Raw genomic sequence first — 44,681 nt, forward strand, 5'->3', positions numbered from 1 at the left:
CATCGGCGGCGTCCGCTTCCCCGCCATCGGCGAACTCCCCTACCTCCTCACCCTCGCCGGCCACGGCTTCTACTGGTTCCGCCTCCGCAAGGACGTCACTCCGCTCACCAGTCGCCGATTGACGGTGTGCTCCTGAAAGGACGGGTCGACATGTGCAAGGTCGTAGCACCCCGCCCCAGCGGCCACAGTCCGGCCCACCTGCTGACATCGCTCGCCGACCTGCTTCAGGCATGGCTGCCCGAACAACGGTGGTTCGCGGGCAAGGGCCGACGGGTCACGGACCTCTCCCTGCTCTCGGTGACCGAGCTCCATCCGGCCTGCCTGCACCTCCTGGTGAGCACCGGGGACGGCTCCTCCCCGTCCCGGCCCGGGGACTGCTACCAGCTCCTCCTCGGTGTCGGCGAGGTCCTGCCTCCCCGGCTCGCCCACGCCCGGATCGGGCGGGCGAGCCAGGGACCGCTGGCCGGGCTGACGGTGTACGACGCCCTGCAGGAACCGCGGTCGGCGGACCTGCTCCTGGAGCGGCTGCGCACACCGGGAACGGCGGGCCCGCTGCGGTTCGAGCGGGACGCGAAAGTGACCGTCCCCGCCGGTCTGACACCGCGGCTGCTCGACGTGGAGCAGTCCAACACCAGCCTGGTGTACGGGAACGCGTACATCCTCAAGATCTTCCGGCGGGTCCGGCCCGGCATCAACCCGGACCTGGAGGTGCCCTGGGCCCTGGCCCGCCAGGGGTGCACCCGGGTACCGGCCCCCGTGGCGTGGTTCCGTACCTCGGAGCCGCAGCCCGCGACGCTCGGTGTGCTCCAGCCGTTCCTGCCGGATGCCGTCGACGGCTGGACCCTGGCGCTCGAATCGCTCACCGCGGGACGGGACTTCCGGGAGGAGGCGTACGAACTGGGGCGCGCGACCGCCGAGGTGCATCTCGCACTGGCTGCCGCGTTCGCCCTCGGCGCGCCCACCGCGGACGGGAACAGACGGCTCGCGGCCGCGATGATCGAACGCCTCGACACGACGAGCCGGTCGGTGCCGGAGCTGCTGCCCCATGTGGACGGGCTGCGGGGCGCCTTCGACGAGCTGGCCGCCCTCGACTCGGGCCGCCCGGTGCAGCGGATCCACGGCGATCTGCATCTCGGTCAGGTGCTGTGGGCCGGGGAGCGCTGGTCCGTCATCGACTTCGAGGGCGAACCGGCCCGCCCCATCGCCGAACGCCGGCAGCCGCAGTCCCCCGTACGCGATGTCGCGGGCATGCTGCGGTCCTTCGACTACGCCGCCCGCAGCCGCCACCCGTGGCGTCCCGAGTGGGCCCGGCGCTGCCGTGACGCCTACTGCGCGGGATACGCCGTACAGGCGCGGTGGGACCCGCGTGCGCAGGGCGCGTTGCTGCGGGCGCACGAGACCGACCGGGCCGTGTACGAGGCCCTGTACGAGGCACGGCACCGGCCCGACTGGCTGCCCGTGCCGATGGCGGCGATCGCCCGGCTCGCCGAGCACGCCCCGGCACCGCCCGGCGGTCCGCCCACGCCGGTCCCTTCCTTCCACTCCTTCCACAGCGCTCAAGGAGGCTGAAAACCGTGGCAGCCCGCGATATCTCCGTACCCCTGACCCCGCCGCCGTCCGAGGACGTCCGGTCCGTCGAGGCCGGTCCCTCCGCACCGGGGCCGGGGGGACCCGGCGGGCGACCGCCGGTGTCCTCGATGGAGGTGACGAACCGGGAGCGGCTGCTGTCGGGCACCCATCACGATCCGCACGCGCTGCTCGGGGCGCATCCGGTGGCGGAGGGCGTCATCGTCCGTGCGCTGCGGCCGTTCGCCGAGTCCGTGGCGGTGGCGCTGCCGGACGGGCTGCGGATGCTGCTGGACAGCGAGGGCGACGGTCTCTTCTCCGGGGTGCTGCCGCTCGACGCGGTTCCCGAGTACACGCTGGTGGTCAGATACGCGGGCGGTGTCGAGCTGGAGGTGGACGATCCGTACCGCTTCCTGCCCGCGCTCGGCGAGCTGGATCTGCATCTCGTCCGCGAGGGCCGGCACGAGCAGCTGTGGCGGGCGCTCGGGGCCGAGCCGATGGAGCACCAGGGCGTGGCGGGCACCCGTTTCACGGTGTGGGCGCCGAACGCGCAAGGGGTGCGGGTCGCCGGGGACTTCACGTTCTGGGACGGCACGCAGTTCCCGATGCGTTCGCTGGGCGCGGCCGGGGTGTGGGAGCTGTTCCTGCCCGGTGTCGGCGAGGGCGCGCGGTACAAGTTCGAGATCACGTCCCGGCACGGCGACCGGTTCCTCAAGGCGGACCCGATGGCCCGCCGCGCCGAGGTGCCGCCCGACACGGCGTCCGTCGTCACCGCCTCGCACTACGAGTGGAACGACGCGCAGTGGCTGGCCCACCGCGGGGACACTCCGGTGCACGAGGCGCCGTTCTCCGTGTACGAGGTCCATCTCGCCTCCTGGCGACCGGGCCTGACCTACCGTCAGCTCGCGGACGAGCTGCCCGCGTACGTCAACGACCTCGGCTTCACCCACGTCGAGCTGATGCCGGTCGCCGAGCACCCCTTCGGCGGCTCCTGGGGCTACCAGGTCACCGGCTTCTACGCCCCCACCGCCCGGCTCGGCACCCCCGACGACTTCAAGTACCTCGTCGACGCGCTGCACCGGGCCGGCATCGGCATGATCATGGACTGGGTGCCCGCGCACTTCCCGAAGGACGACTGGGCGCTGGGCCGCTTCGACGGGGAGCCGCTGTACGAGCCCGGGGACGACCGGCGGGCCGAGCACCCCGACTGGGGCACGTACGAGTTCGACTACAGCCGCGTGGAGGTGCGCAACTTCCTCGTCGCCAACGCCGTGTACTGGTGCGAGGAGTTCCACATCGACGGACTGCGCGTCGACGCGGTCGCCTCCATGCTCTACCTCGACTACTCCCGGGACTCCGGTCAGTGGACGCCGAACGTCTTCGGCGGCCGGGAGGACCTCGACGCGATGGCGTTCCTCCAGGAGATGAACGCGACGCTGTACCGGCGGGTACCGGGGATCGTGACCATCGCGGAGGAGTCGACCGCCTGGGACGGCGTCACCCGGCCCACCACCGACGGCGGTCTCGGCTTCGGGCTGAAGTGGAACATGGGCTGGATGCACGACTCGCTGGAGTACATCAAGCACGAGCCCGTGCACCGCAAGTACCACCATGACGAGATGACGTTCTCGATGGTGTACGCGTACAGCGAGAACTACGTCCTGCCGATCTCCCACGACGAGGTCGTCCACGGCAAGCGGTCGCTGGTCTCCAAGATGCCCGGCGACTGGTGGCAGCAGCGGGCCACCCACCGCGCCTACCTGGGCTTCATGTGGGCCCACCCCGGCAAGCAACTCCTCTTCATGGGCCAGGAGTTCGCCCAGGGCGCCGAGTGGTCGGAAGCGCACGGGCCCGACTGGGGGCTGCTGGATCCGTCGTACGGGGCCGAGGCGGACCACCGGGGTGTACGCGACCTCGTCCGCGAGCTGAACCGTCAGTACCGGGCTTCCGGCGCGCTCTGGGAGCGGGACACCGATCCCGCCGGGTTCGCGTGGGTGGCCGGGGGCGCGGCGGAGGACAACGTCTTCGCGTTCCTGCGCTTCGGGGCGGACGGGGTGCCACTGCTCGCGGTGTCCAACTTCTCACCGGTCGTACGCCACGGGTACCGGCTCGGGGTGCCGGACGACGTGCCTGCCTGGCGGGAGGTGCTGAACACGGACGCGCTGTGCTTCGGCGGGGGTGGGGTCGCGAACGGCGATCCCGTGCAGCCGGACGAGCAGGCCTGGGACGGCCTCGCGGCCAGCATCCGCGTGACGCTGCCGCCCCTCGCGACGGTGTGGCTGCGCCCGGCGTAGGACCGGATTCCCTCGCCCCGCCGCCCCTACCCTTCCCGTCAACGACTCAGGGGCGCTGCCCCCGAACCCCCGGTCCTCAAACGCCGGACGGGCTGAAAGCAGGGGCGCGGGGAACTGCGCGACCAGCCCCCACCGGGGTCGCGGAGTCCGTTCGTTGCTACGGTCGCCGCTTCCGGCAATGATCCCGCGCAGATTGGACTCCCGTGGCCGACAACGCCTCCCCCTGGCCCCACTCCCCCGTCAAGGTCGGCCTCGTCGGCGCCGGCCCGTGGGCCCGCGGAGTGCACGCGCCCGTGCTCGCCGCCGGACCCGAGACCGAGCTGACGGCGGTGTGGGCGCGGCGCCCCGAGGCCGCGCAGGAGACGGCCGAGCCGTACGGAGCCGTCGCCGTGGCGCGTTTCGAGGAGCTGCTCGACCGGTGCGAGGCAGTGGCCTTCGCGGTGCCGCCGGACGTCCAGGCGGACCTCGCCGGGCGTGCGGCGAAGGCGGGCAAGGCCCTGCTGTTGGAGAAGCCGATCGGCCTCGACGTGCCGTCCGCGCGGCGGCTCGTCGACGCGATCGACGAGGCCGGGGTCGTCTCGCAGGTGGTCCTGACCAACCGCTATCACCCCGTCGCGCAGGAGTTCCTGCGGGCCGCGCGGGACATCGAGGTGTCGGGCGCCCGCTCGGCCGGGCTGAGCGGCGCCTTCCTCGGCGGCGACTTCGCGACTCCCTGGCGTCTTGAGCACGGCGCGCTGCTGGACATCGGGCCCCACGTCCTGGACCTCCTGGACGCCGCCGTCGGTCCCGTCGTGCGGGTCCGCGGCACCGGGGACCCCCGCCGGTGGATCGAGCTGACCTGCGAGCACGAGAGCGGTGCGGTCAGTCAGGCCTCGCTGTCCGGGTCGGTCGACGTGGAGCCCGGCATCATGCGGGTCGAGCTCTTCGGCCCCCGTCCCGGGCTCGTGTACGACAGTGCGGACCTCGATCACGACGAGTGCTGGCCCGTACTGCGCCAGGCCTTCGCCACTGCGGTACGGACCGGGGTGTCCGGCGAGCTCGACGCCCGCCGCGGCCTCTACCTCCAGGAACTCATCGCGCAGGCCGCGGAGGGCGTTCAGGGCTGAGCCCCAGCCCTCAGCCCTTCATCCGCTCGTCCAGTTCCTCCGCGTCGGCGACGAACCACGTCTGCCGTCCGCGGTTGCACTCCCGTACGAAGTCGCGCAGCGCGGAACTGTCGGCCGTATGGCGGGAGATGTCTCCGAGGACCACGAGCCCGAGGCGGTAGTTCGCGAACTTCTGGACGATGTCCCCGGCGACGCGCGTGCTGAGTTCGAAGAACGCTTCGTCCAGGCGCCCGGCGGGGACGACGGCCCACCGCGCGCCCTGGTAGGAGGCCTCGCCGATGATGTCCAGGGCGTCCCGTTCGCTGCCGATGGGCTCACCTTCGGCGGCGTACAGGAAGACGGGCACGTCATGGATCGTCCGCAAGGTGTTCATGAACGGCGAGGCTAGTTCGCCGCGCGCGCGGAAGCGACGTAATTCGTGGGCGGTGGCTCAGGTGCTCGCGCTGTAGCGGCGCAGCGCGGGCATCGTCGCCGCCAGCACCAGCATGGAGACGACGACCAGCAGGCCGCCGCCCGCGACCGCCGTCCGGGCGCCCAGCGCCGATCCGGCCGTGCCGTGCAGCACGTCGGCCAGTCGCGGGCCGCCCGCGACGACGACCGTGAAGACGCCCTGCATGCGGCCCCGGAGTTCGTCGGTGACGGCGGAGAGGAGGATGGCGCCGCGGAAGACCATGGAGACCATGTCGGCGACTCCGGCGGCGGCGAGGAACGCCACGGCCACCCAGAGGTTGGCGCTGAGCCCGAACCCGGTGACGGCCACGCCCCAGGCGACCACCGCGACGATGACCATGAGGCCGTGCCGGCGCGCCCGCGAGAAGGTGCCCGACATGAGTCCGCCGAGCACCGCGCCGATGGGGATCGCCGCGAAGAGCAGTCCGAGGGCCAGGCCCTCGCCGTACGGCGCGTACGTCTGCGAGGCGAGCTGAGGGAAGAGCGCGCGGGGCATGCCGAAGACCATCGCGATGATGTCGGCGAGGAAGGACAGCAGCAGCACCTGGTTGAGCGAGATGTAGCGGAAGCCCTCCGCGATGCCCTTCAGGCCCGCTCGGCCGGCCGCCGCGGTGGCGGTGGCCAGGGGCGGCAGCGCGGGCAGCCGGTAGACGGCCCATACGGTGGCGCACAGGGCCACGGCGTCGATCAGATAGAGCTCGGCGAGGCCCACGACGGGTATGAGCGCTCCGGCGAGCAGCGGTCCCGCGACCAGGCCGGTCTGCATGACGGTCGAGCCGAGCGCGTTGGCCGCGGCCAGTTCCTCCTTCGGTACGAGCCGGGCGATGGAGGCCTGGCGGGCCGGGGAGTTGAGGCCGAAGAACGCCTGCTGGACGGCGAGCAGCACCATCAGGACGGCCACCGAGCCGAGTCCGGTGACGGCCTGGATCCAGAAGAGCAGGGAGGTGACGGCTATGCCGGTGTTGGTGACGAGGAGGAGCTTGCGCCGGTCCACGGTGTCCGCGATCGCGCCGCCCCAGAGCGCGAAGACGACGAGGGGGAGCAGTCCCGCGAAGCTCGCGTAGCCGACCCAGGCCGAGGACCCGGTGATGTCGTAGATCTGCTTGGGTACGGCGACGGCGGTGAGCTGGCTGCCCACGGCGGTGACGATGGTCGAGGACCACAGGCGGCGGTAGGCGGGGCGGCGCAGCGGCCGGGTGTCCATGGCCCAGCGGCGCCACCCGCTGCGCGGCCCGTTCCCCGGGTCCGCCGGGCGCGACGGCCCTTCGGTCGCGGTCCGCGGTTCCGCGCTGTCGTCCGCACTGCTCCTGCTGGTGTCCACACCCGTCCTGACGGCTCTGCCCGCTCTGATTGTCAGATACATCTTTTGATCAGAGGTTCACTATCGCCGATGCGGAGCGATCTTCGCGCGGCGGGTCGGTCCGTGGACAGGCCGACGGGTCGCCGGGTTTCCGGCCAGGGGCCGGGCGGTCAACGGATCAGGAGGGCCGCCGCCTGCTCGCGGGCGTGCTCCAGGGCGCCGGGGAAGATACGCAGGCCGAAGGCGACGAGCGCGCCCTCGTGGAGCAGCATCAGGCTCCGGCCCAGGGAGTCGGCCGCGTCGGGTGCGAGCGGGCGTACGAGGTCGGTGAACAGGGTGAGCATCCACTGCTTCTGGCCGGTGATGATCGCGTACGCCGGGTGGGACGGGTCGTCGATCTCCGCATGGGCGTTGACCATGCTGCAGCCCCGGGGGCTGTTCGCGTCCATCCACTCGCGCGACACGTCGAAGACGGTCAGGACGCCGTCCCGGGGCGATGCGCAGACGTCGAGGCGGGCGGCGAGATACGCGCGCCAGCGCTCGTCGCGGTCGGCGAGGTACTCGACGACGAGCTGCTCCTTCGAGCCGAACCGGTCGTACAGCGTCTTCTTCGTGACACCGGCCTCGGCGGCGATCAGATCGACGCCGACGGCGTGGATCCCCCGCTCGTAGAACAGTCGCCCGGCCGCGGTCAGGGCGCGACGGGCGGCAGGGGTCAGCGGTACTCGGCGGGGCGCGTCCGTGCTGCTCATCCACCCATCGTAGACCGATCTGTATACTCGACCGACGTAGGTATACAGATCTGTCTACTCCTGGAGGTGTGCGCTGCCGTGAACATCCTTCTGTCGATCGCGTTCGTGGGGGCCTGGAGCTCCGGGTTCATCGGGGCCAAACTCGGGTCGGGCAGCGCCTCGACGGTCACGCTCCTCATGTGGCGCTTCCTGCCGCTGGCCCTCGTCCTCGGTGCCGTCGCCCTGACCACCGCCCGGTCCTCCTGGCGCGGCCTCGCACCCCGTGACCTGTTCCGGCAGGCCGGCGTCGGACTGCTCTCGCAGAGCGGCTATCTGCTGACCGTCTACTACGCGATAGAGCTGGGCGTCTCCAGCGGGACGACCGCCCTCATCGACGGTACGCAGCCGCTGGTGGCCGGAGCGCTGGCCGGGCCGCTGCTGGGCGTGGCCGTCTCGCGTACGCAGTGGCTCGGTCTCGGGCTGGGCGTGGCCGGGGTCGCCGTCGTCACCACGGCCGACGCGGGCGCCACGACGGGCGTCGCGTGGTGGGCGTACCTCGTGCCGTTCCTCGGCATGCTCAGTCTGGTCGCGGCGACGTTCCTGGACCGGAGGTCCCGCGCGGACGTCGGGCCGATGGTGTCGATGACGGTCCACGCCGTCACCAGTGCCGTCGTGTTCACGGTGCTCGCCGCCGTCGGCGGGGGCCTGACGCCCCCGGCGGACGGTTCCTTCTGGACCGCGGTGGTGTGGCTGGTGACGCTCTCCACGTTCGGCGGGTACGGGCTGTACTGGCTGATCCTCAGGCGCTCCGGGGTGACCGAGGTCAACACGCTCATGTTCCTGATGGCCCCCGTCACGGCCGTGTGGGGCGCGCTGATGTTCGGCGAACCCTTCGGGGCGCAGACGGCGGCGGGACTCGGACTCGGTCTGCTGGCCGTCGCCGTCGTGCACCGGGGCGACCGGGGTGGCCGGAGCGATCGGGGTGACCTGCGCGCGAGGGGCGCCCGGCGGCGGTTCGCGGCGGCCGGTCCCCTCACACCCCGGCGATCAGCGTGGCACCGAGCACGATCATCGTCGCGGCGATCAGAGCGTCCAGTACCCGCCATGCCGACGGGCGGGCCAGGAGAGGGCTGAGCAGCCGGGCGCCGAAGCCCAGGGCCGCGAACCAGACCAGGCTGGCGACCACCGCGCCGAGGCCGAAGGTCCAGCGCCAGGGCCCGCGGTCGGCCGCGATGGAGCCGAGCAGGAACACGGTGTCCAGGTAGACGTGCGGGTTCAGCCAGGTCATCGCCAGGCAGGTGAGCACGGCCCGGCGGCGCGAGCCCCCCGCTCCTGCCACGCCGGCCGCCCCGGACACTCCCGCCGATCCCGTCTCCAGGGTCAGCGCGGACGGTTTCAGGACCCGGCGTGCGGCGAGGCAGCCGTATCCGATCAGGAAGAGGCCGCCGATCAGCCCGACCGCGGTGAGCACCGAGGGCCAGGCCACCACCACCGCGCCGACACCGCCGACGCCCAGCGTGATGAGGGCCGCGTCGGAGAGAGCGCAGATGGCCACCACGGCGAGTACCGCGTCCCGGCGGACGCCCTGGCGCAGGACGAAGGCGTTCTGGGCGCCGATGGCGACGATCAGGGAGAGGCCGGTGCCGAACCCGGCGGCCGTGGCGGTCAGAGCGCTGTTCACACCCTCCACGCTAGGAAGCCGACCATGGAGAAGTACAGCTAAAGATTCTTACGTATCCTTAGCGTTCGTGATGACAGACCTCCCCCTGGACCAGGTACGGACCCTGCTGACGGTGGTGGACGAGGGGACCTTCGACGCCGCGGCGGCCGTGCTCCATGTGACGCCGTCCGCGGTGAGCCAGCGGGTCAAGGCCCTCGAACAGCGCACGGGGCGTGTGCTGCTGATGCGTACGAAGCCGGTTCGGCCGACCGAGTCCGGTGAGGCCGTCGTGCGCTTCGCGCGGCAACTGGCCCGGCTGGAGCGCGACACGCGGGCCGAACTGGGCATGTCCGGCACCGAGGAGCCGGCCCGGCTGTCGATCGCGGTGAACGCCGACTCGCTGGCGACCTGGTTCCTGCCCGCCCTCTCGCGCGTGTCCGGGGATCTGCCCGTCTGCTACGAGCTGCGCCGCGAGGACCAGGACCACACGGCCGCGCTGCTGCGCGAGGGCCTGGTGATGGCGGCCGTCACCTCGTCCCCGGACGCGGTGACGGGCTGTTCGGTCCGCGGCCTCGGCCGTATGCGGTACGTCCCGGTGGCGGGCCCCGCCTTCGCCGCGCGGTGGTTCGAGGACCGGCCGGGCACCACGCTGCGGGACGCGTTCGCCGTCGCGCCCGTGGTGACCTTCGACCGGCGGGACGACATCCAGGACGCCTTCGTCCGCACGCTCGTACGCGGCGCCCACGGTCCCCGGAGTGCGAGCGCGGTGCGGCATCTCGTGCCGACCTCCGAGGGCTTCGTCGAGGCCGTCGCCGCCGGGATGGGCTGGGGCATGGTCCCCGAGGTGCAGGCGGCGCCGCTGCTCGGCGCGGCGCGGCTCGTCCGGCTCGCGCCGGACCGGCAGATCGACGTTCCCCTGTTCTGGCAGCAGTGGAAGCTCGACTTCCCGGCCTTGGCCGCCGTCGCCGAGGCCGTCTCCGCGGAAGCCGCCGAGGCCCTGGACGGCGGCCCGACCGCTTGAACGAACGCGAGCCGGGACCGGTCGCACGGCTCAGGCGGCCGGACCGGACCCCGCTTCCCGCTCCAGGTAACTGATCACCTGCGCGGCGAGGCTGTCCTGCGCGGCGTCGGCGCGGGCGCCCACTCCCACGGACGGCTCCTGCGGGCCGATGCCGCCCGACCACAGGTACCGCTCCGTCCACTCGTCGTCGACCTTCAACTGCACCTGGATGTCGACCAGTGACAGGCAGCTCTCCGGCGCGGCGGCGTACAGGACGGAGGTGACCCGGCGCAGCGGGTAGACGTCGAAGCCCTCGATGAACTGGGAGTTGCGCCAGTCGAGGAACGCGCTCTCGCCGTCGGCCCCGACGCGGACGTCGAGTTGACCGTCCTCCAGATGGATGCCGAAGTGCACGGTCGTACGGTTCTCGACGGTCACCCGGAACCGGAAGTAGACCTGGCCCTCGGCCGCGTCGTCCCGTCCCCGCGGCGGCTCGGCCTTCTCCAGACCGTGGACGCGAACGCGCAGGCCGGCATGCCCGTCGTCGTACTCCTGCCAGTCCCCGACCACATTCGGCTCGTACACGTTCCACCTCTCGACCCCAGAGGGCTGCTTCCTATCTGGGCGGGCGACGGGGTGTCAAATGAGCAGAATGGGCGGTGGCCAGGGATTTCGCCCCACTTGATCACTGATCAAGCCGTGCGCAGCCAGAACCCTCGCCCCAGGTGTCCCGGGCGCCCTTCCGACGTGCTGCACATCACGTCCCGCACCCTGCGCCGTCCGGTCCCTCCCGGCCCCGGGTGGGGGACGGCCGGGCCCCTCCCACCTGCTGACAAATCGGACTGTCGTGTTGACGAAGGGGCCGTCCAGGTGCGGAGATGCTCCTGCGACATGACGGCCGACCGTGAGGCAGGGCGAGCGAGCGATGGCATTGCAGATCAGCGCCACCAACCCGGAGCATCCCGCGCTCCTGCTCGACCTGCCGTGGGACATCCCTCTGGAGGAGTGGCCCGAGCATCACCTGGTGCCGCTGCCGCGGGGCATCTCGCGGCACGTGGTGCGGTACGCGCGCGCCGGCACGGAGGTCGTGGCGGTGAAGGAGCTGGCCGAACGGCCCGCGCTGCGCGAGTACGAGCTGCTGCGCGGCCTCGACCGGCTCAACATCCCCTCGGTGGACCCCCTGGCCGTGGTCACCGGCCGGAGCGACAAGGCCGGCGATCCGCTGGAGTCCGTCCTCATCACCCGGCACCTGGGCGGCTCGATGCCCTACCGGTCGATGTTCGAGACGACCATGCGGCCCGCCACCATGCACCGCCTCATGGACGCGCTGGCCGTCCTGCTGGTCCGGCTGCATCTCGCGGGGTTCGCCTGGGGCGACTGCTCGCTGTCCAACACGCTGTTCCGGCGGGACGCGGGAGCGTACGCCGCGTATCTCGTCGACGCCGAGACGGGCGAGGTGCATCCGCAACTGAGCCCGGGGCAGCGGGAGTACGACCTCGATCTGGCACGTGTCAACATCAGCGGGGAACTGCTGGACCTGGAGGCCTCGGGGGCGCTGCACCCGTCGGTGGACCCGATCGAGTTCGGCATGGAGATCTGCAAGCGCTACGACGGGCTGTGGCAGGAGCTGACCCGCACGTCCGTGTACCCGGCGGGCAAGCATCACTACATCGACCGCCGGATCCGGCGCCTGAACGAACTCGGCTTCGACGTCGCCGAGATGCAGATCGCGCACTCCTCGAACGGCGACACCGTCACGTTCGTGCCGAAGGTCGTCGACGCCGGTCATCATCAGCGCCAGCTGCTGCGGCTGACCGGCCTCGACACCGAGGAGAACCAGGCCCGGCGGCTGCTGAACGACCTGGAGAGCTGGATGGCCACCCAGGACGACTACGCGCCGGGCGACCCCCTGGCCGCCCGGCCCGAGGTGCTGGCCCACCGGTGGGTCCGGGACGTGTTCCGGCCCACCGTGCGGGCCATACCGCTGGATCTGCGCGGTTCCATGGATCCCGCCGAGCTGTACCACGAACTGCTCGAACACCGCTGGTACCTGTCCGAGCGCTCGCAGCACGACATCGACCTGGACACGGTCGTCCGGGACTACGTCACGAACATCCTGCCCGGGATGCGGGACACGCTGTCGCCCGCGGCGGGCGGCGGGGCGGACGCTCAGGCCGGCGGGACGACCGCCACCGGGGAGGGCGCGTGATGGACGACCGCGTGGGCCACCGAACCGATCCGTGAGCCCACCGCCGAGCGGTGCGCCCGCCGGCCGACCACCGTCAGCTGGGCACGGGCAGCCGCGGAGAGCAGCACCTCGCCCGCGCTGCCCATCTCGACGTGCTGGGTCACCTTCACGTCGGGGAAGCGTGCCAGCCACGGCCCCAGCGCTTCCGCGAGCGCCTTCTTCTCGTACTGCTCCAGACCGCCGGCCTCGTCGGCGAGTGCCAGCGAGGCAGGGCTGTAGGTGAAGACGGTGGGCAGTGCCCAGGCGCGCACGACGCGCAGGTCGGCGCCGCGTGTCGCCGCCGCCTCGAAGGCGAGGCCCAGCGCGGCGGCGCTGTCGTCGGGACCGCCCTGCTGGCCGACGACGATCTCGCGGCCGGCCGCCTCCGACTCGGGCCGGTCGGTGGCGCGTACGAGGACGACGGGCCGGGTCGACTCGGCGATGACCTGCTGGCCGACGGAGCCGAGCAGGAAGCCGACGATCGCGCCGTGGCCGCGTGAGCCGAGCACCAGTGTCTCGGCCTCGGCGGCGGCGACGAGGAGCGCCTGGACCGGGACGCCGTCGACGAGGTCGGTGGTCACCGTCAGCCCGGGGTGCTGTGCGGTGACGTCGGCCGCGGTCCGCGTCAGTGCCTCAAGGGCGTCCGCCTCCTGGGTGTCCGCCGTCCGCTCGTCGCCTTCGGTCTTCGGCCGGGCGTGCACGATGCGCAGCGGAAGGTCCCGGCGTACCGCTTCCCTGGCCGCCCAGTGCACGGCGGCCAGGGATTCGGCGGTACCGTCTGCTCCCACGGTGATCGGGCGGGTCATGTGATGGCCTCCGTAGCGTCGGTCGAGGTGCCCACGCTACCCAGGGCCGGTCGGGCGGTTCCCGTCAGCCTGCCAGGAGGGCGAGTTCGGTCCCGGCCAGCAGGAACGCGCCGACACCGAAGTCCGAGGTGGTGTCGTAGGTGACGGGCTGGCTGGACTCCGGGCGGTCGCCCACGTTCTGGACGTAGCCGAGGAATCCGTCGGGGTGGACGGCCGTCGTGATCAGGCCCTGCCAGGCGCGGGCCGCCACCGGCAGGAACGCGGTCCGGTCCACGAGGCGGGAGCGGATCGCGTAGGCCGTGCCGTAGACGAAGAAGGACGTGCCGCTCGTCTCGGGGCCCGGCAGATGCGCGGCGTCGGCGAGGTTGACGTTCCAGAACCCGTCCGCGCGTTGCACGCCGGCCAGGGCGGTGACCAGGTTCGTCAGGGTCTCCCGGTACTCGCCGGTGTGCCGCTCGCTGCCCGGCAGGGCCTTGAGGGTCTTGACGTGTCCGCCGGCCACCCAGCCGTTGCCGCGCGACCAGACCACGGGCTTGCCGGACGGGGACAGGATGCCGCCGGGCAGGAACCGCTTGTCGCGGTACCAGAGGCCGGTGGCCGCGTCGTACAGGCCGGGGCCGCCCTCTATGCGCTTGGTGTGGCCGTAGAGGGCGTACACCTTCTCCCAGTACTGGGGGTCCTTGCGCAGGACGCCGATACGCGCGAACGGCGGCATGGCCATGTGCAGGGCGTCGTCCCACCACCAGTCGTCGTTCTTCGCCGGCTGGTCCGTGTACACCATGCGGTGCAGGGACTCCTCGATCGCGGCGAGCTTCTGCGCCTCCGGCTCGATCTCGTACAGGTCGAGGTAGGCCTGTCCGGCGTTGTGGTTGTCGGCGTGCCGGGTCGTCACCCCGCTGCGCAGCCCGTACGCGTGCTTCTCGGCCCAGCCGCGTGCGTACGCGAGGTAGCGGGCGCTGCCCGTCAGCCGGTGCAGGGCGAGCAGCCCGCTGAAGAACGTGGCGTTGGCCCAGCCGTTGTCGCCGGGGTCCGTGTGGGCGCCGATCCAGTGGTCGGCGACCCGGCGCAGGTCCCGGGTGATCGCGGCTCTGGACGGGAGGGCCGGTGCGAGGGCCGGTGCGAGGTGCGGGGTGGGGTGCGCGGCGGGGGGTGCGGGAGCTTCGGCGGCGGACGCGGACGTGGGGAGCAGAGCGGCGGAGGCCGAGAGAGCGGCACTGCCGGCCAACAACTGGCGTCTATCCATGTGAACGACTCCTCTCCATGTGAAAACCATGTGAGGCACATCCTGAACTCCCGCCCCAGCGGTGTCCACGGCCCGGACTCGACTCGGTCAACTTGGCCTGAACCAAGTCGAGTTCACGGCACCGGCCTGCGTTCACATCAAGGGACATCCACCGCGGACGTCCGGTCGCAGCGCAGACTGTCGAGGTCGACCGAGTCGGCCATCGCCTGCATGCCCTTGTCGTTGGGATGCAGCCGGTCGCCGCCGTCGAAGACCGGCATGATGCGCTCGTGGTCGTAGGGACTGCGGAGGATGCGGTCGAAGTCGGTGACGGCGTCGAACTCCCCGCTGCTCCTGATGAACTGGTTGACCTCCTGCCGTACGGACTCGGCGGCCGTGTCCCATTCGGACCAGCCCTTGAAGGGCGCGACGGTGGCGCCGACGACACATTTCCCCGCCTGATGGGCGCGGGCGATGATCTCGCGGTAACCCGCGATCATGTCGGCGCCCGTGACTCCGGTGTGCGCCTTGATGTCGTTGACCCCCTCGAAGAGGAACACCGTACGGACGCCCGGGTGGGACAGGACGTCACGGTCCAGCCGGTTGAGCGCGCTCTGTCCGGCGCCGTCGGCCAGGACCTTGTTCCCGGAGATCCCTTCGTTGGCAACTCCCTTGACCGGGCTGTTCGTTGCTCCCAGACGCCGGGCGAGATAGTCGGGCCAGCGGCGGTTCAGGTCGCCGCTGGACTGCCAGCCGTCCGTGATGGAGTCCCCGAGCGCGACGACCGCGCCGACGGCGGCGCTCGTGCGTACGGTGACCGCGTCGAGGTAGAACCAGGAGCCGGTGCGTTCGGTCCAGTCGGCCGCCCCGTCCTCCCCGGTGTGGTCGCCGGTGGCGGCGTACGACGTCTGCATGGCCATGCCGTGACCGGTCGCCGGGCCGCCCCCGGTCCGCGTGTGCACACTGACGACCAGGTCGGCCGCGGCGGGCAGTCTGCCGGGCAGCGGATCGCTGTACGCGGTGGCCCCCGCCGGGACGGTGACGGAGCTCGCGCCGCCGAAGGTCAGCCGCTTGTTGGTGCCCGGGACCAGCTCCGCACCCGTCCGGCGAAGACCCGCGTAGGCGCTGTCGAAGGTCAGCGGCCGGTCCCCGAGGGCGTTGGAGAGCCGGACGCGCAGGTCGTCCCCGGCCACGCTGGTGCGCACGACCAGGCGGTAGCTGTGGTCGGCGACCGCGTCTCCCACCCGGTCCGCGCTCGCGCCCCAGGTGACCACGTCGTGCCGGTCGGCGGGGGCTGCCGGGGCGGCGGTCGCGGGGGTGACCTGGACGGCGGCGGCGACCACCAGGAGCGCCACCGGAGCCACGAGACGGCCCGCTCGGCCCACTCGGCCCGCCCGAGCCGCCCTGAAGAGGCCGGCCCTCATCGGGTGAAGTCCCGCAGTGTGACGGAGGCGCCCGGCTTCAGGGTCACCGTGCGCGACGAGCGGCCGTACGCGACCGTGGTCGTCCGGCCGCCGACACTGCGGATGCGCGCCTCGGTCGGTCTGCCGTCACGCCAGCGCAGGTCGACGACGAAGCCGCCCCGCGCACCGACTCCCGTGACGGAACCGGACTTCGCCCATGCGTCGGGCAGTGCGGGAAGCAGTTCCAGATGTCCCGGACGGGAGTAGAGGAGCATCTCGATCATCGCCGCGGGGGTGCCGAAGTTGGCGTCGATCTGGAAGATGCCACGCCCCTTCTCTACCTCGTAGATGTCGAAGAGGTTCGGCGCCGAGCCATTGCCGCCGTCGGTCGAGGGACGGAGGTTGTTGACGATCAGCTGATAGGCGTTCTCCGCGTTCTTGAGCCGGGCCCAGCACAGGCTGCGCCAGGCGTTCGCCCAGCCGAAGCTCTCCATGCCGCGCGCGGTCAGCAGGGCCGTCGCGCCCTTGACGATCTCGGGCGGGGTGGAGTCGTCGGGCCGGATGCGGTCGCCGGGGAAGAGTCCGATGAGCGGGGACAGATGCCGGTGGGTGGTCTCGCCGAGGTTGTCGGGCGACATCCACTCCTCCAGCCAGCCCGTCCTCTCGCTCACCTTCGGCAGATACAGCCGTTCCTGGAGGCCGCCGATGGTCTTCGCGTAGGCGGTGTCCTTCTTCAACTCCTTCGCCGCCGTGCGGTAGTTGTCGAAGAGCGCCCACACCAGTTCCTGGGCGTAGGTGATGCCCTTGGCGTCCTGCGGGCCGTGCTCGGGCGACCAGTCGCTGTCGTCGACGAGCACTTCCTTCGAGGTGCCGGGGAGTGTCGTGGTGATCAGCCGCGCCTCCCAGAACTCGCAGGCGCTCTTCAGGAGCGGGTAGATCCTCGTCAGATGGGAGCGCGACCGGGTGAACTCGTAGTGCTCCCACAGGCTCGCGCACAGCCAGGCGTTGCCCGCCGGATGCCACCACCAGCCGCTGCCGCCATGGATGTTGGTGGAGAACGCCACGGCCCAGCCGGCGACCTTCCCGGTGGAGTTGCGGTAGCGGTTGCGCGGGTCGTTGAAGAGGTCGTGGGTGAGCTTCCGCCACGACGGGAACTGGGCGAGGCAGTAGTCGGTGAGTGCGTCGAAGCTCTGCGACAGGCCCGCCCGGTCGGCCATCCAGTAGTTCATCTGGATGTTGATGTCGGTGTGGTAGTCGCCCATCCAGTCCGGGTCGTTGCCGTCCAGCCACAGCCCCTGGAGGTTCAGCGGCAGACTGCCACGGGACCCGGAGATCATCAGATAGCGGCCGAACTGCAGGTAGGCGGACTCCAGTTCGGGATCGGGCACGTCGTCGCGGGCGCGCGCCCTGATCCGTTCCCAGGTGTCCAGGGAGCGCTGCTCGGCCGACGAGGTGCCGAGCGAGAGGTCCAGCTGCTCGAACAACGCCTTGTGGTCGGCCACATGGGTGCGCAGGAGCGTGTCCGCCGGGTGGGCCGCCGCGGCGGCGACCTTGGTGCGGGCCAGCTTCTCCGGTTCGAGGGACGGATCGCGGTAGTGGGCGGAGGCGTCGGGCGCGTAGTTGGTGCCGCCGCTCACCACCACGGTGAGGTCCTTGCATCCGGTGAACTCGATCAGCGCGCCCTTCACCCGGACGCTGCCACCGGTCCCGTACGCCTTCACGGCCGCCCCGTAACGCAGCCCGTTCGGGAAGGCGGCGCCGAAGGAGGTGCCCTGGACGGTCTCCTTGTGCGTCCCGTCCAGGGTCACGCTGCCGGTGTAACGGCCGCCGCCGGTCTGGGTGAAGTGCAGCACGATCGCGTCGTCGGGGCGGCTGGCGAACACCTGCCGCTCGTAGGTGACTCCGGAGCGGACGTACGACGTGCCGATCACGCCCTGGGCGAGGTCCAGGGTGCGGCGGTAGCCGGAGACGGCGGACAGGTCGTGGTCCGGGATGTCGACGGTGAGACGGCCCAGCAGGGTGAAGGAGCCGAAGTTGTCGCGGTCGTAGGGGAATTGACCGTCGGAATCGAGGGTGTCGTTGAGTCCGCCGGTCCACATCGTGGCATCGGTGATGAGCAGCAGTTCCCGGCCGGGGTCGTTGCTCGCGAGGGCGCCGAGCCGGCCGTTGCCGATGGGCAGGCCCTGCTCGATCATCGAGTGCTCGTCGGCGGGCGCCTGCCACCACAACTGGTTACGCGAACTCCCCTTCAGGAGCGCCGAGTCGGTGGGGCGTTGCGGTGCGGCGGTCGCGGTGAAGGCGGGCAGGCCGCCGAGGGCGGTGGCGACGCCGGTCGCGGCGGCGAGGGAGAGGAGTCTTCGTCTGCTGGGCTCGGCGGGGCGGCTCTTGTCCATGGTGCGGCTCCAGGGGAAGAGAGGTGGGGGAACGGCGATCAGGACGACTTCGGTACGTCGATGCGGTCGATGTCCGGGGCGTAGCCGGAGCCGCTGTCGAAGGTGATCGTGTTGGCGCCGGCCTTGAGCGAGACGGGCACGCTGACGGTCTCGGCGGTCCCCCAGTCCCCGGTGGAGGGGAACTTGTGACTCGTCGGGCCGTTGCCGTTCGCGGAGACCTCGACGGAGCGGGGGTCACCGCTGACGTAGGCGACCTTCACCTGGTACGTGCCGGCCTTGGCCACGACGACGTCGTTGAAGCGGAGCGAGCCGCCGACGTAGAGGTTGCCGACCTTCTTGCCGCCCGAGCAGGCGGAGCAGTCGGCCAACGAGGCGTTTCCGCCGAGGGTGTTGGCGGCGGCCTCGGCCTCGAAACCGGTCGTGGTGAGCGCGGTGCCGTGCGGGGTCACGGTGAACAGCCGGGAGCCGTGCGCGGGCAGCGCCTGGGTCACCTTGTCCTTGTAGGTGCCGAGGTTCTCGCGGTTCCACAGGTCCCGTACGACGGCCTTGCCGGTGAAGCCGAGGGCGGCCCAGTCGGCGGAGACGGCGGCGGGCCTGTCGGCGAGGTTGAACAGGGCCACGGTGTAGCTGCCGTCGGCGTTCTTCGCGGCCCACACCTGCTGCGGGTCGGACGGGGTGATCGGCCGGGCGGGCGGCATGCTGCCCTGGTTGAGGGCGATGACCTCGCGGTTGGTGAGCAGCGACACCCCGTAGGAGTCCAGCTCGGTCAGGTCGTCACCGGTGTAGAGCGGGGACTTGGCGATGGCCCACAGGGTCGCGTAGCTCTGGCGCTCCGCCTTGGTGAGGCCGTCCATCTCGCCGTTGCCGACGTCCAGGGAGTCCAGGTCGTTCCAGCCGCCGGGGCCCGCGTGGCGGGTCCAGCCGGGGAGGTCGTCCCAGCGGTCGTCGACCGAGTTCTCCCAGCTGACGAGGGTGTTGCAGTAGCACTCGACGTCGGTGTCGATGCGCCAGCCGTTGGAGTACTTCTTCCAGTCGGCGATCCGGCCTATGTCCAGCGACCAGGAGACCTCCAGGTGGATGGGCCGGCCGGTGGCGGCGATGGCCTTGTTCCAGGCGGCGACGTCGGCAACGTTGTCGTACTGGTCGCCGTTCTTGCCGGAACCGGGTCCGACGCCGTCCAGTTTCAGGAAGTCGTAGCCCCAGTCGGCGAAGAGCCGCGCCTGCGAGTCGACGTACTTCTGCGCGCAGGGGTCGGAGAAGTCGAGCTTGTAGGCGCTGTCCCAGCCGTTGGTGGTGCGCAGGTCGCCGTACACGACGTCGGCGGTCGTGCAGTCACCGGCGTTCCAGATCGGGACCTTGCCCTCGCCGTACGCCTCCTTCTGCAGACCGACGGGCAGGTAGATGCCCGCCTTGAGGCCCTTGCCGTGGATGTGGTCGGCGACGGGCTTCATCCCGCGCGGGAAGCGTCCCGGGTCCGCCTTCTGGCGCCCGTACGCGTCGAAGCCGGGCTTCCAGGCCTGGTCCATCCACCAGCCCGCGTCGAGGTTGACGTACTCGTAGCCGAACGGCTTGAGCTTGGCCGCCAGCGCGTCCGCCTGCTTGAGGACGTTCTTCTCGGTGAGATAGCTGTAGTCGCCGTCGGGGTTGAGCCCCGGGTACTTCGAGGACTGCATGCTCCAACTCGACCAGCCCATGTACGGCTTGGCCGCGAGGGCCGACGTACTGGCGGCCGGGGTGGCGGTGGGGGTGGCGGTCGGGGCCGGCGTGGCCGCCTGTGCCGACGGGAGGGCGGCGGCCGTCGCGGCGGTCAGCGCCAGGACGAGGAGGGCTCTGAGGGAACGGCGGGCGGGGGCCGTGGGGGCGTTCGAGGATGACCGCATGGGTCGGAACCTCCTGTGAGGGGTCGGGCTGTGCGGGGGTGCGGTGCTGCGGCTCAGCGACCGCGTCGGGGTGGACGGCGTGCACGGCTGCGCCGTGAGGGGCGGCGGCTCATCCCGTGCCGCGGGGCGGGCCGCCGATGAAGGACTGGATCGCGGTGGCCGCGGCGCCGCGGGCCCACTCGTCGAAGGCCAGCGGCCGGGTCAGCAGGTCGCAGCGGGCGGCGGTGCCGAACGCGGAGGCCGTGAAGGCGTCGCGGATCTGCTCGGCGAACAGGTCGTACGCCGCCAGCCCCTCACCGGAGATGATCACGCGTTCGGGCCCCATGAGGTTGGCCACGGTCGCGATGGCCCGGCCGATCGCGTCCCCGGCCCGTGCGTAGACCTCGCGGGCGCCGGGGTCGCCCCGGCGGGCCAGTTCGACGGCCTGCGCCGCGTCGGCCACCGGGAGGCCTGTCGCGTCGCGTACCGCGGCGACGATCGCGGGGTCGGCGGCGATCGCCTCCGCGCAGCCGCGGTTCCCGCAGTGGCAGAGCGGGCCCGTGGGGTCGATGACCACGTGCCCGATCTCACCGGCGACGCCGTGGGCCCCCGAGACGACCTTGCCGTGCACGACCAGGCCGCAGCCGATGCCCGCTCCCACCGTGACCACGGCGAAGTCGGACAGGCCGACGCCCGCGCCGAACCACTGCTCGGCGACGGTCAGGGCCCGTACGTCGTTGTCGACGGTGACCGGCAGCCCGGTCGTCATCTCCACCAGCTCGGCGAGCGGCAGATCGCGCCACTCCAGGAAGGGCGACAGACGCACCTCGCCCGCGGCCCGGTCCACGTCACCGGAGACGGCGACACCGATCCCCTGCACCTGGACACCGAACCCGTCGGCCTCCGCGAGGAGTTCCTGGACGAGGTCGGCGACGGCGGTCAGCACGGGCTGCGGTTCACGGGCCCGCAGGGGCACATGGCGGGCGACCCGGATCCGACAGCACAGGTCCGTCAGTACGGCGATGATCTCGTCGCCGGTCACCTTGACACCGATGAACAGGGCCCGGCCGCCGTCCACCCGCACGGAGTTGGCGGGCCGCCCCAGCGCGGGGCGCGCCTCGTCCCCGGCCTCCTCCACCAGGTATCCGGCCTCGATCAGGGGCCGGACCGCCTTGGTGACGGCGGCGGCCGACAGCCCCGACCGGCCGGCCATGTCGGAGCGGGTGAGCGGGCCGTGGGACAGCACGGTGGTGAAGATCTGGGCAGCGGCCGGCGTGTGGGCCGGGAACGCCTCGGTGCGAGGAGTCGAGCGCATGCCCGGAACCTAGGGTGATTCTTTTCCGTCGTCAATGAAAGAAACAAAGATCGTTTTAAGTGAGGCTGAACGACCCATCCGGCTTGTAAGTGTGCGATCAAGTCGTCGAGTTACCGGTGGAACGGAGGCGATGACGAGGCCCCTCTCCGATACGGGTCCGTCGTCGGCGTCCGCCTGACATGCTGCCCCCATGCCGACGACACCGACAGGACTCCGCGTTCAGGCTCGCCGGCTCACCCAGCGGGTGCGCGGAGCGGGGCGCGTACTGCACGACGTGTCGGTCGACATCGCCCCCGGGCGGATCGTCGTGATCGCGGGCAGCAGCGGGGCGGGCAAGACGGTCCTGCTGGAGTCACTGGCGGGACTGCGCGCCACCGACGAAGGAGCGGTGCTCCACGACGGCGCCCGACCGGGCGCGCCAGGACCGGAGTTCGGGTTCGTCCCGCAGGAGGACATCCTGCACCGGGACCTGCCGCTGCACCGGACCCTGGTGTACGCGGCCGGTCTGCGCATGCCCGTGGGAACCTCCGCCGCGGCGGTCACCGCGGCCGTGGACCGGGTCCTGGTCTCCCTGGGCCTCTCCCACCGGGCGGGCACGCCGGTGCGCGCGCTCAGCGGCGGGGAGCGCAAACGGGCCTCTGTCGCGGCCGAGTTGCTCACCGGCCCGCGGGCGCTCTTCCTCGACGAACCGACCTCAGGGCTCGATCCGGTGACCGGCGCCGCCCTGCTGCGGACCCTGCGTTCGCTGGCCGAGGGCGGCACCACCGTCGTACTCACCACCCATGTCCTCGCCGATCTGCTCCGCGGCGACCACGTCGTGTTCCTCTCCCCCGGCGGGCAGATCGCGTACGCGGGTGAACCGGGCGACCTGTGCGGGGCGTTCGGGGTGGACACGGTGGAGGACGTGTACGGCGTGGTGGCCGAAGGTGCCGTACGCGTCGGTGCCGTGGCCGCCGGTGGCGCATCCACCGGTGGCGCATCCACCGGCGCCGCGCCCGACGGCGCTGTCTCCGGCGGCACGGTCTCCGACGGCGCTGTCTCCGGCGGCGCTGTCTCCGGCGGTGTGCGGGTGGAACCGGTGCCGGGCGAGCCGGTCGTCCCCCGTACCGGCCCGGCGGCGCGGCCCGTCCCACGGCGGCGCCTCGGCGCCGTACGGCAGTGGTCCCTGCTCACCCGGCGCGGCACCGCCCTGCTGCTGCGCAGCCGGCTCTCGGTCGCCGTGCTGGCGGGCTCGCCCGTGATGATCGTGGCGATGTTCGCGGTGCTGTTCCGGGCGGGGGCGTTCGACCCGGCGGACCCGGACCCGGGGTCGACCGCGATGATCATGTTCTGGATCGCGTTCGGCGCCTTCTTCTTCGGGCTGACGTACGGGCTGCTGCAGATCTGCACGGAACTTCCCGTGCTGCGCCGCGAATGGCTGGCGGGCCTGCGGATCGGCCCGTACGTCGCCTCGAAGCTCACCATCATGCTGCCGGTGCTCGCCGCCGCGGACGCCCTGCTGCTCGCCGTACTGCGCGTCCTGGACCGGCTGCCCGCGGCGGGCTGGGACACCTACCTCTCCCTGTTCGTGTCGAGTGTGCTGGCCTCCGCCGCCGCGCTCGCGCTGGGCCTGCTCGCCTCGGCCGCGGTGACCGATCCTGGGCAGGCGACGCTGATGCTGCCGCTGCTGTGCTTCCCTCAGGTGCTCTTCTCCGGGGCCTTCGTGCCGGTTCCCCGGATGACGGCGGCCGGGGAGGCGATCAGCTGGGCGATGACGAACCGCTGGGCGTTCGAGGCACTCGGCGCGGGCGTCGGCCTGGAAGCACTGTGGCGCGACGGGGCCTCCCGGCTGGGCCCGCCGCTCCTCGATGCGTACGGCGACTCGTTCGCCGGGCCCGCCCGGCACGGCTGGCTGATCCTGACGGGGTTCACGCTGGTGTTCCTGGCCGCGACCTGGGCCGTCCTGGTGCGCAAGTGCCGGGGCGGTGTGGTGCGTGACCGGGCGGGAGGCTGAGGCGCGCCGCCGACCCGTCTCCGGCCCCCGGTCCGCTGCCGCAGTCCGCTGTCCGCCTGTCTGCCGTCTGCGGTCTGCTGTCCGTCTGTCCGTCTGTCCGTCTGTCCGTCTGTTAGCAGCCGGCCCTCGCCTCCAGGCCGGTCGCGCCCGGCACCCGGTCCCGGTAGGTCTCCCGCACGAACCTCAGGAACGTGTCGATGTCCCTGGGCTGTGACGACAGGCCGAGCGAGACACGGACCGCGCCCGCCGACGGAAGGTGCAGCAACTCCAAATACTCCTCCAGGGAGGTGAGTCGGCGGCGGGCGGCCGAGCGCAGCAGGCGCAGGGGCAGGGCGAAGGCCGCCTCGCCCGCGCCCGGATTGCAGAAGCAGCCCGTGCGCAGCGAGATGCCCCGCGAGGCGCTGTCGCGGGTGACGACCCGTTCGTCGATGACGCGGCCGTCGGCGTCCAGCAGATTGAGCGCGACGGTCCCGCCGCGGGCCACGAGGTCCCGCGGACCGTACACCCTGACCAGCGGGGAGCCGTCGCCATGCCGCAACTCTGCCAACCCCGAGAGGAGTTGGGCGGTCAGCGCGGTCACATGCGCGTGCACCCGTGCCATGCCGACGGCGTCGATCCACTCCAGCCCGGCCGTCACGTCGGGAACGGAGAGGAAGTTGACCGTGCCGTCCTCGAAGGCCGCCTCGTCGTCGGCGAGGACGTGCCACTGCGCCTGGGCGCTGACCGCGTAGATCGTGCCGCCGGAGAACCAGGGCCGGCGCAGCCGGGCGAGCGCGTCCCGGCGGGCGATCAGACTGCCGACGCCGGTGGGGTGGCCGAAGACCTTGTACCAGCTGACGACGGTGAAGTCGGGGTGGTACCGGCTCAGATCGAGGGAGTTGGCGGGGACGAAGGCGGCCGCGTCGAGCAGCACGTCGTAACCGCGCGCCTGGGCCGTCTCGATCCAGGCGAGCGGATGCTGGACGCCGGTGAAGTTACTCTGCGCCGGATAGGCGAGCAGGCCCTGTCTGCGCTCGCCGGGTCGTGCGGGGCCTCGGCGGACACCGCGTCCGCGTCCGCGCTCGGGCAGAGCGGCCCGCAATCGCTGTTCGTCCACGCGGAGACCGGGGCCGCCCACGGGTACGTACGTCGTGCGCGCGCCGCGTGAACGGGCGTACTCCCGCAGGCCGTTGACCGAGTTGTGGTTGTCCAGCGGCATGACCAGTCTGCTGCGGCGGCTGAACGGGTAGGCCTCGCCGACCAGGCGCAGGGCGCCCGTCGCGTTCGGGGTGAAGATCACGGCGTACTCGGCCGGGTCGGCACGGAAGTGGCGGAGCACCGCCCGGCGTGCCCGGGCCAGCAGGAGCCCCGAGGCGCGGGAGGCCGGGCTCTCGGAGTGCGGGTTCCCGAAGACACCTCCGGTGATCCGTGCGGCGCTCCCCCGGACGAGTGAGACAGGTGCGAGGCCGGCTCCCGTGTGGTCGAGGTAGGTGTGGCCGTCGGCGTCGAGGTAGCCGAACTCCTGGCTCCTGAGTTCCGCGAGATCGGCTGGATCGGCGAGCACCGCTGGATCGGCTGGCTCCGCGAGATCGGCGGGGTTCGTCAGGTCCGAGCGATCCGCGCGTCGCGCAGGTTCCGCCGCGTTCGTCGTGCGGGCGTCGCCGTCGGGTATGTGGCCGGTGGTCCCTGTCCTGTCCACGGATCCTCCCCCATGAGGCCGGGCCCTCCCCGCGTGCCAGGGCGGGGCACGGTTCTCCTCACATCATGCTGAGATCCGCCCGGACAGGAAGGGGTTGCCGATGATCGGCGCGTCCACCCTCACCCGGGCACACGGACGACCGCCCGGTCGCGGGGTCCCGGGGCCTGCGCGACGATGCGTGGAGGACGGGGGAAGGGGCCGGACGAAGGAGTGAGCGGCGATGACCGACCTTCTGGGCTCCCTGCCCGAGGACCAGGCGCGGCTGCTCCGTGACGCGGTTCCCGGCGTCGAGTCGGCCGCCCGGCCGATGCTCGCCACGCTCAGCGACCGGCGCGACTTCCCCGGCGACTGGGTCTTCGAGCGGAAACTCGACGGCGTCCGCGTACTCGCGGTGCGCGAGGGCGAACGGGTCCGTCTCCTCTCGCGGGCCGGCAACCGCCTCGACGAGACCTACCCGGAGATCGTGGACGCGCTCGCCGCCCAGTCCCGCACGGACTTCACCGTGGACGGGGAGATCGTCGCGTTCACGCACGGCCGTACCGACTTCGGCCGCCTCCAGCGGCGCATGGGACTCACCCGCCGCCGGGACGTCGAGGCGAGCACGGTCGCCGTGACGTACTGCCTCTTCGATCTGCTCGGGCTGGAGGGCGCCGACACGACACGACTGCCGCTGCGCGCACGCAAGTCGCTGCTGCGCCGCGCCCTGACCTACCGCGCGCCGCTGCGCCTGACGACACACCGCAACGAGGGAGGCGCCGAGCTCCTGGCCGACGCCTGCGCCCGGGGCTGGGAGGGGCTCATCGCCAAGCGCGCCAACAGCCCTTACCAGCACCGCCGTTCACCGGACTGGCTCAAGCTGAAGTGTTCCCTGGAGCAGGAGTTCGTGATCGGCGGGTTCACCGGACCGGGCGGCAGCCGCGCCGGGTTCGGCGCCCTGCTGCTGGGCCACTTCGAGGGCGAGGACCTGCGGTACGCGGGCAAGGTCGGTACGGGGTTCGACCGCCGTACGCTCCTCGCGCTGCGCGGCGCCCTCGACGAACTCGCCCTGCCCGCCTCGCCGTTCACCGACCGGGTGCGCGAGGCGGGCGCCCACTGGGCCGAGCCGGTACTGGTCGCGCAGATCGCGTTCACGGAGTGGACACGGGACGGCATGCTCCGCCATCCGCGCTTCCTCGGACTGCGCCACGACAAGCCGGCACGGGACGTCGTCCGCGAGCGGCCCGCTCCTTGACGCGGCCCCGGCGGTCGGCAGTCGGCAGCCACCAGTCGCGGCAGTCACCAGGTCACTGCGGTCAGCACGTCCGCTCGCCCCTGATGATCACCAGTTCCTCGTTCTCCTCGCGTGCCGCGATCCGGCCGGACTCCCTGAGCCACGGCAGACGTGAGCGGAGCACGGGCCCGAACGGGACGTACGCCCGCTCGCCGATCGTGGCCCGCAGTCCCGATGCGGCCAGCCGGTCCAGGGTCTCGTCGGTGCCGCTCAGCCCCGACTGGGCGATGAGCAGCACACCGCCGGGCCGCAGAACGCGCGGCACATCGGCACAGATGCGGTCCAGGATCGCGCGCCCGTCGAGCCCGGCGTTCCAGGCCCGCTCGCGGCCCCGGCCGGCCGATGGCTCCGACGGCGGTGTGGGGACGTACGGCGGATTGCTGATGATCAGGTCGAAGGACCGTCCCCGTACGGGTTCCAGGAGGTCGCCGCGGTGGACCGTGAGGCGCTGCCGGGACCGCATGGCGTTGAGCCGGGCGGTGAGCACGGCCCGCCAGGCGATGTCGACCGCCGTGACGCGGGCGCCCTTGCGCGCGGCGCAGATCGCCAGGGTTCCGGTGCCGGTCCCGAGATCGAGGACGTCCATGCCGGGGGCGGGACCCTCGCGGTAGAGCGCCCGGGCCAGCAGGAAGGTGTCGGCCTGCGGCACGTATACGCCCGGAGGTGCCATCAGGGGGCCGGGCGGGCGCGTCGGGTCGACGAGAAAAGCCATGAGGGAAGTCCTCCGTCCGGGCGCCCTGTCGGGTGCGGGAGGTGCGTGCACACGGCCGCCGAACGCCTGGTCGGGCACGTCTTTTCAGCAGCCGAGTGCCCATGGATCACTCCTCCACACCTCTTCCGCCACGGAAGTCCCGCAGGTGGCGGCAGGTGACGGCCGACCGCATGCCACCGTGCGGACACGGGAACACCCCCGGCGGTCGCGGTGGGAACCGGCGACCGTCCGGGGGCGTACGTGCGACTGGGCAGGCACTCCGGAGCCTGCCTGTCGCGCAGGCGCTAGCGGCCGGACTTCTTCATGTGGCCGGCGGCCCGGTCCTTGAGCTCCTCGGCCTTGCCCGTCATCTGCTCGCCCCGGCCCTCGCCCTCCATGGACTTGTCGTCCATGGCCTTGCCGGCGGCCTCCTTCATCTTGCCCTTCATCTGCTTGGCCTTGCTCTTCGCCTTGCTCATGGTGTTCCGCCTTCGTACGGGGGTTGGACTGCCGTCTTCACCCTGCGCCCGGCAGCCGACCTTCGCAATCCGTGAGGATTCATGACGCAGGGTGACAGCTGCTCATCGGGGCCGGTCGGCGCACTGGCACGCGTCCGGCGGAGTGGGGACGATGGACTGCGACCGTGATGTGCCGCGACCCCGGAGGGGACGAATGACGCCAGACGCCGGTTCGGGCACCGACGAGCCCGGCGACGGCCGACAGGGCCCCGCCCCGTCCGACGAGGACACACCCCGGATCGTCGAGCTGGAGGAGGAGATCGGCCAGCTCAAGGAGGCCGTGACCTCGCACGCCGTCGTGGACCAGGCGATCGGCATGATGGTCGCTCTCGGCCGGGTGACACCCGATCAGGGATGGTGTGTGCTGCGGGAGGTGTCGCAGCACACCAACCTCAAGCTGCGCAACGTCGCCGAGCTCATCATCGTGTGGGGTCAGCGGGGCGATCTGCCGCCCGACGTGCTGGCCGCCCTGGAGGAGACGCTCGACCGGTACGGACCCGCCCTGCGGCCGGGATACGACCCACCACCGTGACAAGGGCGTTTGCTTCAGCCCCAGTTGGTTACTTCGGTGAGTGGCAGGCCGCTGGCAAACCGCTCCCGGGAGGGTTCGGCAGTGAGCTCGCCACGCAGCCGCCCGGCTCGGGAGCACCACCCCGGGACGGGCGGCTGGGTCCGTGGGACGCGTCCGTCCGACCGTACCCATGCCCGTGCCCATGCCCGTGGTCGCCCTCGTCGTCGTGCTCCTGATCGGCGAGCGCCTCGTCGCGCACCTTGGCGCAGCAGCCGCTGAGCAGCCGGGAGACATGCATCTGCGAGATGCCCAGATGTTCCGCGATGCGCCCCTGGGTCATGCCCCTGAAGAAGCGCAGATAGAGGATGGTCCGCTCGCGCTCGGGGAGCGCCGCGATACAGGGCTTCACCGCCTCGCGGTCGACGACCAGATCGAAACCGGTGTCGGACTCACCGAGGGCGTCCCCCAGCGCGCAACCGTCGTCGCTGCCGGGCAGTTCGGCGTCGAGGGACAGGGCGGTGAAGCTGTCGAGGGCTTCGAATCCGGCCCGTACGTCGTCCTCGGTCATCTGCGCGTGCGCGGCGATCTCGGCGATGGTCGGCCTGCGGCCCGGGATGGTCTGCGACAGGTCCTTCGCGGCGGCGCGGACCCGGTTGCGCAGATCCTGGACGCGCCGCGGGACGTGCAGAACCCACATGTGGTCGCGGAAGTGGCGCTTGATCTCACCGGTGATGGTCGGGATGGCGTAGCTCTCGAATGCGTTGCCGCGCGCGGGGTCGTAGCGGTCGACGGCCTTGACGAGGCCCAGCGCCGCCACCTGGGCGAGATCCTCGGTGGACTCACCTCTCCCCCGGTACCGCATGGCGATCCTGTTCGCCATGGGCAGCCAGTCCCGCACCAGGTCGTCGCGCAGGGCTTGCCGGTCGGCCCCTTCGGGGAGGGCGGCGAGCCGTTCGAAGGCCGCGGCCGTGTCGGGGGCGTCGTCATGGGGATGCTGCTTCGTCCTGACGGTGATTGGCATGCTGCGTGCATCTCCCTCAGAGGGTGCTCACGGAAACAGTCACCGTGGGAGGGCGCAGAAACGTGCCCGGCCGGGACACAACCGAGGTCTGGCTCACCAGCTCCCGCGGACGTGCCTCCAGTCCGAAGCACTATGCATATTTTCCCCCGAAGCGGACATCTCCAAACTATTCATTTCATAACACCCCTTTACGAATCTCGCTGGTCGGGCGAATTAACGCCACAACGACCCTTTTCGACCGGTTCGACGCGGTGGCGAACAGGACTTCGGGGAACCAACCGCCCGGGAGCCCCTTCTCGTGCCGGTCCGGGACGAAAAGCGGGGCCGCCACGGGGAAACCCCTGTTTCGGCTGGTGGCACAGGGTACTCGGGAGAAATGGACTTCAATGCGACACCCCTGGCCGCTTCCGGCGCCGCCGTGGGCGGGATCGTGCCGTTCCTGATCGGCGTCATCCTCGTCGGCGGCCTGATCTGGGCCGTGGTGTGGGGCCGTCGACAGCGCTCCCGCCAGCCCGCACCGCCCCGCCCGGAGGAGCAGCCCCGGCTTCCCGACTCCGGGCCCGTCGGGCCGGTGACCGAGCGACGCGAGCCCGACGAGTTCGGCAAGGGCCAGGACCGGCTGACCCCGCACCAGCTGGGCGGCGGCTCCTCGCACCGCGCGGCCGACCAGGAACGCCCCACCTGGAGCGACAACGACAGCGGCGGCTTCGGCAGCGGGGACTCCGGGCGCACCTGACCCGCCGCCACCCCTGCCTTCACACCCGCACACAGCACGCATGCACGTGCGTGCGCAGGCACGTACACATACACGTACGCAGACCCAGCGCGCCGGACGGCGAAAAGGCCACCCGAATCCCCCAGATCCCCCGGATCCCACGAACATCTGCTTCACTCGGCGCATGCTGAGGATCGGGTCCGTTGTACTGGGTGTGTCGGACGTCCGGCGCGCTGCCGCGTTCTGGACGCAGGCGCTCGGCTACAAGCCGCGCGAGGAGGCCGAGGACTCCTGGGTGGTACTGGTCCCCGTCGACGGCACCGGCCCCCAGGTGGCCCTCGGCCTGAGCGACACACCGGTGCAGGAGCATCCCCGCGTCCACCTCGACCTGTACGCCGGCGACGCCGCCGACCAGGCCGCCGAGGTCGAGCGGCTGGTGTCCCTGGGCGCTCAGCGGGTCGACTGGGACTCGTATCCCGAGGACCCGGACTTCGTCGTCCTCGCGGACCCCGACGGGAACCGTTTCTGTGTCATCGACACCGGGCGCGACTGATCCGGTGACCGCCGCCTTCCTGACGTGAAACCCGGATCGGGTCCGGGTCGGGTCCCGGGTGGGTCCGGCGGGCGTCCCGAGCGGGCCCGGAGTGAGTCCGCGCAGGTGAGGGGTGCTCGATCACGGGTACCCGGTACGCATGGAACCAGCAGCCGAGCGCCCGTACGCGGAACCGGACCTCCCGCCGAGCCGGGGAGCGATCTCCGCGGCGCTCATCGGATATCTGCGCGGCACGGGACCGCTGCCCGGCGATGCCGTTCTCGCCGGTGCCGAGCCGCTGGGTGACGACCTCCAACTGACGCTCTACCTCTGTTACGAGCTGCACTACCGGGGCTTCGCGGGGGTCGACGGCGCCCGCGAGTGGGACCCCGAGCTGCTGCGGGTCCGCGCGGCGCTGGAGAAGCCGTTCCTGGCGGCCCTGCGCGCCGGGGCGACCCGGCACACCCGCGCGGACGAGGCGCTGGACGAACTGCTCGTGGAACCCGTCGACGGTGAGGGCGTCTCCCATTTCCTGCGGGACGAGGGCGAGCTGTGGCACCTGCGCGAGTACGCCGCCCAGCGCTCGGTCTACCACCTCAAGGAAGCCGATCCGCACGCCTGGGTCCTGCCGCGTCTGTGGGGGCGCGCCAAGGCGGGCATGGCGGCGGTCGAGTTCGACGAGTGGGGAGCCGGGCGGGCCGAGCGCGTGCACGCCCGGCTCTTCGCCGGCCTCATGACCGACCTCGGCCTGGACCCGTCGTACGGGCGCTATCTGGACGCGAGCGGCGCCGAGGCGCTGGCCGTCGTCAATCTGATGTCGCTCTTCGGTCTGCACCGCGAGCTGCGGGGCGCGCTGGTGGGCCACTTCGCCGCGGTGGAGACCACCTCCTCCCCCGGCTCCAGGCGGCTCGCGAGCGCGATGCGGCGCACCGGGGCGGGCCCGGCCGCCGAGCACTTCTACGCCGAGCACGTCGAGGCGGACGCGGTGCACGAGCAGGTCGTACGCCGTGAGGTCGTCGCAGGACTGCTGGAGGAGGAACCGCATCTGGACGCCGACGTCGCCTTCGGAGTCGAGGCCACCGGTTGGGTCGAGGACCGGCTCGCGGACCGCCTGCTGGAGGCCTGGCGCTCCGACCGGTCCTCGTTGCGCACCGCCCTGTGACCACCGCGGGACGGCCCCTTCCGAGCGCCCGCAGCAGCTCGTCCAGAGAGCCGAGAGAGCCGAGAGAGAGGCGGTGAACGGCCATGCCGGAGAGCCCCGCCGGACGCCCGCGCCGGATCGTCGCCCGCCGCGAGGGCCCCATGCTCGTCGAGGGGCCGGTCGAGGTCGTCCTGGAGGACGGCACGACCGTGACCTCCGACCGCTTCTGCGTCGCCCTGTGCACCTGCCGGCGCAGCCGTGTCTTCCCCTGGTGCGACACCAGCCACCGCCGCCATGCACCGGCCGCGCATCCTGACGCCGATCACTGAGCGAAGCACGCCCCCCGGGGCCCGACCAGCCCGTCACCACGCGATTAGTACACACATTCGAATAGCGAGGTAGCCTGGAGGCATGTCCACGCACCTTCAGGGATCACTGTTCGACCAGAGCGACGCCATCCGCCTCGGCCCGCTCACCGGGCTGCGCCGGACCGTGCTCGGCGACGGGGCGTGGATCGACCTGCTGCCCGGCTGGCTCCACGGGGCGGACCCGCTCTTCGCCCGGCTCGCCGAGGAGGTCCCCTGGCGGGCGGAACGGCGACAGATGTATGAGCAAGTGGTGGCCGTACCGCGACTGCTGGCGTTCTACCGTGCGGAGCACCCGCTGCCGCATCCCGTGCTGGACGAGGCGCGGGACGCCCTGTCCGGCCACTACGCGGACGAGCTGGGGGAACCGTTCTCCACGGCCGGGCTCTGCTACTACCGGGACGGCCGGGACAGCGTGGCCTGGCACGGGGACCGGACGGGGCGCGGCGCGCACCGGGACACGATGGTCGCGATCGTCTCCGTGGGAGCCCCGCGGGATCTCCTCCTGCGGCCCCGGCGCGGCGGCGGCACTCTGCGGCGCTCGCTCGGGCACGGCGACCTGATCGTGATGGGCGGCTCCTGCCAGCGCACCTGGGAGCACGCCGTCCCCAAGAGCGCGCGGGTGGTGGGCCCCCGCGTCAGCATCCAGTTCCGGCCGCACGGCGTGCAGTGAGCAGGACGATGCCGGGACCGCGGGGGCGCCGCTTCTGCGGGCGCCCCCGACGCGTCACGGACGGCCCACCGACTCCATCGGCTGCGCCGGCTTCGCCGGTGCCCGATGGCGGCGGAACCACGTGCGGGGACGGCGCGGCTCCTGGTCCGGCAGCCAGCCGAAGGCGAGGCAGCTGCCGACGACACCGAGGAGGAGACCGATGAGGAATCCGCCCAGGTTCGAGGTGATCCAGGAGCCCAGGGAGAACAGGACGCCGAGGATCGAGTAGAAGAGCCGCTGCGCGGGGTTGAAGAGGATCAGCAGTCCGCAGATCACCATCAGGACCGGCAGGAGATAGCCGGCCAGACCCTGCATGCCGATGTGCATGACGACCTTCAGCGACGCCTTCTGCGTGAGGAGGATCTCCGCCCCGCCCAGGGTGAGCAGCAGCCCGCCCAGGAACGGGCGGTCCGCCCGCCAGCGCCGGAAGGCGGCCATCAGCAGCCCTTGTCGCTGAAGCTCAGCTTCAGACCGGGAAGCTTGAACACCGCCGCCGTGGTGGCGTAGTTGGTCTGCCGCAGGTTGCCGATGTGGACGGTGTCGGCCTGCTGGCTGAAGACGCCCTTCGGGCCGCGCGTGTGGGACTTGTCGAGCGTGCTGGCGTCGTTGCCGATCTCGATGTTGTCGAAGGACGCGTTGCCCGACAGTTCGGTGGAGTCGGTGGTGAGGTTGGTCGCGGAGACCTTCTGCGACCCCTCCCCGGCCCTGATGAGCAGGTTGGTGCCGCCGAGGTCGACGCTCTGGCAGAGCTTCTCCAGGGTCGCCTTCTTGATCGCGGAGACCACCACGAGGACCTGGCCGCCGGTGTCGCCCTCGTTCGGGCTGCCCTCGGCCATCTGGTCGAGGCCGCCGAACTGGGCGAAGCCCTCGCCGTCGAGGTTGGTCGCGGTGACCGTGAACGGCATTCCGGAGATCGCGAACTGCACACCCAGGGCACCCTGGGCGGTGAGGATCATGAGACCCGCGGCGATCACGGTGGCGGGAACCGCCATCACCGCGGCGCGGCGCGGACGGACCCGCCCACGTCTTGCGGGGCTTGCGGGCGTCTTTGCCGTGGAACCGCTTTCCGGCACTTCGGAGGGCTCGGGGGTGGAACCGGCGGACGAGCTGGCGTCCGAGGACGAGGCCATATTTCTGCTCCCAGGGGCATGGTCAACGCTAGGCAGGGCTTCGGGCGGCACGTTGTCCTGGCACGGACAGCGGATGCGGCGCACGTCTCCCCACAACTCCCGGCGGGTGCAAGGGCTTTCACGTTACGCAGCAGTAGCCGCGACGGAAGTTACCCGCGGTAAGCAGGGAGGGTCAAGCACCTTGTGCAAAAAGGAAGTCGGAGATGTGGCGAAGCGATGGAGGGCAGCTGATTGAACGTCAACTTCCCTACTGCGTCTTGACGTTGAACATCGTTCAGGTCTACAACTCTCCCTGGCTGCGCATGGATCCGTGGCGCCGGATCCGATCGACGGCGTACGCCGTTCCCGGGCTTCATCCCGTTCGCACGGCACCGCATCCCGTTGCACGGCGCTCCGGACCGCCACTCGGCCGCCCGAGCGCCTTTCGCGGACCGACCAGCTGCGCGCTCCGCGTTCACCCCGCCATGGCACCGGCACGGCCACTTCCCCCCTGGGCCGCGTCCGGCCGCCCTGACCGCCGGTCGGTGCCGGAGGCCGTCCTTCGACGCCTCCGGCCGGCCTCCCGGCAGCCGCGGTGGGCCCGTCGGGTTCGGAGTAGGGGCTACGGGCCGGCGGCGGCCACCTCTCCCACCCCACTCCCGAAAACGAGGCACCCGCATGCGTACTCGGACTTCCCTCACCCTGGCCGCCGCCGTCACGGCCCTCGCCCTCTCGGCGGCCGGCCCGGCCTCCGCGGCCGACGGCTCGGTCCTGACCACCGGCGGCGCCGGCGGAACGGCCGTCGCCGTCGGAGACGTGCTCAGCGCGTCCCTGGCCACCGGCACGAACGCCACGCTCTACTCCAGCGCCACCGGCACGAGCGGCATCTCCTGCTCGTCGTCGGCCTTCGTCGCCACGGTGGTCGACAACCCGGCCGCGCCCGGCACGGCCACCGAGTCGGTCACCAGCCACACCTTCGACAGCGCGAGTTGCTCCAGCAACGTGATCGGCGTCCTCGGTGTCACCAGCATCAAGGTCGACAACCTGCCGTACACCACCGCCGTGACCTCCGGCGGCTCCCTCACCATCACCCCGGCCGCCGGTTCGTCCATCCAGACAACCGCCGTGCTGCGTACGCTGCTCGGCAGCATCACCTGTGTCTACCGGGCGCCCAGCCTGTCGGGCACGGCCAACAACGCCGACAACAGCATCTCGTTCACGAACCAGCAGTTCACGAAGTTCTCGGGCTCGTCGCTGTGCTTCAGCAACGGCTTCTTCACGGCCAAGTACGCCCCGGTCACCGACACCACGCAGAGTGGCAGCCCGACGGTCCACGTCAACTGACACCGGCCGGCGGCCCTACGCACGGGTGCGGGGCAGGGAGACGGATCTCCCTGCCCCGCACCCGTGCGCGCACCGCTTGCGCGACCTACTTCAGGTCCTTCTCCTCGATGTAGCCCGAGTCGACGAGCACCTGCTTGTAGTTGGCCTTGTCCACGCTCACCGGCTCCAGGAGGTACGCCGGCACGACCTTCTTGCCGTTGTTGTACGTCCTGGTGTCGTTGAGCGCCGGCTTCGTCCCGTGGACCATGGAGTTGACCATGTAGGCGGTCACCAGCGCCAGCTCGCGGGTGTCCTTGTAGACGGTCTGCGACTGCTCGCTGTCCATGATCGACTTGATCGAGGGCACCTCGGCGTCCTGGCCCGTGACGAGGGGCAGCGGCTTGGCGGCGGTGCCGTAGCCGTGCGCCTTCAGCGCCTTGATGATGCCGAGCGACATGCCGTCGTACGGGGAGAGGACGGCGTCGATGCTCTGGTCGGCGTACTCCGCGTCGAGCAGCTTGTTCATGCGCTTCTCCGCCGTGGGGCCGTCCCAGCGCAGGGTGGTGACTTCCTTGAGCTCGGTCTCCCCGGATCTGACGATCAGGTCGCCGCTCTGGATGTACGGCTCCAGGACCTCCATGGCGGCCTCGTAGAAGTACTTGGTGTTGTTGTCGTCGGGGGAACCCGCGAAGAGCTCGACGGTGAACGGGCCCTTGCCGCTGCCGTTGACGAGCCCGAGGCCCTCCGAGATGTAGTCGGCCTGCAGGGTGCCGACCTTCACGTTGTCGAAGGTCGCGTAGTAGTCGACGTTCGGGCTGCCGAGGATCAGCCGGTCGTAGGAGATCACCGGCACGTTGGCCGATTTCGCCTTCTCCAGGACGTCGGTGAACACCTTGCCGTCGACCGAGGCTATGACCAGCGCGTCGACGCCGCTGTCGATCATGGCCTCGACCTGTGCGACCTGGTTCTTCGGGTCGTTGTCGGCGTACTTGAGGGTGGTGGTGTAGCCGAACCCCTTGAGCTCGTCGACCATGTTCTGGCCGTCGTTGATCCACCGCTGGGACGTCTTCGTGGGCATGGCGATACCCACGGACGCGGCCTTTCCGTCGCTCCCGCTGTCGGATCCCTCGCCACAGCCGGCGAGAGAAAGGGACAGGACCGTCGAAAGGGCCGCAGCTACGGTGGTGCGGGCGCGCATGCTCATTGTTCCTCACTGGATGAAAGGCAGTCGGCGGATCTCGGCGGCCGGCTGTGCACCTGAGGGCGTCCGATCCCGGCCGGACCGGCAGGTCCTGTTGGAGCCGTCCGCGGCGCACGGTTCCTGGCGGAGTCCGTGGTGCGTTCTTTCGGTGCCGAGTTCGAGCCGAGGCTGCCCTGACGGGGTTCGGGACGCCCTGTCTGACGGACCGCACTGCACGTACGGACCGACGGAGGACGCCAAGGTTGATCGGTGCCCGGCCGCGTGGAGCCTTCCGGGGGTGGACTGGTTCACCGGGTTGCGGTGAGGGGTGGAACGTCAGACCGGACGGTATGTCTCTCGCGTTGGGGCTCTGCTGAACCCGCACACGAGCAGGCCGGGATGACCGGCCCCCCACGTGCGCGGACTCGAACGTGGGGTGCGCGGGGCAGCGTATCCCGCCGTGGGGTCACTGTGGCGCTCTTTGGTCACATTAGTTGCGCCGGCGCACGATCAGTGCTGTCAAGGCGCGTGACGCTTGGTGCGTTTTACGGACGATCCCGCTCCAACCGCCGCGCCACGGCTACGCGTTGTCCGGTCGCTCAAACGCCACGTGTCCGGATGTTGCCGCGAGGGCGCACGTGACCGCGGGGGCGTGCGCCGGAGCCGGCGCCGAGCGCGGGCATCACAACTCGTTCGAATGGCTTGGCCTGCCGTTCGACACAGAGCGGGACAGTCGGATCGATGACGGACATTCACACCGGATCGCGGTCCTGAGCCGACGGGCCTGCCTCAGGAGCCCGCGTCGCAGCACCCCTCAAGTCGCATCAGCCGTCCGGCCTCCAGCCAGTCCACCTCTTGCGCCGCACGACGGTTGGCGGGCGCGGACACGGGCTCGTACGCGGCCACGAGGTCGTCGGTCGTGTACGGGACCCCGCCCCGGAGCACGGCGACCGTACGGACGAGGGTGTCGAAGTCGGTGAAGGGGTCGCCGTCCACCACGGTCAGGTCGGCGAGCCTGCCCGGCCGGACCGTGCCGAGGTCGCCTTCGAGGCCGAAGAGCCGCGCGGGCAGCACGGTGACCGTCCGCAGGGCCTCGGCCGGGGACAGGCCGCCCCGGTGCAGGGCGCGCAGGCCGAGGTGGAGGGAGAGGCCGACCGGCACGAGCGGCTGGTCGGTGCCGAGGGCGACGAGTCCGCCCGCGGCCAGGATCCGCCGGTAGATGTCGGTCTCCGTGCGCAGGGTGGCGAGTTGGGCCGCGGTCGGCGGGACGGTCGCCCCCTGCTGGACGAGCGTGCTGTCCCAGGGCGGCATGACGGCGGTCACCCTGGGGTCGTCCGCCAGCCCAGGGTCCGCGCCGAGCAGGGGCGCGGAGGTGAAGGGGGTGGCGATGAGTCCGAAGTCGACGCCCCGGGCGGTGTAGATCTCCAGCAGATCCTGGTAGGCATGCCCCGTCGAGGTGGTCGCATGGCCGAACTCGTAGCGCTGGGTGGCCTGCAGATGGGTCGTCAGGTCCTGGCCCAACTGGACTCCGGGCGAGAGCAGATGACTGCCCGAGCGCACACCGAGCCGCTCGTGCCCGAACCGAGCCGCCTCCTCCATCACCCAACCGGGCGCCCGCACATAGGTTTTGACGAAGTCCCAGTCCAGCGCCGCGCCCCGCTCCAGCGAGCGCCGCAGCCCGTCCCTCGTACGGTGGGCGCGACCCATGCTGTAGGCGACCCGGGAGCCGTCAAGGAGTTCGCCGGTGGTGAGCAGCCTGGGCCCGGCGAGCTGACCGGCTGTCACTGCTTCGCGGATACGCGCCTGTTCGTGGGCGAAACCGCCGAGGGACACGGCGGTGGTGATGCCGTACGTGAGCTGGCCGACCGTCTGGCGGCCTCCGTAGGTGGCCTGCCAGGGGTGGGTGTGCGTGTCCCACAGTCCGGGGACGACGGTCTTGGCCGACGCGTCGATACCGGTCGTCGCCGCGCGTCTGCGGTGCGGCTCGACGGCGGTGACACGTCCGCCGCGGACGACGATGTCGACGTCCTCCCGTACGGACTCGCCCGTGCCGTCCCAGAGCCGCCCGGCGTGCACCACGGTGTCGGCGGGCACGGGGCTGCGCCGGTCCAGCGGCACCCGGACGGTACGGGCCGGTCCGCCACCGACGCCGATCAGCCGCAGTGCGGCTCCGGAGAGGTACAGCAGGGTCCTCGAGTCGCCGGACCAGGAGGGGTGGTCGGCCGGTTCGGTGGTGAGGGTGCGCAGGGCGCCGCGCGGGGTGCCGTCCGGCGTGACGGGCAGCAGGCAGAGCGCCGATTCGACGATCACCGCCATCCAGCGGCCGTCCGGCGACCAGACGGGGCCCGAGTCGTACCGGTCGGCGATCGACACATGCGGTGCCACCGCGTGCAGCCGGTCCCTCCCGGTCGTGGTGTCGACGACCCGGACGAGGTTGTAGCCCTCCCGGAAGCGGAGGTTGAGCCGGTTGCGGTCGCAGAACGCCACGTACCGGCCGTCGGGCGACCAGCTGGGCCGGCCGGGCAGCCCTCCCGCGCCGAGCGGGTTCGCGAGCACCTTCTCCGTGCCGCCTCCGAGGTCAAGGACGACGAGCCGGCCGGTCAGGTCCAGGCAGGCGAGATGTGTCCCGTCGGGCGAGAGCGCGGGATGGACCCGTCCGCCGGTCGCGAGGGCGCTCTCCTCGCCGGTGGCCGGATCCAGCCGGTACACACCGAGCAGACCGTCCCGGTCGTCCGCGTACAGCAGCGCACGTCCGTCCCGCGACCACGAGGGCCCGAGCAGATACTCCGTGGCCGCCGCCCGGCGCAGCCGCTTCGGCGCCGCGCCTCCCGAACTGTTCGCCAGCCAGAGCGAGTTGAGCGCGGCGAAGGCGATGTGCCGTCCGTCGGGCGAGAGCGCGGGCAGATGGATACCCCGCACCGGCCGGGCCCGCCCCTCCCCCAGGTCGTACTCCTTGACCTCGTAGCGCGGCCGGTCCACGGGCAGCACCCCCTCGAAGGGGACGGTGTCCGCCTCCGACGGCTTCTCCGGCCGTACGAGGGTGAAGTCGCCGTCGACGGTGAGCAGCAGCTCGCCCGCCGGTGTCCAGCGCGGCGGTACCGGCGCGACGTCCCCTGCGACGGCGACGGGTTCGCCGTCGACGACGAGCGTGCAGGAGCCGTTGGGGGCCGCGGTGGTCCGCAGATAGGCCAGCCGGCGGCCGTCCGGTGCCAGGGCGGGAGTCATGAGCTGGGCGGTCGTGGTGTCGGTGTGCTCCACCACGACCGGGCCTGTGCCGGAGGCGGGGACGGCGGCGACGGTCCGGGCGTCGAGTCCCACGCCGTTGGCGGTGGTGACACCCTTCGCGCGCACGAACAGGATGCGCTCCCCGTCCGGCGACCAGGTGGGGTCGAAGTCCTCCCAGGCCCCGTCCTGCACGGGGCCGGTCTGGCCGGGCAGCCCCGTCACCCGGCGGATGCCGCCGGTACGCAGGTCCAGCACATGGATGCGGTACGGGCTGCCGGCCACCGGGTCGCCGCCGCGCTCGGAGGCGAAGGCGATACGGGTGCCGTCGGGCGACCAGGCCGGGCCGCGGTCGTCGAAGGGCCCGTCGGTGCGCCGGCGTACGTCGGACCCGTCGGGCCGCATCGTCCAGAGGTGGAAGCCGCCGCCCCGGTAGGCGCAGAAGGCGACGAGGCCGCCGTCCGGCGCGTACACGGGCCGGTTCGGTTCGAGGCCCGCCGGGGTGAGCGGGACGGCCCTGCCTCCGGTGCGCGGCAGCGACCACAGGACGTTCTGGATCTCGGCGATCAGCCGGTCCCCGCCGGGCGCGAGGGTCGCCGCACCGTTGGTGGCCCCGGTGAAGGACAGGAAGAGCCCGGTACGCGGCTGCGCGGCGGCGGGTGCGAGGCCGATGGCGGTGACGGCACCGGCGGCACCCGCGGCCGCGAGGAGCCGGCGGCGGGAGAGGGAGAGGGCGGCGTCGCCCGGGTCTCGGTCCATGACTCAGCACGCTCGCGCATCATCCGGCCCGTGGGCAACACCGCCATTCCCGCCAACCGGGTGCCGTGTTGACGACGTGTCAGCTCCTGGTGCCGCTGCCGTGCAGGGTGCGTGCCAGCCTCGGGCCCAGCCAGCGCTTGAGCCTGCGCAGGGATTCGAGCCGCCCGGCCGCCCGGTCGAGCCGGTAGTAGAGCTGCGGCGGCACGTACGGCAGCAGCGGCGAGTGCCGCTGGCCGAGGAGCGCGAACATCTGCGCCGGAGGCAGGTCGATGTACCGCGGCAGGTTCTCGTACCACTGGGCGCTGTGGCGGGCCGCGCTCTGCACGGACAGCAGCTCGGCCTTGCGCACCTTCTCGTACGCGGCCAGGGCCGGGGCCAGTTCGGCCTGCCCGGACCCGGTCCGCCCGCCGAGCGCGTCCGCCAGGGCGATGGCGTCCTCCAGGGCGAGGGTGGTGCCCGCGCCGATGGAGTAGTGCGTGGTGTGGGCGGCGTCGCCGAGCAGGACGACGTTCCCGTGGGACCAGGTGCGGTTGGTGACGGTGCGGAAGGTGAGCCACTGCGCGCTGCCGCCCGCGGTCGCCCGTCCGATGAGCCGGTGGCCGTCCAGCAGCTTGACGAAGAGCTCTTCCAGGAGGGCGAGCCCCTCGGCCTCGTCGGCCCGGTCGAGGCCCAGGCCCGTCCAGGTCTCCGGCGAGCACTCGACGACACAGGTGCTGCGGTCGTCACCGAACCCGTAGGCGTAGCACCAGATCCAGCCGTGCGGTGTCTCCACGAAGGCGAAGGTGAACGCCTCGAAGACCTTCGTGGTGCCCAGCCAGATGTAGCGGTTCCGGCCGAACGCGGTCTCGGTGCCGAAGTGGGCGGCGTGGCGCTCGCGCACCCCGCTTCGGACGCCGTCGCAGGCGACGACCAGGTCGGCGTCGGGCAGCGCGGCCCCGTCGGCGACCTCGTCCTCGAACTCGACGCGTACGCCGAGGGAGCGGGCCCGTTCGGTGAGGATGTCCAGCAGCCGTCCGCGTCCGATGCCGAAGCCCTCGTCGCCGTGGTGCGTGGTCGTACGGTCGCCGACGTGCGCCACACCGTCGCTCCAGCGGACCGAGTTCTCCCGCACGGCCCGCGCCGACTCGGGATCACCCGCCTCCAGCTTGTCGAGCAGGCTCGCCCAGTACGTCACCCCCCAGCCGTAGGTCGAGCCGGCGGGGTTCCGTTCATGGACGGTGATCTCGTGGCCCGGGTCCTGGCGCTTCAGCAGGATCGAGAGGTACAAGCCGGCGGGCCCACCGCCGACGCAGGCGATCTTCACGCGCACATCCCACATTCATCAGTCGAGTGTCACTCAAGGTCGTCGATCGACGACAAAGAGTAGGGGTGCGGCGGGCGGCCCCGGGACGCACCGCGCCGTATGCCGGACCGGCCCGACTGTGATGACAGAGTGAACCTGGGCATCCGGACCACAGCACCGGACGCACCTGGGAAGGGCTCATGGACACCAACTTGTGGATTCTGGTCATCGTCGCCGCGGTCGTACTGGCGGCGGCGCTCGCGGGGGCGGTCGTCCTGACCGTCCGCCTGGTCCGCACGCGGCGGAACCTGCGCCGCGCCGGGCTGCCGACGGGCCCGCGCTGGGTCTTCTGGGGAGCGATCGCCTATGTCGTGCTGCCGACCGACCTGATGCCCGACCCGGCCTATTTCGACGACATCGCCGTACTGCTGCTGGCGCTGAGGTCGATGCGCGCTTCGTCCGCCCCGCTGCGCCGGGACAGCCGCGAGTCTGCTTGGCTGGCCCCGTCAGACAAGGACCTCTAGGGTCGGGACGATCATGCAGGCAGACATCCGTCAAGTCGCCGACGGCATCCATCTCGTGCACGGCAGCAACACCAACTGGGTGATCCTCACCGAGGGGGACGCCGTCACCCTCGTGGACACGGGCTACCCCGGTGACCGCGAGAAGGTGCTCGCGTCCCTGGCCGCCGTGGGCAGTTCACCCGAGGCCGTCACGGCCGTTCTCGTGACGCACGCCCACAACGACCACCTCGGGTCTGCCGAGTACCTGAGCAGCACCTACGGCACGCCCGTCTACACCCATGAGGCCGAAGTCCCGCACGCGCGACGGGACTTCCTCCACCAGGTGTCCGTCGGACAGGTCCTCAAGAACGCCTGGCGGCCCGGTGTGGTGCCGTGGGCCGTGCACGCGCTGCGGTCCGGCGGCACCGCCCACGTGCCGGTCGCCGAGCCGCGCGCGTTCCCCGGTGAGGGGGCGCTCGATCTGCCCGGCCGTCCCGTGCCCGTGCACACCCCCGGGCACACGGCCGGCCACTGCGCCTTCCATCTGCCCGAGGCGGGCGTGGTGATATCGGGCGACGGGCTGGTCAACGGCCACCCCACCTCACGGGTGGCGGGGCCGCAGCTGCTGCCCGTCATGTTCCATCACGACCGGGGCGGCGCGCTGGCCTCGCTCGACGCGTTCGAGGCACTGCCGGGCGACATCCTGCTGCCCGGACACGGTCCCGTGCACCGCGGCTCGGTACGGGAGGCGGCGGGGCGGGCACGGGAACGGGCGGTCTGACGGGCCCTCACCCGAACCCGAAGTGCCGCTCGGAGCAGCCCGGTTCGGCTCTGCTCAGTTCAGCTCAGTTCAGTTCAGTTCAGCTCTGTTGGGCGGCAGGCGGGGCGTCGCCGCGTACCGTCGCGAGGTACGCGGCGATGGCGTCCCGGTTGCGGGCGAGACAGTCGATACGGCGGGTCATGCGGTCGAGTTCGCATTCGAGGGTGGCCAGCATCTCCGGGGTCGGGTCGGGGAAATGGATGGCGCTGGGCTTGTCGAGGCAGGGCAGGATCTGCTTGATGATGCGGGTCGGCAGTCCGGCGTCGAGCAGGCCCCGGATCTGCTGCACCCGGTCCACGAGGTGTTCGTCGTAGGAGCGGTAGCCGTTCGTGCAGCGTTCGGGGGTGATCAGCCCCTGTTCCTCGTAGTAGCGCAGCAGCCGCGGGGGCGTCCCCGTGCGCTTCGACAGCTCTCCGATCCGCATACGACCGACCTCGCGCTTCGCCACTTGACCTTCACACTCATGTGAGGGTTCGAGCATACGCGGCATGACCACTCGGATCACTGGAACCCGTCACTCCGAACCGACCCCTCCACCACCGCGAGTCGCTCGTGACGGCCTGCCCCTCGCCGCTCTGCTGGCCCTGGCCACCGCCGTGTTCGTCACCAGTCTCACCGAGACACTGCCCGCGGGGGTGCTGCCCGCGATGAGCGCCGACCTCGGGGTCGGCGAGTCCGCGATGGGGCAGTCGGTGACCGTCTACGCGGCAGGGACCGCGCTCACCGCGATCCCGCTGTCCGCGGCCACCGCCGGATGGCGGCGCAAGCGCCTGCTGCTGACGGCGACGGCGGGCTTCGCCGTCGCCAACACCGTGACCGCCGTGTCCGCGAACTATCCCCTCACCATGGTGGCGCGGTTCGTCGCCGGGGTGGCCGCGGGGCTGGCCTGGGCTCTGCTCGCGGGGTATGCGCGCGGGCTCGTTCCCGCACGTCTGCAAGGACGGGCGGTCGCCGTGGTGATGACCGGGATTCCCGTCGCGCTGTCGCTGGGGGTGCCTGCGGGGACCTTTCTCGGTGAGACGCTCGGCTGGCGGGTGACGTTCTCGCTCATGACCGTGCTCGCCGTCGTCCTGCTCGGATGGATCGGCGTGGCCGTGCCGGATCTGCCGGGCCGGCGGCGGGAGCGGCGGGTGCCGGTGCTGGGGGCGCTGCGGGTGCCCGGGGTCTCACCGGTGCTGTTCGTCACGCTGGCGTTCGTACTGGCCCACACGATTCTGTACACGTACATCGCCACGTTCCTCGACCGGCTGGGCATGGGTGGGTCGACGGATGTCGTGCTGCTGGTGTTCGGTGCGGCGTCCCTGGTGGGCATCTGGTTCGTGGGGGCGCGGATCGACCGGTGGCTGCGCGCTCTGACGCTCGCGAGCGCACTGCTGGTCGCGACGGCCGCGGCGCTGCTGGCGGTGCCGGCCGACAGCCCCGTACTCGTCTACGCGGCGGCGGCGCTGTGGGGGCTCGGGTGGGGCGGCGCGCCCACGCTGCTGCAGACGGCGGTGGCGGACGCGGGCGGGGACTCCGCGGATGCGGCGCAGGCCCTGCTGGTCACGCTGTGGAACGCGGCGATGGCAGGGGGCGGGGTGGTGGGAGGCGCCCTCCTGAACCGCTTCGGCGCGGGGGCGTTCCCTTGGAGCGCGGGGGTGTTGCTGGTACCGGTGATTGTGGCGGTGGGCGTGGCCCGGGAACACGGCTTCCCGCCCCGGGCGGTGCGGTAGCTGTACGCGTGCGGCCCGGTGGGGGTTGCCCGCGCCCCTTTTGGTTCGTACCCGTCTGCGAACCCGCCGTGGCTGACCGCGCAGTTCCCCGCGCCCCTTGCGGGGAGGGGGCGCCGGATTCATGTTCGGCTGCGGGCGCGTCATGGTTGGCCGCGCCGTTCCTCGCGCCCCTTGCGGGGCGGGGGCTGGGGGTGTGCCTCGCTGCGGGCGCGTCGTGGCTGAGCGCGCCGTTCCCCGCGCCCCTTAAGGCACGGGGCAAAGCTCAGGCCCCCTAAGGGGCGCGGGGAACTGC

At 71.6% G+C, this 44,681-nt stretch carries 38 protein-coding genes and 1 pseudogene; 18 read left to right on the forward strand and 21 right to left on the reverse strand.

The window, feature by feature from the left end; all coding sequences use genetic code 11:
* Window positions 1-150 precede the first annotated feature (150 nt).
* The 3 genes from ACFVH5_RS27750 (at window position 151) to ACFVH5_RS27760 (ending at window position 4,966) form a co-directional block, all read left to right on the forward strand.
* A complete protein-coding gene (locus tag ACFVH5_RS27750) occupies window positions 151-1,569 on the forward strand; it encodes a phosphotransferase (protein ID WP_385836461.1) in 1,419 nt (472 codons plus the stop codon).
* A 5-nt stretch (window positions 1,570-1,574) separates the two neighbouring features.
* Window positions 1,575-3,860 (forward strand): 1,4-alpha-glucan branching enzyme, encoded by a 2,286-nt coding sequence (gene glgB, locus ACFVH5_RS27755; protein WP_385836462.1) that lies wholly within the window; start codon window positions 1,575-1,577, stop codon window positions 3,858-3,860.
* A 203-nt stretch (window positions 3,861-4,063) separates the two neighbouring features.
* The gene (locus ACFVH5_RS27760) at window positions 4,064-4,966 is read left to right on the forward strand and encodes a Gfo/Idh/MocA family protein (protein ID WP_385836464.1); all 903 of its coding nucleotides are present in this window, start codon (window positions 4,064-4,066) and stop codon (window positions 4,964-4,966) included.
* A gap of 10 nt (window positions 4,967-4,976) precedes the next feature.
* Here the strand turns inward: ACFVH5_RS27760 and ACFVH5_RS27765 are convergent, their stop codons facing one another.
* The 3 genes from ACFVH5_RS27765 to ACFVH5_RS27775 form a co-directional block, all read right to left on the reverse strand.
* On the reverse strand, window positions 4,977-5,339 hold the full coding sequence (locus ACFVH5_RS27765; protein ID WP_385836465.1) for a DUF4180 domain-containing protein: 363 nt from the start codon (window positions 5,337-5,339) through the stop codon (window positions 4,977-4,979).
* A gap of 57 nt (window positions 5,340-5,396) precedes the next feature.
* A complete protein-coding gene (locus tag ACFVH5_RS27770) occupies window positions 5,397-6,737 on the reverse strand; it encodes an MFS transporter (RefSeq protein WP_385836498.1) in 1,341 nt (446 codons plus the stop codon).
* A gap of 149 nt (window positions 6,738-6,886) precedes the next feature.
* A complete protein-coding gene (locus ACFVH5_RS27775; protein WP_385836466.1) occupies window positions 6,887-7,468 on the reverse strand; it encodes a TetR/AcrR family transcriptional regulator in 582 nt (193 codons plus the stop codon).
* A gap of 78 nt (window positions 7,469-7,546) precedes the next feature.
* Here ACFVH5_RS27775 and ACFVH5_RS27780 point away from each other — a divergent pair, with 78 nt between their 5' ends.
* A complete protein-coding gene (locus tag ACFVH5_RS27780; protein WP_385836468.1) occupies window positions 7,547-8,581 on the forward strand; it encodes a DMT family transporter in 1,035 nt (344 codons plus the stop codon).
* On the opposite strand, the gene ACFVH5_RS27785 is transcribed toward ACFVH5_RS27780, so the two are convergent.
* The gene (locus ACFVH5_RS27785; protein ID WP_385836469.1) at window positions 8,481-9,128 is read right to left on the reverse strand and encodes a LysE/ArgO family amino acid transporter; all 648 of its coding nucleotides are present in this window, start codon (window positions 9,126-9,128) and stop codon (window positions 8,481-8,483) included. The two genes, ACFVH5_RS27780 and ACFVH5_RS27785, sit on opposite strands and share 101 nt — an antisense overlap.
* A gap of 67 nt (window positions 9,129-9,195) precedes the next feature.
* Between ACFVH5_RS27785 and ACFVH5_RS27790 the strand changes: the two genes are divergently transcribed.
* Complete coding sequence (locus ACFVH5_RS27790) at window positions 9,196-10,128, forward strand: LysR family transcriptional regulator ArgP (RefSeq protein WP_385836470.1); 933 nt, start codon at window positions 9,196-9,198, stop codon at window positions 10,126-10,128.
* A 30-nt stretch (window positions 10,129-10,158) separates the two neighbouring features.
* Here ACFVH5_RS27790 and ACFVH5_RS27795 read toward each other — a convergent pair whose 3' ends face one another.
* A complete protein-coding gene (locus ACFVH5_RS27795) occupies window positions 10,159-10,692 on the reverse strand; it encodes a hypothetical protein (protein ID WP_385836471.1) in 534 nt (177 codons plus the stop codon).
* Window positions 10,693-11,032: 340 nt separating this feature from the next.
* Here ACFVH5_RS27795 and ACFVH5_RS27800 point away from each other — a divergent pair, with 340 nt between their 5' ends.
* The gene (locus tag ACFVH5_RS27800) at window positions 11,033-12,316 is read left to right on the forward strand and encodes a DUF4032 domain-containing protein (RefSeq protein ID WP_384814342.1); all 1,284 of its coding nucleotides are present in this window, start codon (window positions 11,033-11,035) and stop codon (window positions 12,314-12,316) included.
* On the opposite strand, the gene ACFVH5_RS27805 is transcribed toward ACFVH5_RS27800, so the two are convergent.
* The 6 genes from ACFVH5_RS27805 to ACFVH5_RS27830 form a co-directional block, all read right to left on the reverse strand.
* Window positions 12,277-13,140: a universal stress protein gene (locus ACFVH5_RS27805; protein WP_385836472.1), complete on the reverse strand. Its 864-nt coding sequence runs from the start codon at window positions 13,138-13,140 to the stop codon at window positions 12,277-12,279. The genes ACFVH5_RS27800 and ACFVH5_RS27805 overlap by 40 nt on opposite strands.
* 64 nt (window positions 13,141-13,204) lie before the next feature.
* Window positions 13,205-14,383 (reverse strand): glycoside hydrolase family 88 protein, encoded by a 1,179-nt coding sequence (locus ACFVH5_RS27810; RefSeq protein ID WP_385836473.1) that lies wholly within the window; start codon window positions 14,381-14,383, stop codon window positions 13,205-13,207.
* 137 nt (window positions 14,384-14,520) lie between these two features.
* Entirely contained in the window at window positions 14,521-15,786 is a 1,266-nt protein-coding gene (locus ACFVH5_RS27815) for an SGNH/GDSL hydrolase family protein (RefSeq protein WP_385836474.1), read from the reverse strand.
* Window positions 15,783-18,158 (reverse strand): glycoside hydrolase N-terminal domain-containing protein, encoded by a 2,376-nt coding sequence (locus ACFVH5_RS27820; RefSeq protein ID WP_385836475.1) that lies wholly within the window; start codon window positions 18,156-18,158, stop codon window positions 15,783-15,785. Before ACFVH5_RS27820 ends, ACFVH5_RS27815 begins: the two co-directional genes overlap by 4 nt.
* Window positions 18,159-18,196: 38 nt before the next feature.
* Complete coding sequence (locus ACFVH5_RS27825) at window positions 18,197-20,038, reverse strand: alpha-galactosidase D (RefSeq protein WP_385836477.1); 1,842 nt, start codon at window positions 20,036-20,038, stop codon at window positions 18,197-18,199.
* A 109-nt stretch (window positions 20,039-20,147) separates the two neighbouring features.
* On the reverse strand, window positions 20,148-21,332 hold the full coding sequence (locus tag ACFVH5_RS27830; protein ID WP_385836478.1) for an ROK family protein: 1,185 nt from the start codon (window positions 21,330-21,332) through the stop codon (window positions 20,148-20,150).
* A gap of 190 nt (window positions 21,333-21,522) precedes the next feature.
* On the opposite strand from ACFVH5_RS27830, the gene ACFVH5_RS27835 reads away from it, so the two are divergent.
* Entirely contained in the window at window positions 21,523-23,325 is a 1,803-nt protein-coding gene (locus tag ACFVH5_RS27835; RefSeq protein WP_385836479.1) for an ATP-binding cassette domain-containing protein, read from the forward strand.
* Window positions 23,326-23,437: 112 nt separating this feature from the next.
* Here ACFVH5_RS27835 and ACFVH5_RS27840 read toward each other — a convergent pair whose 3' ends face one another.
* Window positions 23,438-24,868 (reverse strand): aminotransferase class V-fold PLP-dependent enzyme, encoded by a 1,431-nt coding sequence (locus ACFVH5_RS27840; protein WP_385836499.1) that lies wholly within the window; start codon window positions 24,866-24,868, stop codon window positions 23,438-23,440.
* A 355-nt stretch (window positions 24,869-25,223) separates the two neighbouring features.
* On the opposite strand from ACFVH5_RS27840, the gene ligD reads away from it, so the two are divergent.
* On the forward strand, window positions 25,224-26,234 hold the full coding sequence (gene ligD / locus ACFVH5_RS27845) for a non-homologous end-joining DNA ligase (protein WP_385836480.1): 1,011 nt from the start codon (window positions 25,224-25,226) through the stop codon (window positions 26,232-26,234).
* Between the two features lie 61 nt (window positions 26,235-26,295).
* On the opposite strand, the gene ACFVH5_RS27850 is transcribed toward ligD, so the two are convergent.
* Window positions 26,296-26,985, reverse strand: coding sequence for a HemK2/MTQ2 family protein methyltransferase (locus ACFVH5_RS27850; RefSeq protein WP_385836481.1), 690 nt, complete (start codon window positions 26,983-26,985; stop codon window positions 26,296-26,298).
* A gap of 284 nt (window positions 26,986-27,269) precedes the next feature.
* The gene (locus ACFVH5_RS27855) at window positions 27,270-27,443 is read right to left on the reverse strand and encodes a CsbD family protein (protein ID WP_384814368.1); all 174 of its coding nucleotides are present in this window, start codon (window positions 27,441-27,443) and stop codon (window positions 27,270-27,272) included.
* 193 nt (window positions 27,444-27,636) lie between these two features.
* Here ACFVH5_RS27855 and ACFVH5_RS27860 point away from each other — a divergent pair, with 193 nt between their 5' ends.
* Entirely contained in the window at window positions 27,637-28,014 is a 378-nt protein-coding gene (locus ACFVH5_RS27860; protein ID WP_385836482.1) for an ANTAR domain-containing protein, read from the forward strand.
* A 214-nt stretch (window positions 28,015-28,228) separates the two neighbouring features.
* Here the strand turns inward: ACFVH5_RS27860 and ACFVH5_RS27865 are convergent.
* Window positions 28,229-29,014: pseudogene (locus ACFVH5_RS27865) on the reverse strand (RNA polymerase sigma factor SigF); the annotation flags it as partial.
* Between the two features lie 376 nt (window positions 29,015-29,390).
* Here ACFVH5_RS27865 and ACFVH5_RS27870 point away from each other — a divergent pair.
* The 5 genes from ACFVH5_RS27870 (at window position 29,391) to ACFVH5_RS27890 (ending at window position 32,440) form a co-directional block, all read left to right on the forward strand.
* The gene (locus ACFVH5_RS27870; RefSeq protein ID WP_385836483.1) at window positions 29,391-29,750 is read left to right on the forward strand and encodes a DUF6479 family protein; all 360 of its coding nucleotides are present in this window, start codon (window positions 29,391-29,393) and stop codon (window positions 29,748-29,750) included.
* 163 nt (window positions 29,751-29,913) lie between these two features.
* Window positions 29,914-30,282 carry a VOC family protein gene (locus ACFVH5_RS27875; protein ID WP_385836484.1) on the forward strand — a complete coding sequence of 123 codons (369 nt, stop codon included), beginning with the start codon at window positions 29,914-29,916 and terminating at the stop codon, window positions 30,280-30,282.
* A 139-nt stretch (window positions 30,283-30,421) separates the two neighbouring features.
* Complete coding sequence (locus ACFVH5_RS27880; RefSeq protein WP_385836485.1) at window positions 30,422-31,423, forward strand: iron-containing redox enzyme family protein; 1,002 nt, start codon at window positions 30,422-30,424, stop codon at window positions 31,421-31,423.
* Window positions 31,424-31,506: 83 nt separating this feature from the next.
* On the forward strand, window positions 31,507-31,731 hold the full coding sequence (locus ACFVH5_RS27885; protein ID WP_385836486.1) for a CDGSH iron-sulfur domain-containing protein: 225 nt from the start codon (window positions 31,507-31,509) through the stop codon (window positions 31,729-31,731).
* Window positions 31,732-31,813: 82 nt separating this feature from the next.
* Window positions 31,814-32,440, forward strand: coding sequence for an alpha-ketoglutarate-dependent dioxygenase AlkB (locus ACFVH5_RS27890; protein WP_385836488.1), 627 nt, complete (start codon window positions 31,814-31,816; stop codon window positions 32,438-32,440).
* A 54-nt stretch (window positions 32,441-32,494) separates the two neighbouring features.
* Here the strand turns inward: ACFVH5_RS27890 and ACFVH5_RS27895 are convergent, their stop codons facing one another.
* Together ACFVH5_RS27895 and ACFVH5_RS27900 are read right to left on the reverse strand one after the other, a co-directional pair.
* A complete protein-coding gene (locus ACFVH5_RS27895) occupies window positions 32,495-32,917 on the reverse strand; it encodes a DUF6114 domain-containing protein (protein WP_385836489.1) in 423 nt (140 codons plus the stop codon).
* Window positions 32,917-33,609 (reverse strand): DUF6230 family protein, encoded by a 693-nt coding sequence (locus tag ACFVH5_RS27900; protein ID WP_385836490.1) that lies wholly within the window; start codon window positions 33,607-33,609, stop codon window positions 32,917-32,919. Before ACFVH5_RS27900 ends, ACFVH5_RS27895 begins: the two co-directional genes overlap by 1 nt.
* 657 nt (window positions 33,610-34,266) lie before the next feature.
* Here ACFVH5_RS27900 and ACFVH5_RS27905 point away from each other — a divergent pair.
* A complete protein-coding gene (locus tag ACFVH5_RS27905; protein WP_385836491.1) occupies window positions 34,267-34,932 on the forward strand; it encodes a Tat pathway signal sequence domain protein in 666 nt (221 codons plus the stop codon).
* Between the two features lie 85 nt (window positions 34,933-35,017).
* Here the strand turns inward: ACFVH5_RS27905 and chvE are convergent, their stop codons facing one another.
* From chvE to ACFVH5_RS27920, 3 genes are all read right to left on the reverse strand, one after another.
* Window positions 35,018-36,115: a multiple monosaccharide ABC transporter substrate-binding protein gene (gene chvE / locus ACFVH5_RS27910; RefSeq protein WP_385836492.1), complete on the reverse strand. Its 1,098-nt coding sequence runs from the start codon at window positions 36,113-36,115 to the stop codon at window positions 35,018-35,020.
* 765 nt (window positions 36,116-36,880) lie between these two features.
* Window positions 36,881-40,072: an amidohydrolase family protein gene (locus tag ACFVH5_RS27915; protein ID WP_385836493.1), complete on the reverse strand. Its 3,192-nt coding sequence runs from the start codon at window positions 40,070-40,072 to the stop codon at window positions 36,881-36,883.
* A gap of 79 nt (window positions 40,073-40,151) precedes the next feature.
* Window positions 40,152-41,375, reverse strand: coding sequence for an FAD-dependent monooxygenase (locus ACFVH5_RS27920; protein WP_385836494.1), 1,224 nt, complete (start codon window positions 41,373-41,375; stop codon window positions 40,152-40,154).
* A gap of 179 nt (window positions 41,376-41,554) precedes the next feature.
* On the opposite strand from ACFVH5_RS27920, the gene ACFVH5_RS27925 reads away from it, so the two are divergent.
* Window positions 41,555-41,878 carry a hypothetical protein gene (locus ACFVH5_RS27925; RefSeq protein ID WP_384813769.1) on the forward strand — a complete coding sequence of 108 codons (324 nt, stop codon included), beginning with the start codon at window positions 41,555-41,557 and terminating at the stop codon, window positions 41,876-41,878.
* Between the two features lie 13 nt (window positions 41,879-41,891).
* Window positions 41,892-42,638, forward strand: a complete 747-nt coding sequence (locus ACFVH5_RS27930; protein ID WP_385836495.1) for an MBL fold metallo-hydrolase — start codon at window positions 41,892-41,894, stop codon at window positions 42,636-42,638.
* A 79-nt stretch (window positions 42,639-42,717) separates the two neighbouring features.
* On the opposite strand, the gene ACFVH5_RS27935 is transcribed toward ACFVH5_RS27930, so the two are convergent.
* Window positions 42,718-43,101 (reverse strand): MerR family transcriptional regulator, encoded by a 384-nt coding sequence (locus ACFVH5_RS27935; RefSeq protein ID WP_385836496.1) that lies wholly within the window; start codon window positions 43,099-43,101, stop codon window positions 42,718-42,720.
* A 64-nt stretch (window positions 43,102-43,165) separates the two neighbouring features.
* Here ACFVH5_RS27935 and ACFVH5_RS27940 point away from each other — a divergent pair, with 64 nt between their 5' ends.
* Window positions 43,166-44,389, forward strand: coding sequence for an MFS transporter (locus tag ACFVH5_RS27940; protein ID WP_385836497.1), 1,224 nt, complete (start codon window positions 43,166-43,168; stop codon window positions 44,387-44,389).
* The last annotated feature ends 292 nt before the right edge of the window (window positions 44,390-44,681 follow it).

The sequence above is a fragment of the Streptomyces sp. NPDC127119 genome, assembly GCF_042677425.1.
GTDB lineage: Bacteria > Actinomycetota > Actinomycetes > Streptomycetales > Streptomycetaceae > Streptomyces.

Excerpts from the sequence above, each read along its gene's own strand:
- ACFVH5_RS27750 (WP_385836461.1), top strand. The coding sequence starts at position 151 with ATGTGCAAGGTCGTAGCACCCCGCCCCAGCGGCCACAGTCCGGCCCAC.
- ACFVH5_RS27765 (WP_385836465.1), bottom strand. The coding sequence starts at position 5,339 with ATGAACACCTTGCGGACGATCCATGACGTGCCCGTCTTCCTGTACGCC.
- ACFVH5_RS27775 (WP_385836466.1), bottom strand. The coding sequence starts at position 7,468 with ATGAGCAGCACGGACGCGCCCCGCCGAGTACCGCTGACCCCTGCCGCC.
- ACFVH5_RS27800 (WP_384814342.1), top strand. The coding sequence starts at position 11,033 with ATGGCATTGCAGATCAGCGCCACCAACCCGGAGCATCCCGCGCTCCTG.
- ACFVH5_RS27805 (WP_385836472.1), bottom strand. The coding sequence starts at position 13,140 with ATGACCCGCCCGATCACCGTGGGAGCAGACGGTACCGCCGAATCCCTG.
- ACFVH5_RS27810 (WP_385836473.1), bottom strand. The coding sequence starts at position 14,383 with ATGGATAGACGCCAGTTGTTGGCCGGCAGTGCCGCTCTCTCGGCCTCC.
- ACFVH5_RS27815 (WP_385836474.1), bottom strand. The coding sequence starts at position 15,786 with ATGAGGGCCGGCCTCTTCAGGGCGGCTCGGGCGGGCCGAGTGGGCCGA.
- ACFVH5_RS27820 (WP_385836475.1), bottom strand. The coding sequence starts at position 18,158 with ATGGACAAGAGCCGCCCCGCCGAGCCCAGCAGACGAAGACTCCTCTCC.
- ACFVH5_RS27825 (WP_385836477.1), bottom strand. The coding sequence starts at position 20,038 with ATGCGGTCATCCTCGAACGCCCCCACGGCCCCCGCCCGCCGTTCCCTC.
- ACFVH5_RS27830 (WP_385836478.1), bottom strand. The coding sequence starts at position 21,332 with ATGCGCTCGACTCCTCGCACCGAGGCGTTCCCGGCCCACACGCCGGCC.
- ACFVH5_RS27835 (WP_385836479.1), top strand. The coding sequence starts at position 21,523 with ATGCCGACGACACCGACAGGACTCCGCGTTCAGGCTCGCCGGCTCACC.
- ligD (WP_385836480.1), top strand. The coding sequence starts at position 25,224 with ATGACCGACCTTCTGGGCTCCCTGCCCGAGGACCAGGCGCGGCTGCTC.
- ACFVH5_RS27850 (WP_385836481.1), bottom strand. The coding sequence starts at position 26,985 with ATGGCTTTTCTCGTCGACCCGACGCGCCCGCCCGGCCCCCTGATGGCA.
- ACFVH5_RS27855 (WP_384814368.1), bottom strand. The coding sequence starts at position 27,443 with ATGAGCAAGGCGAAGAGCAAGGCCAAGCAGATGAAGGGCAAGATGAAG.
- ACFVH5_RS27860 (WP_385836482.1), top strand. The coding sequence starts at position 27,637 with ATGACGCCAGACGCCGGTTCGGGCACCGACGAGCCCGGCGACGGCCGA.
- ACFVH5_RS27870 (WP_385836483.1), top strand. The coding sequence starts at position 29,391 with ATGGACTTCAATGCGACACCCCTGGCCGCTTCCGGCGCCGCCGTGGGC.
- ACFVH5_RS27875 (WP_385836484.1), top strand. The coding sequence starts at position 29,914 with ATGCTGAGGATCGGGTCCGTTGTACTGGGTGTGTCGGACGTCCGGCGC.
- ACFVH5_RS27880 (WP_385836485.1), top strand. The coding sequence starts at position 30,422 with ATGGAACCAGCAGCCGAGCGCCCGTACGCGGAACCGGACCTCCCGCCG.
- ACFVH5_RS27885 (WP_385836486.1), top strand. The coding sequence starts at position 31,507 with ATGCCGGAGAGCCCCGCCGGACGCCCGCGCCGGATCGTCGCCCGCCGC.
- ACFVH5_RS27890 (WP_385836488.1), top strand. The coding sequence starts at position 31,814 with ATGTCCACGCACCTTCAGGGATCACTGTTCGACCAGAGCGACGCCATC.
- ACFVH5_RS27895 (WP_385836489.1), bottom strand. The coding sequence starts at position 32,917 with ATGGCCGCCTTCCGGCGCTGGCGGGCGGACCGCCCGTTCCTGGGCGGG.
- ACFVH5_RS27900 (WP_385836490.1), bottom strand. The coding sequence starts at position 33,609 with ATGGCCTCGTCCTCGGACGCCAGCTCGTCCGCCGGTTCCACCCCCGAG.
- ACFVH5_RS27905 (WP_385836491.1), top strand. The coding sequence starts at position 34,267 with ATGCGTACTCGGACTTCCCTCACCCTGGCCGCCGCCGTCACGGCCCTC.
- chvE (WP_385836492.1), bottom strand. The coding sequence starts at position 36,115 with ATGAGCATGCGCGCCCGCACCACCGTAGCTGCGGCCCTTTCGACGGTC.
- ACFVH5_RS27915 (WP_385836493.1), bottom strand. The coding sequence starts at position 40,072 with ATGGACCGAGACCCGGGCGACGCCGCCCTCTCCCTCTCCCGCCGCCGG.
- ACFVH5_RS27925 (WP_384813769.1), top strand. The coding sequence starts at position 41,555 with ATGGACACCAACTTGTGGATTCTGGTCATCGTCGCCGCGGTCGTACTG.
- ACFVH5_RS27930 (WP_385836495.1), top strand. The coding sequence starts at position 41,892 with ATGCAGGCAGACATCCGTCAAGTCGCCGACGGCATCCATCTCGTGCAC.
- ACFVH5_RS27935 (WP_385836496.1), bottom strand. The coding sequence starts at position 43,101 with ATGCGGATCGGAGAGCTGTCGAAGCGCACGGGGACGCCCCCGCGGCTG.
- ACFVH5_RS27940 (WP_385836497.1), top strand. The coding sequence starts at position 43,166 with ATGACCACTCGGATCACTGGAACCCGTCACTCCGAACCGACCCCTCCA.